Origin of the sequence: Micromonospora deserti, assembly GCF_003236335.1 — a bacterium.
Lineage (GTDB): Bacteria > Actinomycetota > Actinomycetes > Mycobacteriales > Micromonosporaceae > Micromonospora > Micromonospora deserti.
Window position 1 is genome coordinate 1 of record NZ_POUB01000027.1, and the last position, 42,418, is coordinate 42,418.

Genomic DNA, 42,418 nt, shown 5'->3' on the forward strand with positions numbered 1-42,418 from the left:
GGTTGAGGGTGGGTAGGGCCTGCGCGACCCGGCGCAGTGCGAGGCTCGCCAGGGCCGGTGACGCCGGCCCGTCCACCCGCCAGGGCTCGACGCCGGGGAGTGGCTGGAGCAGCCCGGCGACCATCCGCTGCGCCTGCCCGACCGGCAGCGCGCCGTTGTCGTCCAGCAGCTCACCCAGGGCGAGCAGCGCCTGATCGGCCTGTGCCGCGCGTTCCCCGTTGTCGGGCCGCGTCGGTCCCTGCTCGGCGGTGCAGGCGGCGACCGCCGTGAGGAGCGCGGTGAGCAGGACCGGGACGAGGCGACCTCGGCGGTGACGTCGGGACAAGGAGACCTCCGCGTGTTGTTCCTCGGGCCGGTGAAGCACCTGTCGTGGCGGGCGGGCCGTCCGACCCGGTGGAGCGCGGGTGCGCTCGTCGATGGTACGAGCAGTGGGGCGACAATGGCAGCAGCGGACTGCGTGTGGGTGCAGCGGTGTGCGCCCGGCCGAGCGGGCGATGGAAGCAGTCCGGCACGTGCAGGCGAACCGGCTGGCGACGTGTAATGCTTCGTCGGCCGCGCCACCGATGAGTTCGCCGGCGGGGCGGATCTGGTGCCAGCGACACTCAAACCCCGGAGGTTCCATGTCCGACGTCCTGACTCGCCAGGCCCTGTGGGCTGCTGCGCACGCCGAGCGCGCCGCCCTCGCCGACGACCTCGCCGCACTCGACACGACGCAGTGGGCGCAGCGATCGCTGTGCGGTCGGTGGACGGTGGAAGAGGTCGTCGCCCACCTGACGGCCGCGGCGAGCGTCGGCCCGTTGCGCTGGACGGCCAGTGTGCTGGGCGCCCGGTTCGACTTCGACCTGCACAACGATCGGCGTCTCGCCGAGCATCGAGGCGCGACCCCGGACGAGACTCTTGAGCGATTCCGGCGCGTCGTCGGCAGCACGACGTCGACGTTCGGCCCGACCGAGGCGTGGCTCGGTGAGGTGGTCGTGCACGCCCAGGACATCCGGCGTCCCCTCGGGATCGAGCGCACGCCCTCGATCGAGGCCGTCACGCCCGTCGCCCGCTTCTACGCCCGGCGTGACTTCACGGTCGCCGGCCGCAGCACTATCGACGGCCTGCGTGTCGAGGCGATCGACGGGCCCTTCGCCACCGGGGCCGGCCCCCTGGTCAGCGGCACAACCCTGGCGCTGACCATGGTGATGGCCGGCCGAGGCGTCTACTGCGACGACCTCACCGGCCCCGGTGTGTCCACCCTGCGCGAGCGGTGCGCCTCAGCCTGACCCCGGCCCTTCTCGCCATCATCTGCGCCTACCACGAACCGAGCTGCGTGTGGTGTGGCTGGCCGGGCGCGAGGGCCGGCTGTATGCCCGTCGGGGTGCTCCCCGGCGGCGGGCGGCCGGAGCCGGCCGGCGTCTGACGCTCCGGTTCACTGATCGGCTTGTCGTCACTCTGGCTCATCTGTGACTTGGGTGCCGCACGAGGCCCTGGCGGTGGCGTTCGGGGTGGACGACGCCGCGGCCGCCCGGGCACCGCTGGACGGCGCCTACCGGAATCGGGTGTCCTCGCTGTGCCGGCTGATCGACGCGGTCGACTTCGAGATGGACGCGGTCGCGAGCGCGGAGCAGAAGGCGCGCGCCCTGCGGGTCGTCGCCGACCATGCCGCCGCTGGGCGGTTGGCCCTCACCTACGAGACCACGCCGCTCACCGCCGCCGCCGAGGCCTGGTTGCGGCAGGCTGACCCGGGCCACAAGCCGGATCGTGCTGCCCCCGGAACATAGGCGAACGGCCGCGGCACTGGAGCGACGCGCCGCCGGCGATCCGGGGGATGCCGTCCTCCGCCCTGGGCGGGTCGTGCGCGACCGTGCGGTCATGGTCGGGTGGGTAGCGGCTACGCGCCGACGGCAACCCCTCGCATGGGCCACTGGCAGGCCACCCGGACGCCCAGCCTTAGAGCCACAATCCCCGACGGTTAGCTGCCGGTGCCCTCCTGGGCGCCGTCGGGGGTGAACGCGCCGCTGCCGGGAGAGGTGTCGAGGTATACGTGCTGGTGACCGTGGCCGGCGTCGATGTTGATCTGGTCGAGTTGGGCGGCGGCGACCGACCAGGTGGCGGCGGCCTGCGTGGCTTGGCGGGTGGCCAGGTCGGTCAGGGCGGCTCGCTGGGCGGGTGGTGCGGTGAGGGCGAGCAGGTAGGTGTCGACGGCCAGGGCGGCCTGGTCCACGGCGGCGCGGAGGCCTCCGCGTGCCACGTTGGTGGCGGTGGTGCCCGACGGCGGGTCGGCGAAAGCCTGCGTGGCGTGCTGGATTGCCTGCTGCCACTGTCGGAGCTGGCCGGCCTCCGGCTGCGGGGCGCCAGCGGGGGCGGTGAAGGCGCTGAGAATTGGCGACAGTTCCTCGCGCAGCCTGCGCGCCGTGGTGGTCAGGTCGCTGATCTGCTGGGTGTCTCGCCGTGCCTCGACGGCGCGCATCTCGGCGATGGCGCTCGTGGTGTCGTCCGGCCGGCCCGTGGCATAGCCGGTGGCGCCGGCGAGCACCGCGACCGCGAGCCCGACCGCCACCACGACGGCGGCGAAACGGCTCGTGTGCGGGCGGCGCGTGTCCGGGCGGGGGAGTAAGTAGGAGGGCCTGCCGGTACGGCGCGTCACGGCAATCTCCTCACATGAGTCGGCGGGACCGTGGTCGCAGCGTAGCCACTTTCTACAGATCCGTCGATAGAACGCGATCCGCAGCCGGAACTTCTGTCAGTGTGGGCAGAAGCCGCCTGGACCGCGCCTGCGCCGCCGCCAGCGATTGCCCGAATGCGGCACCGGTCAGCCGGTCTGCTCGGTGTCAATGGACGGGCGACACGGCCGGCTGTCAGGCGACAGCGGGAAGGCCGGACGTGTGGGCGAGGGCGGCGGCCTCTGATCCAGCCTGGCGCTGACGGTCGCGGCCATAGGGGTGTTGTTGGTGGTGCGCTTCGCGACCCGTGGCCCTGACACGACGGTAGCGGCGGTTGCCAGTGAATGGGTATTGGGGCGCAGGGTCACACTCCATAGCGCGAGGAGCGTATCGAGGGCGTATCTGTGCCTGTCGCCGCGGTGACGATTCCGAGACGGCGGATGTGGACTCTGGTGCCAGGCTCGCCTCCTCCTATGTGGGGCGCGCGGCGCCGGTGCCAGCCGGCGTGTGTCGAGAAGGCCCAGGGGTGCGCCATGAGAAGACGGAGTGTTGTCGCCGGTATCGCCCTCGCCGTTGGCCTCGGCGTCGCCGGGCCGCCCGCCGCGGCGACCGCTCGCGGGCGCGGGGGCCGCGGCGGATCCGGCTGGTGGGAATTTGACTTCACCCGGCCGGAGGTCGTCGCCACCGGCCTCGAAGTGCCGTGGGGGCTGGCCTTCCTGCCCGATGGCAGCGCGCTCGTCGCCGAGCGGAACAGCGGGCGCGTCCTGCGGGTACGCCGAGGGTCGCCTCCCCAGCAGGTCGCGCAGATCTCCGGCGTCTCCGCGATAGGCGAGTCCGGGCTGCTCGGGCTGGCCGTCTCGCCGCGCTACCGCTTCGACCGCTACGTGTACGCCTACTTCACCTCGAACGTTGACAACCGCATCGTTCGATTCCGGCTCACCGCGCCGCAGGTCCAGCAGCCGATCCTCACCGGGCTCGCCCGGGCCAGCACCCACGATGGCGGACGCATCGCTTTCGGGCCCGATGGAATGCTCTACGCGGGCGTCGGCGATGCCGCCCAGCCAGCCACCGCACAGGACCGGCAGAGCCGTAACGGAAAGATTCTGCGGATGCGGCCCGACGGCAGCGCGCCCCGAAGCAATCCGATCCCCGGATCGCTGGTGTACAGCCTCGGCCATCGCAATGTGCAGGGCCTGGCCTGGGACTGGCGGGACCGGCTCTACGCGACCGAGTTCGGTGCGAGCAGCTGGGACGAGGTCAACCTCATCGTGCCGGGCGGCAACTACGGCTGGCCGGTGGTGGAGGGGGTGGCCAACGACCCACGGTTCCGTGACCCGATCGTGACGTGGCGGCCCGCCGAGGCGTCGCCCAGTGGCGCGGCGATCGTGGGCAGGACTCTCTACGTCGCGGCCCTGCGTGGAGCCCGGCTGTGGGTCGTACCGCTCGACCGGAGCGGCGGCGCAGGCACGCCCACGGCGCAGCTCGTCGGAACGTATGGCCGGCTGCGTACGGTCGTGCACGCACCGGACGGCTCGCTGTGGGTCACGACCAGCAACCGCGACGGGCGGGGCACTCCCGCGGCCGACGACGACCTGATCCTGCGGTTTCCGCCGATTCGTGACTGGTGGTGGTGGTGAGGCTGGCGCCGCCCGGGCCCACGAGAGTCTCGCCATGACGGGCATGCGGGCGGAGCCTCACCTGATCCCACCGGGCGCGTGCTCGCTCCGAGCACGCGCCCCGCGCGTCCATACGTCTACGGGAATCGAACTTTGGATGTCGTCTGGCCCGCGCTGGCGGTTGAACGAGCGCAAGGGTGCGCACGGGGCGTCCTACCCCTGGTGCGTGGTCCGCCGGAAGGGGTATCCGCGACGTACGGCACCGAGCGGCTCCCGACACAGTCAGGGTCAGCCGCCCAACCCGCCGCCTCGGCCTCCGTGATACGGCCGGTCGCCTGGCCCTCAGTCTCCCTGGTACCGCTGCTCACGCCAAGGGTCCCCGTAGTCGTGGTACCCGCCGCTCTCCCAGAAGCCCGGCTCCTCCTCGAACAGCAGTTGGATGCCGCGGACCCACTTGGCCGACTTCCAGAAGTACAGGTGCGGAACAAGCAGCCGGGCCGGGCCGCCGTGCTCGGGCGCCAGGTCCTCACCGTCGTACCGGTACGCCACCCACGCCTTCCCGTCGAGCAGATCCTCCAGCGGCAGGTTGGTGGTGTACCCGCCGTACGAGCCCACCAGTGCGAAGTCAGCCGCCGTTTCCACCTCCTCGAACAGCGTGTCGAGCGAGACCCCATGCCAGTTCGTACCGAGCTTCGACCACTTCGTGACGCAGTGGATGTCGACGGTGACCGTCTCCGCGGGCAGCGCGAGCAGGTCCGTCCAGGACCACCGGTGTTCGGTTCCCGCCTCGGTCGTGATGGTGAACTCCCACCCCTCCAGCGGGATACGCGGCGTCGGACCCGCCGACAGCACCGGAAAGTCCTCGGTCAGGTACTGCCCCGGCGGCAGCCTCGCATCCGGCGACCGCCGCCGTCCGGTGAACCCGGGAGAGACAATTCCCATGCGCTGTTCGTACACCATCAACGCCCGCCGTTCCATGTTCCGTTAGCGAACCGGTCGTCCGGCAACCGCGTGATGGCGGAGGACACCCTGCGGTATGCCATGCTTCGGTCCTGGCGGCGCCCGGAGGCGCGGACGTCGGACGGTGGTTTGAGACGCCCGGGGCTGTTCACCATGGCCCCCGATCGCGCTACCAACCTGATGCGGGCGAGGTAGTCGGGTGGACCGGTCCGGGCGGCTGCGTGACCGCGACGTGCGCCAGGGCCGCCGGCAGCCTCCATCCCCATCCCAGCCGAGGCAGCCCGTCAGGCAGCCGGCTGCGGCAGTGGCCGAAAAGCCGAACCACGCGACGTCGAGCGCCGTCAGACAGGGCGTGAAGGACATGCACGGACTCGACGACGCGGCCCTGCTGCGGCGCTCGGCACGAGGTGATGCCGCGGCCTTCGGCGTTCTCTACGACCGCTTGGCGCCGATGGTCCTCCTGCGATTACGCGGCCGATGCTCCGACCGAGAGCTCGTCGCGGATGTGCTTCAGGACGCGTTCGCAGCCGTCTGGCGGTCGGCGGATCAGTGGACGGGCCGTGGCGACGTGGCCGGGTGGGTCTGGACCATCGCGGCTCGGCGACTGGTCGACGTCTATCGCCAGCGCGCCGTGCGCTCCTCGGCTGTGGAGCGCAACGCGGCGGTCACCGTGGAGACGTTCGCCCCGTCGGCCGAGGCCGTGGTGCTCGACGAGGTGCTCAATGGTGGCCTGGAGGCGGCACTCCGCCGGCTGTCGCCCGAACTGCTCGAGGTGTTGCGGGCGACGGTGCTCGACGGGCTCAGCACCCGGGAGACCGCCGCATTGCTCGGTGTTCCCGAAGGAACGGTCAAAGCGCGGGCCTTCCGGGCCCGCTCCATGTTGAGGCAGGCACTGGCATGAACGATCGACGGGAACCCTGTGCGGGCACCGGGACCTGGCATGCGTCACCGGTACTGCTCGCCGCCTACGCCGCGGGCCGGGCCCATGGTGCCGACGTGTGGTCGGTGGAGGCGCACCTCATCGCCTGTCCGCAGTGCCGGGCGGAACTGGCCGCCGTGCTCGAGCCAACTGACCAGGAACTGCTCGGGAACATTCGGGACAGCGTCGTCACGGCACTACCCCAACGCAGGACCGCCCGGATCCGGCGCGGCGTCGGGTGGCTCCGGTGGGTTCTGCGGCCCGGAACACTGATCGCGGTGGGCGTGGCGGTTCTCGGCGCCACGGCTCTCGATCTCGTCGCGGGCGTAGGCGACCGGGACGGCGGCGTGCTCTGGTTGCTCGCGCCGGCAATACCCCTCACCGGCGTGGCTCTGGCGGCGGTGGGCGAGGAGGATCCCTGCTGGGAGGCGATCCTCGCGGCACCCTCTGCGCTGCTGCGGCTCGTTCTGTGGCGCACGATCGCCGTCCTGATGTTCGCCGTGCCACTCGCCTCGGTGGCCGGGGGCCTGCGGGTGGCCGTCGCTGGCCAGTCCGGTTGGAACGCCGCGTGGCTTCTGCCGTGCCTGGCGTTGACCTCCGCGACGCTGGCCGGCGGCGCGTTCATCGGCGTGGAACGCGCCGCCCGATGCGTCGGGCTGCTGTGGTGCGCCGCGACTCTGGGCCCACCGCTGGTCCGCACCGGCGGTGACGCGCTGGCCGCGGTACGGCTGGCCGCGGCGCCACTGGCGGAAACGCCGGCGTTCGCGGCCACGGCACAGGTCGGATGGGCGTTGGTCACCCTGTTTTTCGTCGCCGTGGTGGTCCTCACCCGCGGCCGCTACGAAGTCGGTCATCACACCAAGGGAGTCACCCATGACGTCATCTGATCCACGGTCACCTGCGTCGGCTGCGGTGGACGACCCAACGATCCGGCTGAGCCGTCTCAGCGTGCGGTACGGCCGGGGGCGTAGCGCACGTACGGCCCTCGACAGCGTCGACCTCGATCTGAACACCGGGGTACATGGTCTGTTGGGGCCTAACGGCGCCGGCAAGACGACCCTGATGAGGGTTCTGGCCACCATTCTGTCGGCGACCTCCGGCGAGGTCAGGCTGCTCGGTCGTGACGTGCGGCACGAACGTGACCGGCGGCAGATCAGGCGGCAGCTGGGTTACCTCCCGCAGGCGTTCGGGTCGTACCCGCGGTTCACCGTGCGTGAGTTCGTCGGGTACTTCGCCTGGCTGAAGGAGGTTCCGTCACGCCGGGCCGCCGCCGCGGTGGATCGGGCGATCGAGCGGGTCGGGTTGGCCGATCGAGCGGACACCCGGATGAAGTCGCTCTCCGGAGGCATGTTGCGTCGTGCCGGCCTGGCACAGGCTTTGGTCAACGATCCCGACGTGCTGTTGCTCGACGAGCCTACTGTCGGACTGGACCCGGAGCAGCGCATCAGCTTCCGGCGTCTGCTGCGCGAGGTCGGCGCGGACACCACCGTATTGATCAGTACGCACATCGTCGACGACGTCGCCGCCATCTGCCATCAGGCCGTCCTCGTCCGCGAAGGCCGCGTCGTCCTGCGCACCCACCCCTCACAACTTGAGCGGCTGGGCGAGTCCATCGGATCCACGCAGGACGGGACATCGGCACTGGAACGCGGATACACGGCCGCGCTGCACGGTCGCGACGTACCGTCGGGGGTGGCTCAGTGATCGCCCGGGTCGTGAACCTCGAACTGCGCCGTGGGGCCGGACTGATCCTGTTCGTCGGCCTCGCCGCCGTGGGCCTGCTGATGACGGCCATGGCCGGATTGCCCTCGGACCGGACTGGTGCCTGGTCGAGCAGCGGACCCGGCATCGTCTCGTGGCTCAACACCACCGGGCTGGTGCTGGGTCCGCTCGCTGCGGCTGGCGGAGCCTGGGTGGGCGGCCGGGATCGACGGCTGGGCGTCGGGGAGTTGCTCGCCGCAGTCCCGAAGCCGCGATGGCAGCGCGATATGGCGTCGTTCGGCGCGCTCCTCGCCGCCGTCATCGGGGGACTGCTGGTGGTCGCAGCGGTGGTAACGGCGACCGTCCTACCGGCGATCACGTACGTCGGCGGGCGATGGCAGGTGTCCGCGATTCTGGTGAGCCTCGGCTGGATTGCCTGCCTGGCCATCGGTTTCGCTCTGGGCCGGCTGGTGCCGCACCGATGGACCGCTCCCGTCGTCGCATTGATCGTCTACCTGCTCAACGGAATACCGACATACCTGGACAACGGAGTGGCGCAGCTGGCCCTTGTCTCGAACCTGCCGTCCGGGGACGGCCAGCGCTTGCGCCTCAGTGTGGCTGCGGTCGCCATCGTCTGGCTGGTGGGCCTGACGTCATCCGCCTTCCTCGCCGGCAGTGCGCGTCGTCATCACTGGGCACTGGTACCGGCCGTGCTGGCTGTCGTGGCCGCGACGCAGCTGGCTCCCTTGCCGGTGCAGTGGAATGGCAATTCCTACTCGGCTACTTGGACGGAGCCGGACCCGGATGCGATGTCGCGGGTCTGTTCCACCGACGAACCGAAGGTCTGCCTGAACGCCGTGCACGCCTCGCTCCTGCCGGACGTCACCGAGCTGGTTCGGCCCATCCTCGCCGAACTGCCGCCCGGTAGTGTCGCCGCGGAACAAGGCACCGAGCATCCCGCCGAACGGCCGGCCACCGCGCCCGGCGAGTTCGCCATCCCCTTCCTGGAAGGGCGGACCAAGCTGTTCACGGCCGACGTGCGAGATCCGGAAGGGCTACGCGCCGAGCTGGCGGATAGTTTCCTCCGCGTCTGGTGCTCGGACCAGACCCCGGCCGTCGCCCGCGCGTACGGCATCGCGACCGCCCTGGTGCTCGGCCGGCAGGCCGCAGGGGAGGGCGCAGAGAGCCATGATCGGGTGACCGCTCGGCTGGAGCGGGACCCGTCGGCGCGGCGTGCCTGGCTGGCGGACTATCTCGACGCGGGACGGACGTGCGACCTGTCGGCATTCGCCGAGCTGGTGAGCTGATGAGCGCCGGGATTCGTGGTTATCTGGTGGACCGGGGAGGATGGTCCGTGCCGGTTGCCGTGCTGGCAGTGGCGGCCGCTGTTGTTGGAGCCGCCGTCGAGCTCGCCTCTCACGATTCACTGGTGGGATGGTGGGTACCGGTGGCCGTGTTGGCGCCGCTGCTGGCGGCGATCCTGCTGACCCGCACCCTGGCGGGCACGGATGTGCTTCTCGAGCGTTCGATGCCGAGGTTGACGCAAGGCCGGCGGATGGTACACGCGTCGATGGCGATGATGCTGTGCTGTCTGCCGCTGACGGTGGCCGGAGCCGCCGTGCTGGAGGCCGCGGCCACGTTGGCCATGCTGCGAAACGCGTTGGGCCTCTGCGGCATGGTGCTGTTGTCGGCAACGGTGATCCGGGTCCAGGCCGCGTGGATGCCCATACTCGGATACGGCCTGTTGTCCATGGCGACCGCCCCCCGGGACACCGCGAGAGGCGCGGCGTGGTGGGCGTGGACGGTGCAGCCCGGCCGGCCGAACGTCTCCTGGGTGGTGGCTGGGTTCCTCGTGGTGGCCGGGGTGACGGCGTACGTGCGCCGGGGACCGGCAGCTTGAGCGGTCGGCTTCCCACAGGGTTGGGCCAGTACCGCCCGGGGCTGGTGCGCCCAGGGGAGGGGCCCCGGTGGTCATTGAGCGTACGAGCAATCCCCGGGTGTTGGCCGCCGGTCCTTGTGCGGACGGTAGTAGCGGGGCATGGTTTTTCCTATCACGACTCTGCTGGAGGTGCCTCGTGGCGGTGGAGATCCTCACGCCGGTGCCGGTGGCGGACCTGATCGCCCGGCGGCGGCACGGCCGGTACTACGCCACCGACGGCTATCTCAGTTCCGACGAGGTGGCGCACGCCTGGCCGGTCGTCTGGCACTACGACACGGTGGTCCGAGCCAACGGGGTGGACACCAAACGGGCATCCGCGACCGGCACGTACGGCACGACGACCTGGACCGAGTACCGCGCCGGGGACGTGCAGCGGGTCGCCGACGCGATTGCCGACGGTACGGCGGTGCTCGAACCCGGTTGGCGCCGGGACACCGAGCAGGGCCAGGAATTGCTGCACCAGGCGAGGCGGGAGGAGCGCCGGCGGCGTGCGCGGGCGTTGGCGTTCCGCAGCGCGGCGAGCCTGCTCGTCGTGCTGGCGTGTCTCGGATTTGTAGTGTTCGCCGCGACTCACTGACCAGGCCCCGCCGTCACGCCGTGAGATCGCGCCACAGCGGGACGAACGGGGGTGATGATCTGCTAGTGCGGATGCGCAGCCGATAGCTTCATCACGCCGAGCTCTTGCAGGGCGCCCAACTCCCACACTAATCAACGAGCAAGAGGATCGGGCTGACCGGGAACGCATCCGCCGGATCGAGGCCGAGGCGATGCGGCGGGCAGACATGCGGCGGGGACGTGCCGTACCGCGTCCACCGGACCATCGCGTCGAGCGCCTCCTGGAAGCACCCCTGCATTGGGCATACCAGGGTGGGTTGGAGGGCGACCCGTCCATCGGTGTGCGTGCCGCCCCCGATCCGGAAGTACCGGTGTCTGTCGCCCCGGCCGGACCGCTTGACCATCGCGGCGTACAGGTCGGAGGCTCTGCTGATCGGCACGAGCACGTCCAGCGTGCCGTGGATGGTGATCAGCGGTCGGCCGATCCGCCCGGTCAGAGAGACGCGGTCGACCGCCCGATGCACCGCTCGGGGACGGGAGGCGTAGTCGTAGTCGGTGTCGCAGCCTTTCCCCGTGCCCTCTGGGCTAAACGGTGTGCAATGCGAGAGCGCCGAGGGGCCCGGTGGTGCGCATGAATGTGCCCCTCATCGGTTGACCGGTGTGTGGTCGGTGTGCGGGAAGAGCGATGCGGCCGGCGGCCCCCCGGCAGTAGGCGGCGTCGACATCCAGATCGCCGTGCAGAGCCAGATCAGCGACGCGCCGGCGAGGACATGGACGGCGCTGATGACCGGGGAGTCGGGCAGCGGCGCGAGCAGCGCCAGGAGCGTGAAGGCGACGCCGTACCCGGCCGCCGCGACCCGGGGGAGCACCCGGGCCCGGAGCATCGACACGGCGAACATGACCGTGCCGGCGACGAAGACCACGGCGCTGCCCAGCACCGCGACGCCGCTCGGGCCGTCCAGCACGTCGTCGGCGACGGCCTCGTCGAGGTAGTAGAGGACCATGTTGAGGGCGAACGCCACGCCGGCGAACAGGCCGAGGCCGATCATGTTCACGGCGTACGCAACCGCGCCGAACCGCCCTGTGGCGGCCCGCTGGCGCAGGTAGAGCGCGGTCAGCGCGGGCCCCCCGAAGGCCGCGCCGACACCGATGACGAAGCTGGTTGCGGCCGTCTCCCCGATGAACGCCTCCACCAACCCCGGCACAGCGGTGGACAGGCCCAGGACCACCCCGCAGGCGGCCCCGAAGCGCAGGAGCCAGGACGTCGACATAGGCAGAACCTTCCTTTCGTACGCAGATGAGGGGACCGTAGTTTCGGGCGATCACGTCCCGTAAGTGCCGGCCGGCCACACCTCGCGGGTCGGTTCACAGCCCGGTGCCGGGCCGGGTTGGCCGAACGGCACGTGCGGAACGGCCAAAGAACCGGCCGACCGTGGTCCGGATCGCGCGGCCGGCCGTAGCCTGCTGTCCAGGAAGCGGTGGAAGGAGTACCGGATGGACCGGCCCCGGCGCCCCGTCCCGTGGGCGGTGGCCGTGGTGTACGGCGCCGTGCTCGCTGGCGGCGGGTACTGGTCCCTGATCGGAGAGGCCGGCGAGCGACCGGCCCACCTCGCCGGCTTCGTGGCCGTACTGGCGCTGCTGTTCGGAGTCGAGGCTGTGCACTGGCGCCGTTACCCGGTCACGATGCCGCCCGGCCCGGCCGCCGCGCTGCTCGCCGCACGGTTCGCGCTTTTCGTTGCGGCGGCGCTGCTCGACGGCTCGGGCACCTCGCGGGCGCTGTTCGTCCTGGTGCCGTTCGTGGCGTACTTCGCGTTCGGCCGCGCGGTGAGCGTCGCGCTGGCCGGCATCTGCCTCGCGCTCATCGCCGTCGCCTTCACGGTGTCCACACCCGACTGGTACCGCGACGCGGAGTACGTGTCGGACCTGCTCATGTTCTCCATTGGCTTGGTGCTCGCGGTCTGCATGGCGGCGGTGGCCATCGCCGAACGGGATGCCCGTGCCCGCCTCGAACGCACGCTGGACCGGGTCGCGGAGCTCTCCGCGGCGACGGAGCGCAACCGGGTGGCCCGGGACATCCACGACAGCCTCGGCCACCACCTCACCGCGATCGCTATCCAGCTGGAGAAGGCGTCGACTTTCAGCGACCGAGACCCTGCGCTGGCTGCGCAGGCGCTGCGCGACGCCCGCGCTTCGGCCAAAGACGCCCTGACCGAGGTACGCCGGTCGGTGCACACGCTGCGCGACGGGACGCCCCCGTTCTCGCTGCCCAACGCCCTCACCGACCTGGCGCGCAGCGCCGATGGCGGAGAGCCGGCGGTCACCGTCACCGTCATCGGCGAGCCGAACAGCTATGAACCCGCCTCGCTCGCCGCGCTCTACCGCGCCGCCCAGGAGGGCGTGACCAACGCCCGACGCCACGCCCAGGCGGCGACGGTGACCGTCTCGGCCGCGTTCGACGAGGCGGGCGCGCGGCTCACCGTGGCCGACGACGGCCGGGGCTTCCCGGCCGCCCAGGCCGGGTCCGCCGCCGAGGGCTTCGGCCTGCTCGGCATGCGCGAACGGGTGCAACTGCTCGGCGGGCAGATCAGCATCGACAGCCTGCCGGGCGCCGGTACCGTCATCACCGTGACCATCCCGCGCACGACCGCCGCGTCCGTCGTCCGGAGGCCGGCGTGACCGAAAGCGACCCGGTGCGCGTTCTGGTCGTCGACGACCAGCAGTTGGTCCGGGAGGGCATCGCGTCGCTGCTGGACATCCAGTCGGGCGTCACGGTGGTTGGCACCGCGCCCGATGGCAAGGCCGCCGTCAACGCGGCGATCGAACTGCAGCCGCACGTGGTGCTCATGGACGTCCGGATGCCGGAGATGGACGGGGTCGAGGCCGCCGCGATCCTGCACCGGCGGGCGCCGCAGATCCGCGTGATCATGCTGACCACGTTCGACGACGAGGAGTACGTTCTCCAGGCGCTGCACGCGGGAGCCATCGGCTACCTGCTCAAGGACCTGCCCGCAGCCGACCTCGCCCAGGCGGTGCGGTTAGCCAACGCTGGCGTCGCGCAACTCGACTCCTCCATCACCGCCAGCCTGGCCGCCGCCCTGGCCAGTGGTGGAGCCCGGTTCGTCGCGCCGCCACCCGCACCACGCCCAGACGAGGTGCTGACCGCCCGAGAGATCGACATCCTCGGCCTCGTCGCGACCGGCTCGACCAACCGGGAAATAGCTAGCCGCCTGTTCCTGAGCGAGGGCACGGTGAAGAACCACATCTCCCGCATCCTCGGCCGTCTCAGCCTCCGCGACCGCACCCAGGCCGCTCTGTACGCCCGCGACCACGGGCTGCTACCGGACCGCTGAGCGGAGGGCGGCCAGGGCAGACAGTCTGGTTCGACAACCACTGGATCGTCGACTCGACCCCGGTGCCGTGCGGGATGTCCCGTCCGACCGTGCAGCGTTCCGACCTGGCCGGATGGGCCGGCTACGGCTACTGCGCGAGCTGGGCATCGAGCTGCTGCGACCGTCCCCGAAAGCGGGAGAAGCCCGCTACGGCGAGCCGATGCTCAAGATGGTCCGCCAGCTGATCGAGTCGGTCAACGACACCCTCAAGGGCCAGCTCCACCTGGAAGAACACGGTGGGCGGACCTTCGAGGGCGTCGCGGTCCGCGTCGCCCAACGCATCTTGGCCATGGCCACCGCGATCTGGCACAACAACAAGGCCGGCGCACCCGTCCCCCGATCACTAGTCGCCTACGACCACTGATCAACTCGTCTTGGGTCGGGCGGTCCGCTCGCCCGGCAGAACGGTTCGCGGCCGAGGCGTGATCTTCAACGCACGGCGATGGGATCCCGCGGAGCTGGCACCTATGCTGGCGCCCGCATCTGGTACCGAGGTAACCGGGTGGCGGCGACCCGCGGGCGTCGACCGGCCCGGGGAGAGCGCGGGCACAATATGGACGCAACGCTGGATGCTGCCGAAGGGCTGGCAGTGCTGGCCGCTGGGGCCGCGGCGGGCGCGATCAACGCGGTGGTGGGGTCGGGCACGCTTGTGACCTTCCCGGTGTTGCTGGCCCTGGGATATCCGCCGGTGGTGGCGAACGTGTCGAACACGGTAGGGCTGGTGCCGGGATCGTTCTCCGGGGCGTATGCCTATCGCAAGGATCTGGCGGGACATGGCTGGCTGCTGCTGCGGCTGGGCATCGCCGCCGTGCTCGGCGGAGTCACCGGAGGCGTACTGCTGCTGTGCCTGCCCCCTGGCGCATTTCGCGCCATCGTCCCGGCGCTGATCGGCATGGCGCTGGTGCTGGTGGTGCTGCAGCCGCGGCTGGCTCGGGCGCTGGCCGGCCGGCGCGACGAGGACGGCCGACGGGCCGGAGCGCTGCTGCTCCTTGGCGTGTTCGGCACTGGGACGTACGGCGGCTACTTCGGCGCCGCCCAAGGGGTGCTGCTGCTGGGGCTGCTCGGGGTGCTGCTCTCCACAGACCTGCGCTGGGTCAATGGGGTGAAGAATTTGCTTGCGGGCTTGGTGAACGGGGTGGCGGCAGCGTTGTTCCTCGCCCTGGGGACGGTCGCGTGGCAGCCGGCGTTGCTGATCGCGGCGGGATCCGTGGTGGGTGGCCTGATCGGCGGCCGCTGGGGACGCCGGCTGCCGCCGACGGCGCTGCGCGCCGTGATCGTGGTCGTTGGACTGGCTGCCCTGGTAAAGCTGCTGCTGGCCTGACCCCCGGGCGGCGTCAACAGAGTATCGAGGCCTTGCCACACAACACGATCTTGGACGCTCTCTCTTCATGCCCGGGTCGACCATCTGGACCATGAACCCGCTGATCACTGCCCAGGACTGCGCGAGTCGCTACTCGCCGGCGAACACCCCGCGCCCGCCGTACCCGCCGCCGTGCCGATCGAGGAGAACTCCGAGCAAGGACTTCCTGCCCCGAAATGAAGGCTGCTCGGCGCCGAAGTCGGGCGTGCGCCCCGTCTTCCGCGTGTACTCGCTCACGAACTTCGCGACGAGGGCGCGGATGGTGGCGAGGACTTCCGGGGGTGGGCCGGTCGGTGACCGCGACACCGGGCGGCGGCGGTTGTATGGTCGACGCCTTGATCGGCGGGAGGGCGGCGGCAGGACATGCGGGTGACGATGACGAGCGTCGCGGCACGGACCGGCCGCGCGAATGAGGACTTCACCGGCGCCGTACCGACGGCAGCGGTGCTGATCGACGGCGCCGGCATCCCCGGCATCGAATCGATCTGCCGGCACGGCGTAGCCTGGTACGCCAGCCGCCTGGGAGGCAGCCTCCTCAGCCTCTTGTCGCTCGTGCGGGACCGCAGCCTGTCGGCGCTGCTCGCCGAGGCCATCGAGCAGGTGACGGACGATCACCGGGACACCTGCGACGTCGCCGACCCCATCAGTCCGTCAGCGACCGTGGCCATCCTGCGCCTGTCCGACGGCCTCATCGAGCACCTGGTGCTCGGTGACTCGGTCCTCGTGCTCGACAGAGCAGACGCTGCGCCGCTCGTCGTCTCCGATCCCCGGGAGGTGATCATCAGCCGGTCGTACCGGTCCGCGCTCGAGGCCGCTGCCGAGGGTAGCGACGAGTACCACCAAGTCCTGCGAGACTTGCGCGCCAACCGGAACCAGCCGGGCGGCTTCTGGCTGGCCAAGGACGACCCGCGGGCGGCGGACGAGGCCATCACCGGAAGCTGTCCGACCTCGGAGCTGACCGGTGCCGCCCTGCTCAGCAATGGAGCCAGCCGCATCGTGGACCGGTTCCGGCTCGCCGACTGGCCAGGGGTCATGGCCGTCCTAGCGTCGAGCGGACCCGCCGAGATCATCCATCGTGTCCGGCAGGCGGAGGCGCGCCACGCGGTGGCGGCGGACGATGCGACGATCGCACACTGTACCGACCTCGGCGAGGCCTGACCGTCGCCAGCGGAGCCTGCCGGCCGCCTGGCGTGGCATGCAGGGTGGTGCCCGATCGGCGGGAGCCAGAAGAGGGCGCTATCAGTCGACATCCGGTGGACTGGTTCGAAGGTACGCGGGTGGAGGTGCGTCCGGGTTGGCGAGTTCGTGGGTGGGGCTCTCAGCCGTGGCTGGTCTGCTGTTGCGGGCGCGTTGGGTGACGACGACGCAGGAGAGGACGAGTAGCGCGGCGCCGACTGCCGGGAGGGTGACCGGTTCGTTGAGGAGCAGGACCGACCAGCCTAGGGTGAGGACCGGCTGGACGAGTTGGATCTGACCCACGTGTGCGATGCCGCCTCGGGCCAGCCCGGCGTACCAGGCGAAGAAGCCGAGGAACATCGACACGACGGTGACGTACCCGAAGCCGAGCCAGGCGGCGGTGTCGGCGTTCGGGGGCTGGGCGAGGACCGCGATGGCGGTGATCGGCGCAGTTGCCGGTAAGGACAGGATGAGGGCCCAGCAGATCGTGCGTGCGCCGCCGAGATCTTGGGCCAGCGCGCCTCCCTCGGCGTATCCGAGGCCACAGAGTAATACGGCCACGAGGAGGAACAGGTCAGCGGGTTCAACCGCACCCGAGGCGCGGCCAACGGTTCCGAGGAAGATGAGCACCGCGGCGAGGCCGGTACCGCTGGCGGCCCAGAACATCGGTGGCGGACGTTCCCCGGCGCGTAGGACCGCGAACACGGCGGTGACAGCCGGTAGCACGGCGATGACCACCGCGCCGTGGGCCGCTGTTTGCGTCGTGAGGGCGAGTGAGGTGAACAGCGGGAAACCGACCACTACGCCAGTGGCGACAACGGCGAGCCGTCTCCACTGCACGGCGGTGGGCCGTGGAGCCCGAACCAGGCGGAGGTATGCCCAGGCCAGCAACCCGGCGCCTACCGCGCGGCCGAAGGCGACGAGCCACGGGTCCAGCTCGTCGACCGCGACCTGGGTCGCGGGTAGCGACATGCTGAAGGCGAGGACGCCCAGCCCGCCTAGGGCGCTACCCGTTACCCGGCTGCCGATAGTAGCGTTACTGTGTACCTTCATGAATGACAGTAACGCAGGCGATCGTGTTATCCAAGATCTACGAAACGTGGCTTCCACCGCTGCCCCTGGCATGCGCCTGCCGTCAGTACGGCAGCTGACCGCACGCCATCACGCCTCACCGGTGACCGTGGCGCGGGCAATCCGCCGGCTGGTCGCCGAAGGCCTGATCGAGGCGAGACCAGGCAGGGGCACCTTCGTGGCTAAGCCCCCGGACCATCGCCCGCCACCACCCGATCTGTCCTGGCAAGCCATAGCGCTGGGCCCCCGGCCTCCCGGCGAGGAGGCCATGCAGGCCCTTCTCGCCCTTCCCCGCCCCGACGCGATTCCCCTGTCCAGCGGCTACCTCGACCCTGACCTGCAACCCGCCACCGCGCTCGGCGCCGCCCTGGCCCGCGCCGCCCGGCACCCGACGTCGTGGCAACGCGGCCCGGTCCAGGGTCGGGAGGACCTGCGCGCCTGGTTCGCCCGCGAGGCCGGTGGCGCCCTACACGCCGACGACATGGTGATTTGCCCGGGAGGGCAGGCTGCCCTGTCCACCGCGTTCCGCGCGCTCGCCGCGCCCGGCGAGCCGGTCGTGATGGAATCACCCACCTACCTCGGCGCACTGGCGGCAGCCCGAGCCGCAGGTCTGCGCGTGGTGCCCGTACCCGCCGACGCCGACGGTGTCCGGCCGGACCTGCTCGCCGCGGCCCTGACCCGCAGCGGCGCACGGCTCTTCTACTGCCAACCCCTGTACGCCAATCCACACGGTGCAACGCTCGCCGAGCACCGGCGTGCCGCTGTGGCCGATGCGGTCCGGGCGGCCGGAGCGTTCCTCTTGGAGGACGACGTTGCCCGTGACCTGAGCATCGACGGCACTCCGCCGTCACCCCTGGTCGCCAACGACCCGGATGGGCACGTGGTCTACCTGCGGTCATTGACGAAATCGGCCGCTCCCGGCTTACGGGTAGCCGCCATCGGCGCCCGTGGCGCCGCCGGCGCCCGGCTGCGCTCAGCCCGGACACTCGACGACTTCTTCGTCGCCGGACCTCTGCAGCAGGCCGCGCTCGACTTCCTCACCTCGCCCGCCTGGACGCGACACCGACGCACCCTGCGCGCAGCTCTGCACAGCCGCCGCGAGGCTCTGCTCGCCGCCCTGCACCGTCACCTGCCAGCCCTTCTTCCGCCTACCGTGCCCCGCGGCGGACTGCACCTCTGGGTCCGCCTACCCCACGACCTCGACGACCTCGAACTCGCCACCGCGGCAGCTGCTGAACACGTCGTGGTTTTTCCCGGACGCCCCTGGTACGCCGCCGAGCCGCAAGCCCCCCACCTCCGCCTCACCTACGCCGCCGCACCACCCGTACTCCTCGACGAAGGCATACGCCGGCTCGCCCGCGCCGTCGCCGCCCTGCGTAACCGTCCCTAACCACTTTCAGGGCGACGGGCTGAGCGACAGCGCGGCACGCAGCTCCGTGCGGCCGGCCACGCCCAGCTTGGCGTACGCGCGGTACAGGTGGTTCTCGACCGTCCGTTCGGACAGGTGCAGCCGGGACGCGAGCGCTCGGGTGGTCTCGCCCTTCGCCGCGGCCACGGCGATCTCGCGCTCTCGCTCCGTGAGGTCCTCGGTCGGACCGTCGAGCCGCAGCGCTGGTGTGACCGCATCTTCGCATTCGGCGAGCAGGGCGGCGGCGAGGAGCCGGGCCCGTCTGCCGGCTCGCCCGTCGCCCGCCGCGTGCCAGCTGGCTGAGGCCATTCTCGCCGCCTCCGCCCCGTGCAGCGGCATGCCAAGCGCGGCGAACTCCCGCGCCAGCTCCAGCAGCGTGGCGGCGTCGCCGTGGCTGGCGGCGCTGGCGTAGGCCACGGTGAGCCGGCCAAGCTCCCAGCTGCCGGGGGGCGGGTACGTGGCGAGCAGTTTCGCCGCCAGCGCTGGCTCGCCCAGCCGGACGAGGTCCAGGGCGCCGAGGGTACTGGGACCGAGCGCGCCGAGTCGGCCGTGGCGCGTGATCTCCCCGGCGAGTACGTGACGCGCGCCGGCAGGGTCACCCGTGGCTGCCGCGTGCCACGCCTGCCCTCGCGCCACCTCAAGGTCGAATATCTGGATCGCGTACGGGCCGCCGGTGTTTCGGTCGAGATCCGTCGCGGCCTCGGCGATCTCCTTGGGGTTGCCGAGCTGGGAGGCCGCCTGTAGCCGCAGCGAGCCGGCAACGCGGCCCGCTTCCTTGAGGTGCAGCTCACCGGCCGCGAGACGGGCCTCCTTTGCCCAGCGCAGCGCGGTGAGCGGCCGGCCGCGCTGCAGGGCGATCTTGGCCAGGGAGAACGCTGCCAGCGCTTGGCCGACCGGGGCTGTCGGATGCAGGCTCGCCTCGTACGTCGCCATGGCGTCCTCGGTGGCGCCGACCGGATCTGGCAGGTCGGCGCGCATCCAGCCCAGCGCCACCGGCATGCTGTCGGCGTGGATGTGGCTCAGCCCGGTGTGCCGGGCGGCGAGCGGCAGAGCCTCCTGGACAAGCGCTGAACACTCCGCATAGCGGCCGGTAAGCATGAGCGCTCCCGCCGCGGCAGCGGCGGCGGCGAGTCGGGCGTCGACGGACCTGGCGTTGCGGAAGGCGGCCAACGCCGGTGCCAGCACCGTGCAGTCGAGCTGGTACGTACGCAGGTACAGCCGGAACACGCCCAGTTGCTCGCGGCAGTCCGGGTCTGTCACGACGACCTCGTCCACAACGGTGAGCCCGGCGCGCACGTCGTCGGTGCCGTGCGCCAGCAGCGCGGCGTGTTGTACGGCGACCGCAACCCGCTCGGGGTCGTCCACCGCCACCTGCCGGAGTTCGGTGCAGAGTCGTAGCGCCTCGTCGAGCCGGCCGAGCTGGAACAGCGCCCGTACGGCGGTCAGGCCGGCTGCCACCCGGCCACCCGCCTCGTACGCGCGCCGGGCAAGCCGTTCGGCCAGGTCGTACTCGCGCACCTGAGCCGCCTCGCCCGCCGCGTCGAGCATCAGCGCGGCGTCGAGGGTGCCGCCCGCTTCGAGCCGCCACAGCGCCACCCGCATGAGCTCCTCGCGCGTGCCCTCCAGCGCGTCCGCGAGCTGCCGGGCATACCGCAGCCGCGCGACTTCCGGCGTGCCGGCGCGCAGGAGTTCGCCGTAGAGCGGATGCGCGAGCCGCACCATGCGGCAGCCGCGGGCGGCGGTGACCGTAACCAGTCTCCGTCGCTCCAGCGACTCCAGGGTTGAGTCGCCCACCAGCGCGGTCGCCGCTCGCAACTCCAACGGTTCGCCGAACGCCATGATTTCCAGCGCGTCGCGTTCGGCCGGGTCGGTGGTGGCCAGGCGGTCCCGGAGCAGTTCGGTCAGGCGCGGCGACGCGCCTAGCGGCCCCGTCAGCCGCCAGACGCCGTCGACCTCGGTAAGCAGGCCGGCCTCCCGGGCGGAGGTCAGCAACTCGCGGAGGAAGAGCGGATTACCCGCGGCGGTTTCCCGGAACCGGTGCAGGGTGCGCCCCTCGACGGGGCCACCGAGCATCGCACCGATGAGGGCGTCGGCGTCCTGTCGGGGTAGCGCGCCCAGGTCCACCCGGGCGGCATCGCCGTCCTTCCAGAGGGCGGTCACTGCGTCAGACGTCGGCTTGTCGCTCCGTACGGTGGCCAGCACCGTGAGGGTCCCCTCGGCGACGGCGTGGTAGACGGCCGTCGCCGAGGCGTCATCGAGCAGGTGTGCGTCGTCGAGCCACAGCACCACTCGCCCACGGGGGTGTTCGGCGGCGCGCCGCCGTAACGCGTCGAGTGCGCGCTGCACCGGGCCCAGGTTCCAGCTGCCGCTGTCCGGGTCGCCCTCGCTCTGCAACGTCAGCAGGCCGGCGAGCGCGGCGAGCGGCAGGCTCGTGGCGGAGGCGGAGGTACGCGCGGCGAAGATCGCCCAGCCATGTGCGCCGAGGCGAGAGGTCGCCTCCTGAGCCAGCCTGGTCTTGCCCACCCCCGCCGGCCCGACAATGACGACCCCACGCCGGTGCCCGGCGTGCAGCGCCGCGACTGTCGCCTCCAGCTCCGTCGCGCGACCCACCAGCGGCGGGTCGTCCACCGCCCCATGATTCACGGGCTACAGGGTGACAGAGCGGTGCACGCCGTCGAACACGGGCGTCCCCGGTCACTGAGTGGCCACCGCACCACAGTTGAGTACCGCGGTACTCATGCCGGACCGGCTCGGCGTGTGCTGAGGTGTTCGGGCGCCGTCGCGCCCACGTAGTCTTGGGAAGGTCCATCTTTGATGCACTGTGCCGCCGTGCTCCGCCGCGCGCTCGCCGCCACCGCTGCCAGCGTGACGATTGCCGCCGGTCTCGTCCTCGCTGTCGCCACGCCCGCCGTCGCCGCCGACCTGCCCGACATCAGGCCCGCCAACCTGTGTGGCGCCCTGCGGTTCGACTGGGGCCCGGATGAGCCGGTGCTCGGGGATTCCGGCCCGGGAACGACCACCGTGCTGCGTAACGGCGTGGTGGTCGACGAGTTCCAGATGGGCCCGCGCGGCGACTACCAGATCGGTGCGGTGCATACCGACGTCATCGAGCTGCGCTGGCCCGAACTGGGTAGGTCGGACAGCTTCCGCTACCTCGATCCGGGCGGCTGCGAGAACCCGCCCCGGCTACGGATCACCCCGAAGGACACCTGTTTCCGGGTCGCGTTGAAGCTGGAGAACAACGGTTCCGCGCCGATCGAAGGGCTCACGCTGCTGGTCTCCGTCCCGCCGCACGAGCGGCCGCTGCCCGCACCCGACCCGGGGACGTCGCACCAGTACGTGCCGCTCGCCGACGGCGACCGGTACGGGGTGCGCAGCACCCTGCCCGACGGCAGCCACGCGATCTGGTTGCTCGGCACCTTCCGCCAGCCGGCCGGCTGCGACCGTGAGCACATCACGGTGCAGGTCACGGAGATCTGCGGGGGCGTGCGGATGCGGGTGGACAACGGTGCGGGCGGTGACGTCGTGCTGGATGTCCGGATCGAGGGGCACGGCCGGGTGCGCAGCCAGGAGGTGCTGGCGCGGTCGGCCGAGATCTTCGAGGTGCCCGCCCCCCGCGGCTCGGTGCTGTTGATGGGCGACGTCACCGGGAACCTGGACTTCGGCAGCCACACCGTCGCCGGCACGAGCTGCGCCACACCGGCCACCGACCCGACCCACAGCCCCACCGCCGGCCCGAGCACGGACGCGCCGGGCGGCGGCGGTGGGGGCGACGGTGACGGACTGCCGGTCACCGGCTTCCAGACCGCCGCGCTCGCCGCCGGTGGCGTGCTGATGGCGGTGGCGGGCCTGGCGTTGTTGATCATCGTGCGCCGCCGCCGGCTGTGGTTCACCGCGCCGGAGCAGAACTCGTGACCGGCCCAGGATCGGCGCGGCGGGCACGGTCCGGCCGGTGGCGGGCGGCTGCGGCCGGGGCCACGCTGCTCGCCCTGGTGACCAGCCTGTTCGCGGTGGCACCGCCAGCCACCGCGGCTGGGGGCGTCTTCCTGCCGGCCACCGACGGGATCAAGGGCGAGTACGTCGTCATGCTGTCCATCAAGGACTCCGGCATGGTCGACGAGTTCGCCAAGAATGTCGCGGAAAAGTACCAAGGGACGCTGCAGCACGTGTACCGGAACCTGTTGCCCGGTTTCGCCATCGAGCTGTCCGCGGAGGCCGCCAAGGAACTGAGCGGCTTCCCGGAGGTGGCGTACGTCGAGCAGAACGCGCTGCTCTACCCGCAGGACGTGCAGACCGACCCGCCGTACAACCTCGACGCGATCGACCAGCGCGCCGGACTCAACGACGAGTATCACTTCGACACGACGGGTGCGACCGTGCACGCGTACGTGCTCGACTCGGGCATGCGCCACACCCACGAGGACTTCGAGGGGCGGGCCACCGGCGACGTGTCGTTCGTCCCGCACGGCATCGACCGCTGGGGGACGGGGGACTGCTCCGGACACGGCACCAAGATGGCCGGCACGATCGGCGGCCGACTGCACGGGGTCGCGAAGAAGGTCCGGTTGCACACCGTACGCATCGCTGGCTGCTACCCAGGCACCGTCGCGCAGGGTATCGCCGGGCTGGACTGGATCGCCGCCAACGCCATCCGCCCGGCGGTGGTCAACATCAGTTCGGCGACGCCGGGAAACCGGTCACTGGATGAGGCGGTCACCCGCCTGATCGGCCGGGGCATCACGGTGGTGGCCGCCGCCGGCAACCATGCCGACGACGCCTGCCTGTTCTCGCCGGCCCGGATCCCCGACGTGATCACCGTCAGTTCGGTGCACCTGCTGCTCGAGCGGATGGACTACGCCAACTACGGGCCGTGCGTCGACCTGTTCGCCATGGCGGACCGCATTCCCACCACGACCGCGGACAGCGACACCTCGACGGGGCTCGGCGGCGGCACCTCGATCGCCGCCCCACACGTCACCGGGCTGGTGGCTCGCTACCTCGAACGGTTCCCCACCGCCACGCCGCAACTGGTCGCGGCGCGGCTCGCCGACGAGGCCAGGCGGGACCGGATCGTCGACACGCGCGGCGCAACGAACCTGATGGTGTACGCCGACCCCGGCGGGCCGGGCAACGACGGGTTCGGCGGCCGGGGCGCCGACGTCAACGGCGACGGCCGCGACGACATCATCAGCTTCGGCCGCGGTGCCGGGGCCGACGTCCACGTCGCTCTCAGCACCGGCGGCGGCTTCGGGCCGGCGACCCGCTGGCACGAGTACTTCGCCGCGGGCAACGAGATCCCGCTGCTCGGTGACGTCGACGGGGACCGCCGCGCGGACCTGATCACCTTCACTCGGGGTGGTTCCGCCGACGTCTACGTCGCCCGCTCGACGAGCACGTCGTTCGGCCCCTCCGAGCGATGGCACACGGCGTTCGCCGGAGGCACCCAGACGCCGCTGGTGGGCGACTTCAACGGCGACGGCCGCGACGATATCGCCACTCTCACCCGGGAGGGCTCCCGCGATGTCTACGTGGCGCTCTCCGACGGCAGCAGTTTCGTCGGCACGGGGGTCAGGTGGCACGACGACTTCGCCGGCGACGACCAGGTGCCGCTTGTGGGCGACGTCAACGGCGACGGCCGTGACGACATCGTGGGGTTCCGCAGGTTTGGCTTCTCGGACGTGACGGTGGCGCTGTCGACCGGTAGCGGTTTCGTGGCCGGCCCCCAGCGTTGGCTGGACTACTTCCTGGACCCGGCTGTGGAGTCAACCCTGGTGCCGGTCGTCGGGGATTTCAACGGTGACGGCCGGGACGACGTCGCGGCGGTCAACCGGGCAACGTACGGGGTGGCCGTCGGCATCTCCGACGGCCGGCGGTTCCTGCCACCCACGAGGTGGGGATGGACCTTCGCCGGCGGGATCACGCTGCCCGGCGCCGGAGACTTCGACGGCGACCGGCGGGACGACATGGTGGGGTTTGCCCGGGGGACGTCGGGCGAGGTGCTGGTGGGCAGGTCGACCGGTGGCTCTTTCAGCAACGCGGTCCGATGGGGTGGTGGCTTCGCACCCGCCTCCGAGGTACCGATGCCCGCCGTGCTGTGGTAGGGGTCATCGGGCGGCGTCTCGCGCCCGTGACCTCGTCAGACGCGGGCGCACCTCCGCTGGGCGTCAGCCGCTCACCGACGGTATGGCCGTCTGCCCCGCGTACGTTGGGATCTCGTCGTACTTGTTCAGCCTGGCGCCGTTCAACGCGAACGGTTGGGGCTCGGTTGTCCAACCCTCCTCAAAGGGCATGAGGGACTCCGTTTGGCCGCGGCAATTTCACTCACCAGTTGCGGTCAACGAAATCGGCGGACCATCATCAGCCAGATGGAGCAGCAGGTAGAAGAGCGCCACCCTGGCAAGGGGTCGAGGTACTCGCGTCAGGGATAAGTGTCTCTGCCGAAAGTCGGAGTCCGGTGGGCAGGCTGGTCTGCCGGCGGAGGGAAGCGTCAACGGGGCTGTCGGTGCGACCGTGGATCGCCGACAGATCCCGCTGCGCACCGCGAGCACCACGGCCGGCGAGGTCGGCGTCAGCCGGCTCCGGGCGTTGGCCGGGATCGCACTCGCCGCCGGCGCGTTGCTGGTGGCGTTGCTCGTGGTACGCCGGCTACCCGGCCCGGCCGACGAGTCGTACGACCCATCCACCCAACTACTGCTGATCGTCGTGTCGGGGGCATCGGCGTACGCCACTCTGGTCGCGCTCGGGCCGGTCCTGGTCCGGCCGCTGCTGGCCGCCGTGGGCTGGCCGCTGCGCCGGCTCGGGCCGCTCGGCCGGCTCGCGGTCGGCGGGGTCGGCGCGGCACCGCGCCGGGCGGCGGCAGTGGGAGTCGTCGTCGCGCTCGGCGTCACCGTGATGGCGGGTGCGCTGGTCGTCACCGCATCCCTCGGGACGATGCTGCGCGGCGAACTCGCCTCGGCCGCGCCGGCCGACTTCGAGGTTCTCGGGGCCGAGGGCGGCGCGGACGAGCTACCGGCCGGGTCGGCGCAGCGGATCCGGGCCGTCGAAGGGCTTACCCGGGTCGTGCCGTACCGCACCGACGCGCGGCTTTCCGTACCCGGCACGGATCTGCGGGAGTTGGTCGCAACCGACCTGGACCTGCGGGCCCTGGGCACCTGGCCGGATTTCGTGGCCGCCGACGGATCCTTCGAGGACGTCGGACCCGGCCGGGTGGTGATGTTCCGGTCCTTCGCCGAGTAGGCCGGGGTACAGCCGGGGGACACCTTGACCCTCACCCGCGACGGCCGGACACTGCGGTTGCAGCTGGTGGCCACCGTGAACTCCCTCGTCGTCGGGGCCACCGTGCTGCTCGACTCCGCCGACCTGGACCGGCTCGGTGTACCCGCCGCCCCGACCGGCCGGGCGGCCCGGGTCAGCCCGGTCGTCGCGCTGGGCTCCGGAGACTGACGGGTCGCTGGGCTCTCCGGCGGCTGACGGGTCGCTGGGCTTTGGCGGTTGATGGGTCGCTGCCGGCGGGTAATGGGCTGCCGGCAGCGACCGCACCACCGGGGCACCCGATGGTGCGTGCCGGTCAGATGCGTAGACGTACACCAGGGCCTCGTGCGGCACTTTCGGAGGTTCGGCCACTGGTGCGATCACGTGGGCCGGGCGCGCTGCGGCGCCCGGCCCGCGCTCACGGCCCGGGCTTCAGCTGGCCGTGCAGGAGATCGATGCCGGGACGCCGTTGGTGCCGTTCCACGATCCGATGAAGCCGAACGTGGTGTGTGCGCCCGCGCCCAGGCTGCCGTTGTAACCCATGTTGCGGGCGGTGACGTTCGACCCGCTGGTGGTCACGGTCGCGTTCCAGGCCTGGTTCACGGCCTGACCGCTGCCGAGGGGCCACGTGACGGTCCAGCCGCGGATGGCCGAGCCGCCAGCTGTCACCCGGACCTCACCCTGGAAGCCGCCCGGCCACTGACCCACGATCGAGTACGTGGCGGCGCATCCGGCCCCGCCACCGGGAGGCGTGGTCGACGGCGTCGGCGTCACCGGTGGCGCGGTCGTGGCCGGCGGGGTGGTCGGCCCGCCGCCGAAGATGGTGGCCTCCCGGGAGGTGGCCCTGATGCCGTTGGCGCCGTTGAAGATGCGCTGGCCCCAGGTGGTGAGTTGGTTGGGGTCGAAGTTGAGCGCCATGTCCAGGATCGGGTCGGTGTTGCCGCTCCAGGACCAGCCGAGGTAGCCGATGCCCCGGGACTGCGCCTCGGCCAGGATCGTGTCGTGGTTCACCTCGCCCGAACTGAACTGCCAACCGAACTCGCCGACCACCAGCGGCAGGCCCTTGCTGGCGAAGGCATCGAAGTACGAGGTGATGCTCGAGGCGCTGTTGTACACGCTGTACATGTGGATCGAGAACACCGTGTTCCGCAGGCCGTCGGCGGCCCACACGGTCTGCGCGTTGTCCCGCATCGTGTTGGTCCAGTCCTGGCCCCAGTTCGGGGCGTCCACCATAAGCAGGTGTTCGAAGCCGCTGCTGCGCAGCTTCCTGATCGCGTTCGTGGTGGCGTCGGTCCACTGGCCGGGGTTGGTGTTGCCGATCGGCTCGTTGCCGATGTTGATGACGACGTAGTTCTCCTGGCCGACCAGCGCGCTCTTCTGGCTGATCCAGTAGTCGGCCGCCTCGTCGAGGCTGGCGGCCGCGCCCTCCTCGCCGTAGCCGGTGGTGTCGTGCACCTCCAGGACGCAGATCATCCGGTTCTGCTTGCACAGCGAGATCACGTCGGCCACGTCGGTGGATGGGCCCCACCGCTTACCGGTGCCCAGCACCACACGGACGGTGTTGGCGCCGAGCGCCTTGATGTCGGCGAAGGAGTTGGTCTGGCCGGTGAACCAGACGTGCGGGTGGTTGACGCCGCGCATGATGAACGTCTGGCCGTTGGCCTCGACGATGTTGCGGCCGCTGATGTGCAGGCCCACGGCCGCGTCGGCGGGCCGGGCGAACACCACGATCGATGCCAGGACGGCGAGTAGCGCGGCGCCGAGGATGCTGAGTTGTCTCTTCATGACCTACCTCAGAATGCATAGGCCCCGGGATGGGGCAGGACGGCCACGCCACAGCCATCGACCCCGCCGATCACTGCCCGGTGCTCGACGGGGATGGGGCGTAGCCGCTGGACGTGTTGCCTCTGCGATCCCGGCTCATGAAGGACACTACTGATCCCGATGCCCCGGCACAATTGACGCGGATCGAATCCCTGATGACGGTCAGCCGGGCTTGATCTGGCCGAGCTGCGCGAGTAACTGGACTCCTCGGGGCCCCAGCCCTGGCGCGGCGGGCGGCAGCATCCGGCCGGCCTGTTCAAGGCCGGACATCTTGGCGGTCGCGCGAAGCGGCCAGGCCGTAGCGTCGGCGCGTAACCGGGGGAGGTGGTGCCAGAGTGCCCCTGCATGCACGACCCGGATCCCGACGTGCGGAACGGTGCCCTCGACCCGCCCAGCCGGCCCGGGGAGGCGGCCGGACGGTACGCGGATCTGCTGGCGGACGTCGCCGCCGGGTTTCGCGCAGGCGGCCAGCGGTCCGGGGTCCACTGTCGAGTACCGGGCGGTCGCCGCTCTCGTCCGGCTCGGCGATCCCCGATGGATCGAGCCGGTATGCGCGCGGCAGCCGCCGGGCATCGAGTAGGACGGCTGCTTGACCGCGCCCGCTGCACGCCCTCGTGCTGGCCGAAGTCTGTCCCGTTGGCGGCTGAACCGGCCCGGGCCGACCCCGGCGGCGGTGATCATCTTGGCGGCAACTCCGACCGCCGGTTCCCGTTCTGCCAATGCGATGGGAGCGCGCACACAATTGCCGGCCACCGTTGAACCGGGGGCACCCGCTCCGCCGTACCTCCCGGCGACGAACGGCCCTTCGGAACCGGAGTCATGTCCGGTGGCAACCGAATCCACCGGCGGCGGCCTCACCGCCGCCAGTGGCGAGGACGGGACGTCGGGTCCCGGTGGCCCATCCCAAGGAGAGGTGCATGCGCAAGCGTACCCAGAAACACGGTGTCCTGAAGGTCGCGGGGATCGGCGGCCTCGCGGCGCTGCTGCTTGGCGCGGGACTCCAGTTGGCGTCGGCCGACGAGAACGCCGCGACGGCTCCGGTGTCCGTGGTCTGTCCCACGGTGGCGGACAAGCTCGGTGCGGTCCCGGCCGCCGCCCGGGATGGTGTGGACCGCGAGCTGCGGAACCTCGAGAACCAGATCGCCAACGTCAACGCGCGGCTGGCCCGGGAGCCGGGCCAGGCGGCCAACCAGCTCAACGACATTGCCGGCAAGCGCCGGGCGGTGCTGGAACGGATCAGCCTGAACATCACCCGGGTAGGCGGGACGGCCCCGGCCGGGCTTGCCGGCCTGGCGAACTGCGCCCCGAACACCGGCGGAGGCGCGGGCAACGGCGATGGCGGCCCGGTAGCGGGCAACCCCGGGGCCGGCGGTGGGCAGGCCGTGAACTGCCCGATCGTCGAGGACAAGCTGCCGGTGGTGCCGGCGCAGGCCGCCGCCGAGGTCGAGCGGGAGCTGGCCAACCTGGAGCGGCAGATCGCCGAGGCCGACGCCCGGCTCGCCCGGCTCGCGGAGCGCCCGGAGGGGGGTCCGAACTTCGTGCAGAACGCGATCGTCGGCCCGCTGGAAGACAAGCGGATCGCGGTGCTCAACCGGATCGCCACCGCGATCGGCCGGGTCACCGGTGACCGCCCCGCCGGCCTGGTCGCGCTGGCCCCGTGTTCGGTCGGCGCCGGCGGTGGGGCGGGTGCCGACGCCGGTCAGGGTGCCGACGCCGGTCAGGGTGACGACGGCGGTCAGGGTGACGGTGACGCCGGTGCCGGGACCGTCCCGACGGTGAACTGCCCGACGGTGGCGGACAAGCTGCCGCCGGTGCCGGCTGCCGCCGCGGCTGGTGTCAACCAGGAGCTGGCCAACCTGGAGAAGGAGATCGCCAACGCCAACGCGCGGCTGGCCCGTCAGGCGGCCAACCCGCAGGGCGGCCCGAACTTTGTGCGCAACGCGATCCTCGGCCCGCTGAGGGACAAGCGGGTGGCCGTGCTCGACCGGATCGCCATCAACATCGGCCGCGTCGCCGGTGCGCGTCCCGCCGGTCTGGAGCGTCTCGCCGCCTGCACCCTGAACGACTGACCCGTCCGCGTTCCGGCCCGGCGGCGCCCCGCCGGGCCGGAACCCTTCCGATCACACTGTCCGGTGCCCCGGACCCACCCCCGGTAGCGGGCGGCTCCGGTCGGTCCTTCCGTCGGGAGTGGCGACCACGTAACCTGTCGATGGAAGCGCTCCCATCGGTCGAGTCGTCGTGCCGGGACGGCGACCCAGCCTTCCATCCCACCACCGAAGGACAGGACATGCCTGTAAGTGCACGTATGCGGGCCGTCGTCGTGGCGGCCTGCGCCGCTGTCGGCCTGACCGCGCCGGCCGCGGCCCTGGCCACCACCGAGCCGGGCGCCCCCGCCCGGACCGCCGCGGCCGCGCCAACACCCGACTGGCTGCACACCGCCGGCAACACGATCGTCGACGAGGCCGGCAACCAGGTGTGGTTGACCGGCGTCAACTGGTTCGGCTTCAACGCCTCCGAGCGCGTCTTCCACGGCCTGTGGTCAGCCAACATCGAGACCATCACCCGGCAGATGGCCGAGCGCGGCATCAACATCGTCCGGGTGCCGATCTCCACCCAGCTGCTGCTGGAGTGGAAGGCCGGCCAGACGGTCGTGCCGAACGTCAACACCTATGTCAACCCCGAACTGACCGGCAAGAACAACCTGCAGGTCTTCGACCACTGGCTGCAACTGTGCGAGAAGTACGGCCTGAAGGTCATGCTCGATGTCCACAGTGCCGAGGCGGACAACTCCGGCCACGTCTACCCGGTGTGGTGGAAGGGCACGATCACGCCGGAGCTGTTCTACCAGGGCTGGGAGTGGGTCACCGCCCGCTACGAGACCAACGACACCATCGTCGCGATGGACATCAAGAACGAGCCGCACGGCACCCCGAACCAGCCGCCGCGCGCCAAGTGGGACGCCAGCACCGACCAGGACAACTTCAAGTACGCCTGTGAAACGGCCGGCAAGCGGATCCTCGCCATCAACCCGAAACTGCTGATCCTCTGCGAGGGCATCGAGGTCTACCCGCGCCCCGGCGAGACATGGAACTCGCCGAACACCGACCCGGACCGCAGCCCCAACTACCACTACAACTGGTGGGGCGGCAACCTGCGCGGCGTCGCTGACCACCCGGTGAACCTGGGCGCCCACCAGGACCAGCTGGTCTACTCTCCACACGACTACGGACCGCTGGTGTTCGAGCAGCCCTGGTTCCAGAACGACTTCGACAAGGAGTCGCTGATCACCGACGTGTGGCGGCCGAACTGGCTCTACATCCACGAGAACGGCACCGCGCCGCTGCTTGTCGGCGAGTGGGGCGGCCGCCTCGGTCAGGACGCCCGGCAGGACAAGTGGATGGCCTCGCTGCGCGACATGATGAAGGAGTACGGCATCCACCACACCTTCTGGTGCCTCAACCCCAACTCGGGTGACACCGGCGGCCTGCTGCTCGACGACTGGACCAGCTGGGACGAGACGAAGTACAACCAGATCCTCAAGCCGGTCCTCTGGCAGCACAACAACAAGTTCGTCGGCCTCGACCACCAGGTACGCCTCGGCGGGGCCACCTCCACCACCGGCATCAACCTCGCCGAGCGCTACGCCGGTGGCGGTGGTGGTGGCGACACTGTCGCGCCGACCGCCCCGGGGCAACCGGCCGTCAGCGACCTGACCGCCACGGCGGCCACGTTGACCTGGGCCGCCGCCACCGACAACGTCGGGGTCACCTCGTATGAGGTGCTGCGCGCCGTCGGCAGCGGCCCGGCCACGGTCGTCGCCACCGTCTCCGGCACCACGTACCGGGCGACCGACCTCGCCGCCGAGACCACGTACACCGTCAGCGTCCGGGCCCGGGACGCCGCCGGCAACCTGTCGCCGACGTCGGCGGGCCGGACGTTCACCACCCCGACCGGCGGTGGCGGCGGGAACGCCGGCTGCGCGGCGACGTACACGGTGACCAACAGCTGGCAGGGCGGCTTCCAGGCGCAGATCGCGGTGGAGAACACCGGCACCAGCGCGACCACCCGCTGGCAGGTCACCTGGACCAACCCCACCGGCGTCGCCGTCTCCTCGCTCTGGAACGGCAGGCTGACCACCTCCGGTGGGAAGAACACCGTCACCAACGAGCCGTACAACGGCGCCCTCGCCGTCAGCGCGAGCACCACCTTCGGCTTCACCGCCACTGGCCCGAGCACCGCCCCGACGGATCTCGCCTGCTCCGCGTCCTGACCGCACCGCCCGCAACCATAATGGAGCTGCCCGGCGACACTGCGTCGCCGGGCAGCGCCTCGGGTGCGGCCGATCTGATTCGGCAGGCGGCCCGCGCCACCTGCTGACCAGCCGGCGGGCCCGACCGGCTGGTCGGGCCCGCCGTTCCCTCGTCACTGGCGCCAGGAAGCGCCTAGTCTCGGGCACATGGCGAGGTACTACGACGTGCACCCGGACAACCCACAGCCCCGGATCCTCCGGCAGGTCGTCGACCTGGTCCGGAACGGCGGGTTGATCGCCTACCCCACGGATTCGTGCTTCGCGTTCGGCTGCCGGCTGGGCAACCGCGACGGGCTCGACCGGATCCGCGAGATCCGGCGCCTCGACGAACGGCACCACTTCACGCTGGTGTGCCGGGACTTCGCGCAGCTCGGCCAGTTCGTGCATGTCAGCAACACAGTCTTCCGACTGGTCAAGGCGAGCACCCCGGGCAGCTACACGTTCATCCTGCCGGCCACCCGCGAGGTGCCACGCCGGATGCTGCATCCCCGCAAGCGCACCGTCGGGGTCCGCGTACCCGCGCACACCGCCACCCAGGCACTGCTGGCCGAACTCGGCGAGCCGCTAGTATCGAGCACCCTGGTCCTGCCCGGCGAGGACGAGCCGCTCACCCAGGGGTGGGAGATCAAGGAACGGCTGGACCACCTCCTCGACGCGGTGGTCGACGCCGGTGACTGCGGCAAGGAGCCGACGACCGTGGTGGACCTGTCGCAGGACGAGCCGGAAATCCTGCGCCGGGGAGCCGGCGACACGAGCCGTTTCGAGTAGGCCGTCCCAGCGGCGTGGCGGGCGTAGGCCGGCTGCCGTGGTTCCCGGAGTCCTTTATGGTCGCGATGTGGACGTCGTGGCGCACGGTGGGGTGGTTGTTGCGGCGGCCGGGTGGTCGCCCACACCCGGCGTCGATGTCGCCGGTGCCGCAGTGATGCACGTGACGACCGCATTGCTAAAGCAACTGGGCGAAGCCGGGTTCGACGAGAGTATCGCGGTGGGCGTAGAACCGCCTGCCGTCGACACGGCGCTCACGGGGTTGCGGTGTAGCGCACCTCGTGCAGGGTCACTGCGCCGGCGAGCGCCTGCAGGCCGATCACCCGCCCGGTAAAGCCGGTGGCGACCTCGGTGGAGAGGTATCGGCCGTCGAACACCGCGAGCGGCCGATCGCCGAGCGCCGGTCCGACGCCGAGCGCGATGTCGTCCGGGCCACCGGACGAGGGCGCTCGCGACTCGACGCGCAGCGTAACCGGCACCGCCCCGTCGATCGCCGCCGCGCCGATCTCGCTCTCCAGCGGGCCGATGCGCAGCCGGGCAGCGACCCGCCCGGGTTCGAGGTCGAGGGCGCACCAGTGCCAGCTCTTGACCCGCTCGGGCTGGGTGAAGGCGAAGGACACCGTGGCGATCGAGACCCCCGCCCGCGCCGCGACGTCGTAGACCGTCGGCCGTCGTCGCATGGACGCCAGTGAGGCACCCCGGTGGTCCAAGGCGCCCGTCACGTTGCTCCTCCTGCTTTACGGAACCGGCCATCGTCACGGAGAACAAGGGCACCGGCGGTTGGCTTCTGGTCATCAGCGACCGGGTGAACTGCTACCTGTTCTTCACCGACGACAACGGGCATCTGTATCGATCGCAGACGACCGGCGCGACGCCTTGATCCCGTGAAGGGTTCGGTGAGGACGCGGGGGTCAGCGCCTCCTCCGTGGTTCGGGCTCGGTGGGGGCGAGGCCGCGGTCCAGGACCGCCACGACGAGCAGGACGCCGACGGTTGCCGCGGCGACGACGAGCAGCGGCACCGCGCGCCCGGCGAGCGCGATGACCAGCAGGGCGGGGAGGCCGAGGAACCGGGGCCAGGACAGCCGGCGGTAGATGATGGCGGGCAGGGCGACTCGGCCGGCGAGGAAGAGCGCGGGGCCGGCGACGGTGAGGGAAACGCCCCGCCGGTTGCTCGCTCGGTGGGATGCGCGATCACCAGGTCGGCTGACCGAGGCGGCCACCACGCCGGCGATCCTGACACCCTCTACGTCCGGCCTGTGCTCTGGTCTTCGGTCGCGGCCGTGATCTGGCCCGCCGGTGCGGCCGTGGAGGTGGCCGGCGCCGGGGCGCCGCCGAGGTCGCGCAGGGTAGCCCGTACGATCTTCCCGGCCTCGGGTCCCGCCTGGGCGAGCACCCCGCCGTCGGGAGCCCACACCGCTGAGCCGCCTGCCGCCTGGTCGAAGCCGCCGCCGGTGGACCCGGCGAAGCTCGCCGTGGCGACCCACACCCCGCGGTCAGCGATGACGCGCTGCGCCCGCTCAGCCGGCACGTGTGCGTCGCGCGCGTGGTCGAGGACGGAGGCGACGTAGACGTCCATGCCGAGCGCCGCGGTGGCCGCGTCGTGCTCGGCGAAGCGGGTGTCGCGGCAGATCGCCAGGCCCAGCCGCCAGCCGTCCACGTCGAGCACCGCGGGCCCGTCGCCGGGGCTGAACCGCTCCTCGGACTCGTGCACGTGCACCTTGCGGTAGGCCACGCGCGCGCCGTTCCCGTCGACGGCCAGCATCGCGATGTGCTCGCGACCCGCCTCACCCTGCACCGGGGCGCCCACCAGCGCCGTCGCCCCCGTCTCGGCGCACGCCTTGACGATCGGCGCCAGCCTCGGGTCGTCCTCGGTGATCGCGGGCGCGTCAAGCTCGTACCCGGTTAGCGAGAGTTCGGGGAAGACCACGACCCGCGCGTGCGCGGCCCGGACCGCCTCGGCGTGCTCGGCCGCGTTTGCGACGACGTCGTACGCGATGATCGGTGGTTGGGCGACGGCGATGACGAGCGGCTGACGATGCACGAGCACTCCTGCGACTATCGAAACCTGTCAAGCATTACCCGGTTGTCACTCACCGCCGGGACCGCGACCGGGCACAGCATAGTTTGAGCAGGGGTACGCCGAACGGCGCGGTAACCGGCATCACAGAGCGCGGCTGTGGTGACGCCGGTGTCGTGGGAGATCCGCTGGGATCGCTAGGGGCCGGGCCAGCCGCTCGCGCAGCTCGGACAGTTCGGCCCGGTCCCGGGGCACTGGAGGAGAGCGCGTCCTCGTGCTTGCTGCCGAACAGCTCGACCCGGGCGGAGAACGCGGCGACCTGCCGGACTGCCTCGGCGAGCTTCTGTTCCCGGGACGGCCAGGCGGGGTTTGCGTCCCGCTTCTCCAGTGGCCGGCGGGGCCGTTCGTCGGCCCCGCCGGCGTGGGTCGGCCGCGTCAGGTGGTTTCGCCCGCGGCTCGCTCGATGAGCCGGGCGGTGACTTGGGCCGGGACACGAGGACCGCGTGTGAGGCGTTCTTGACGGTCACTGTGACGCCGCCCGTCCGCGCACATCCACCGCGCCGCCGTCGAGGTGACCAGCACCCCCGCGACCGCCAGAACCGAGAGGAGGCCGGCGCGCCGCCGCGAGGCACGAAGGCCAGACATCCGATGGGCTCCTATTCGCCGAGGAAGGTCAGGAGGGCGTTGTCCAAGTGCTCCATCAGCGCGTTCAGGTCCGCCGTGAACGTGTCGTAGTCGTACCCGGTGGTGGGTTGGCTGGACTTGCCGAAGCCGCGCCGGTCGTAGGCGATCACCCGGTAGCCGGCCTGCAGCAGGACGCGGTGCTGCCGCTCCCAGGATCGCCCGTTGAGTGGGTAGCCGTGGATGAGCACGACCGGTTGGCCCGTGCCGTGATCCTCGAAGTAGATCTTGGTATCGGCGCCGTTCTCCCTGCCGACGGTGACGTACGACATGATGCCCTCGCTTCACATGAGACGCGGTGCCTGATGCACCGACATGATCGTTAGCTGTCCCGCACGTCCGACGAAGACGTGGTTCGGCGCTTGTCGCGCCGTGGTTTCACAGTTGGTCGACGGCTCCCGTGCTCGCCGCGGATGGTGGGCCTCAACGACCCCCCGAGCCGATGAAGCCGAGTTCGGCGCCGAGCGGCGGGCCGAGATCGAACGCGGGGTCCGCCTGATCGTCCTGGTGTGCCGCTCGTCTTGGTGGTGGTGGCGGGCGGCTACCTCGCCATGGGCCGGGCGTTGCGGCCGCTGCGTGCCGTCACCGAGACGGCCCGGGCCATCGAGGAGACGGACCTGTCCCGCCGCATCCCCGTCAGCGGCAGCGACGAGGTCGCGACCTGGCCCGCACGTTCAACGCGATGGTCGGCCGGCTGGACCGGGCGTTCGCCGCCCAGCGGGCGTTCTTGTCCGACGCGGGGCACGAGCTGCGTACCCCGATCACGATCGTGCGCGGTCATCTGGAGCTGATGGGAGACGATCCAGCCGAGCGCGCTGAGACGGTCGCGCTGGTGACCGAAGAGCTGGACCGGGTGAACCGGCTCGTGGATGACCTGCTGATGCTGGCCAAGGCTGAGCAGCCGGACTTCCTGCAGCCGGGCAGGGTGGAGGTGGCCGAGCTCGTGCACGAGGTGTACGTCAAGGCCGTCGCTCTGGGGAACCGGGACTGGCGTCTCGGCCCCGTCGAAGACGTCAAACGGAGCGCTACTGCGGCTACAGGCAGTCCACAAGGAGCGTGTAGGGGCGACCCTCAGCGGGAGGCTGGACAACGGAAATCATGCGTACCCCAGCCATCCGCCCTACCGGCGACAGCGCCGCACAGTCGAACACCTCGCCGGTGGTCTCGACACGGAACGACTCGGACACCCCCTCGGGCGTTTCGTCGTCCAGGTCCAGGGTGTCCTTGTACTGCTCCCGGTACCTCTCCCACGTTTCCTCAGCACTGTCCAACCGAACCCCGTCGACCGGGTACCGGGCAGACAGCGCCGACTCCACCGCCTCCTTCTGCTCAGCAGTGACGTCGGCTCCTAGGAACACCGTCACGACGTAGCGATCCTGCTGTCCATCCTGCACAAGAACCAGGAACGACGTGGCGGCGGCGCCCGCCCCGACGAGCATCGCCGCCAGTGCGACGGCCGCCAACACGATCCAGCGCAGCCACGGGGCAGACTGGTCGGGAATGTCGGACGGCGAAACGGCGGGCAACGGCGTACCCGCCGATGGCTGGGGTGGCATGTCGGACATGGCTACCAGTGTCTACCAGCCAGCGTCGATGTGCGGGCCCGGCGACGCCGCCCTCCGGGAAGCGCCGCACTTACGGTTACGGGCAGTTCAGGACGACCGCGCCAGGGTGTCGCCCGTCGGCGAGCTGACGAACGATGATCTTATCCACCCCGGGCATCCGCTCTACCGGCGCCAATGCCGCACAGTCGAACACCTGGCTGACAGTCACGACACGAAACGACTCGGGCATGGCACTGGGGCTGGCACTACGGATCAGGTCCGGTTGGTCCTTGAACAGTTCCTTGAACCTCTCCCACGCCTCCTCACGGCTTTCCCTCTCGACCCCGTCGGCGGGGTACCGGGTAGACAGCGCCGACTCCACCGCCCCCTTCTGCTCAGCAGTGACGTCGACTTCCAGGCTCACTCTCACCTCGTACCCGTTCTGCGGCTGGGGCTGGCCATCTCGCATGGAAAACAGGACCACGGTGGTGGCGATCGCCCCAACGAGCATCGCTGCCAGCGCGACGGCCGCCAACACGATCCAGCGCAGCCACGGGGCAGACTGGTCGGAAACGGCGGACGGCGAAACGGCGGGCAACGGCATACCCGCCGATGGCTGGGGTGGCATGTCGGACATGGCTACCAGTGTCTACTAGCCTGCGCCGATACGCAGTATCGCGCCGCCGCCTCACTGATCGGGCGTCTCGTGCCGAAACTGAGCCACACGCGGTGGGAGGCACAGCGGTCACGCCGATGCCGAAGCCGGCCCGATGGGTCTATTTCTACCCTGCGCGACGCCGGTGACGAACTGCCGGTAGGCGTCCTTCATCGGTAGCTCGCGTTCGGTTTTCATACGGCGGCGGGAGGTGGTGACGTCGAGGCCGCGTACGGGATCGAAGCCTTTGCGCTCATAGGTTTCCCACCACAGTCCGATGCCACGCCGCTGCCAGGTGGGTAGGTCGTTGACGTTGACGCCGTGGCGGAACAGGAGCTCGTTCTTGTCCGCTGTACTGGCTCCTTCCAGCATGCGGCTGGCCTCCCTAGGCGATTGGCCGTCCTTGCGAAGGGTCCAGTAGCACCAGCCGTTGAGCGCGCTGCGCGCCGCGTCGGACTGCCGCCAGGAGAAGTAGTCGGCGACATCCTCCACACCGACTCCCACCCAGAGGCGGGCGTCGAAGTGAGCCGGCTCGGCGGCCGCATGGGTGAACGCGGCGGCGGCGATGCCTGCCGAGATCGACACGAGCTTCTCCACGCCGCGGCCGAACAGGTCGGAGGCGTCATCGAGCAACACCGATATCTCGTCGCTCTCGGTGTAGGCGTAGCGGCCGCCCAACTCCGTCAGCAGCGCTTGGGCCGTGACGACCATCAGGTCGCAGAACCGGGCATCGAACGGCTTGTCGAAACGCTGCTCGGTCAGTCGGGAGAAACCCCGCCCGTCGACCCTGATCACAGTCCAGGCACCCGGTGGCAACCTCAACGAGTGAAAGTACTCCCGGGCCCGTTGCTGGGCCTCGAACTCCTCAGGTTTCACCGCTTTCGACCTTCCTGACGCATCGGCTCGACCTGGAACCCGCCCCTGCCGTCGAACCGGACTTCGTACAGCCGGTCGAATCCGTCGACCAGCTGAGGGCGTCGCAGCCGCTTGAGCGTGTCATACAGTCCAACGTCCGGCACCCGGGCTCGATCCTCACGCGCGGCGTTGCGGGCAAGCGCCGCAGGCAGATCGGGCGGGAACCAGTACCCGACCGCTGCCGCGCCGTGGACGCGGGCAGCCTCGATCAGTGGTCGCCACTCCTGAGGTGAGGGATTGGTGTTGTCCACCACGACACAACGCCCCGCTGCCAGTGCCTCGGTGACCAGACGCATCTGGCGGCGCTGACGATTTCGCGCGTTCGGGAACGCGTCCTTGCTGACCACCACGTGACTGTCAGCCAACCTGCGGCGGCAGAACGTTGTCTTGCCCGACGCCTGCAGACCGATCAGGATCGCCAGTTCCAGCCCATCAACCACAGACCGCCTCCGGTACCCGGCTCTCAGCCACCGAGAAGATCTAACCCTGAACGGGCGGCCAAACCAGGCAGACACGGTTCGCGCAGCGCAGGTGCCTCGGACGCAAGGCAAGGTAGGTAGCGACCAGTGCGACGAGGCCGAACATCGTCAACTCGCACTGCCCGCGCATCACCACGTTCTCGCTGCCCGCCGGCGACGCGCCGCCGTCCGAGAGCAGGCCGGCCCACAAAGCCATCATCCATCGATGAACTAGAATGTCAGAAACGATCGAACAATGCGCAACATCGCCCGGGCCCTGGGCGCCGTCGGCCGGCGCCAGAAGTGATCCTTGCCTTCGTCGAAAGCCTCTGACATTCTATTCCATCAATGTATGTCGGGCCCGCGAGGCCCGGCTGGAGAGGGAAGTTGCCATGTCTCGCACCCACCGGCGGGTCACGCAGGCCCTGGTCGCGGCGGCGGTGCTGCTGGGTGCCGCCGCTGCGGTCGCCGCCCGCCCGACGACCGCGTACGCGGCCGCGGCGGCGACCATCAACGGGTCTACCGTGCTGCAGCCGATCGACGGGTTCGGCATCTCGGAGCACTTCGGCAGAGCCAAGATCATGAATGGCTCACAGGGGCTGTCCGCGCAGCGCCAGCGGGAGATCCTCGACCTGCTGTTCAGCCGCTCCACCGGCGCTGGGCTGAGCATCCTGCGGCTGGGCATCGGCTCGACCGCCAACACCTCCATCCAGCCGGCGGATCCGGGCGGCCCAAACGCCACGTCGCGGTACGTGTGGAACCGCGACGACGACGGCCAGGTGTGGCTGGCCAAGCAGGCCCAGTCGTACGGCGTGTCCCGGTTCTACGCCAACGCCTGGAGCGCGCCGGGCTACATGAAGGACAACGGCGACGAGGCCAACGGCGGCACGCTGTGCGGGCTGTCCGGGACCTCCTGCGTCAGCGGCGACTGGCGCCGGGCATACGCGAACTACCTGGTGCAGTACGCGCGCTTCTACGCCCAGGAGGGCATCACCATCAACGACCTGGGGTTCACCAACGAGCCGAACTGGACGACGTCGTACTCCTCGATGCGGTTCACCCCCGCGCAGGCGGTCGAGTTCGCGAAGATCGTGGGACCGATCGCCAGCGCCGCCGGGCTCAGGGTCACCTGCTGTGACGTCGTGGGCTGGAGCGGCCAGCGCGCATACACCTCGGCGATCGTGGCGGACCCCGAGGCGCACCGCCAGGTCGGCCTGCACACCGGGCACTCGTACGGCAGCTACCCGACCTCGCCGTTGCCGGTCACCGGGCGGAACACCTGGATGTCCGAGTGGTCGCCGGACGGCGACAGCTGGAACGAGGCATGGGACGACGGCAGCGGCTACGACGGCTTCCGGGTCGCCAACGAGATCCACACCGCGCTCACCGGCGGTCAGGTCAACGGGTACGTCTACTGGTACGGCGCGTCTACCGGCACCACCCGCGGGTTCATCCAGATGAACGGCGACGGCTACCGGGTCTCCAAGCGGCTCTGGGCGATGGCGGCGTACAGCCGGTTCATTCGCCCGGGCGCCAACCGGATCGGCGCGACGACCTCGGACGGCAACCTGCGGCTGTCCGCCTACCGCAACGGCGACGGCTCGGTCGTCGTGGTCGCCCTCAACGCGGCCAGCAGCGCCAACCAGGTGTCGTACGCCCTGCAGAACATCGGGATCAGCACCGGCACGGCCAGCCCGTACCTGACCAACGGTTCAGCCAGCATGACCGCGCAACCCGCGATCGCGGTCGGCGGCGGCACCTTCACCGCAACCGTGCCGGCCCGGTCGCTCGTTACGTACGTCATCCGCGGCGGTGGCACGGTGACCACGCCTCCGACGACCACGCCTCCGACGACCACGCCTCCGACGACCGCGCCGCCGGCGGGATGCCGCGTGACGTACACGAACAACTCCTGGAACACCGGCCTGACCGCCAGCATCACGATCGCCAACACCGGAACCACGGCGGTCAACGGCTGGTCGCTGGTGTTCACCCTGCCCGCCGGGCAATCGATCACGAGCGGCTGGAACGCCAGCTACAGCCCGACCAGTGGGCAGATCACCGCCCGGAACGCCAGCTACAACGCGGCCATCCCGGTCAATGGATCGGTGAACATCGGCTTCCAAGCGAATCACACCGGCAATACGGCGACACCGGCTTCGTTCACCCTCAACGGCAGTCCCTGCGCCGTCGGGTAGCGCCGCCCCCTCGGCGTAACCAGCGACTACCGCGGTAGTGTCCCTGAGTCTCGTGTTCGAGCCCGTGGCGTGATCGAGGTTGTTAGGTGGCGATCCGGCCGTAGGAGGATCAGGGCGTTGAGGGCCTTGGGCCCAACCGTCGACCCGGCCGGTGATGCTCCCGCCGCCCCTGCGCTTGTACTGGACAACGAGGTAGAGCACCTTCCTCAGCCGGCAGCGACCAGATCGCGGTCCCGGGGGTGGATCGACCGCCCCGGGGCCGGTGCGTGGCCGGGCCCCGGGGCGGTGGTTCAGTAGCCGTAGCGGCTCTTGAGGTGACGCCACCAGTCGCGGAGCATCCAGGCGTCGAACTCGGTGATCGAGCTGGCGCTGCCAGCCTTCATGATGAACCCGCCGACTCCGCTTGGGGTCCAGTCGTAGAAGTCGTCGAGTCCGAACGTATGACCGATCTCGTGCAGCAGGATGGTCATGTTCTCGGCGTTGAGGTTGGCCATGAAGTACTCCCGGCCCATCCGCTGACCCCAGTCGCCACCCGCGCCGCCGCCGAAGCCGTCGGTCAGCCACAGCGACTGGTCGTAGTGCCGGGCGGCGCCGCCGGGACAGTTGGGGTACTGGCCGTTCTGGTTGAAGAACCGACCGCAGGGCTCGCTGCACTGGGGGGCGTTCTCGCGGATGTTGTTGACGTAGATGTCCACGGAGTTGTCGGTCCACTGCAACTGGTTGCGGTCGCGGACGGCCCAGCCGACCACCCGGATCGGGACGTTGGTGTAGGGCCAGGCGTTGTGCCCGACCATGACGTCCATCCACTTCTTGTACTGCCGCGCCAGCGTGGCGTGGATCTGGTCCCGCTGCGTGGCGGTGACCGTGGCCGAGGAGTCCCACCGGACGCAGAAGTTGAGGTAGCCGCCGTTGGCCATGACCTGGTCCCACCCGTAGTTGCGGAACCCGTACAGATTGCCGTTGTTGTAGGTCTGCTCCACGTGCTGCCACACCTGGTTGAGCGGGGTTACCAGGTGGGCCGGCGGGTTCCAGCCGCTGGTGGGCGGCGTGGTCGGGGTG

39 protein-coding genes and 4 pseudogenes are annotated in these 42,418 nt (G+C 70.7%); 25 read left to right on the forward strand and 18 right to left on the reverse strand.

Annotated elements, in window-relative coordinates; translation table 11 throughout:
- Positions 1-325, reverse strand: a 325-nt coding sequence (locus C1I99_RS06695) for a hypothetical protein (RefSeq protein ID WP_199562015.1), incomplete at its 3' end; no start/stop codon positions are given.
- Positions 326-473: 148 nt separating this feature from the next.
- Here C1I99_RS06695 and C1I99_RS06700 point away from each other — a divergent pair.
- Both C1I99_RS06700 and C1I99_RS06705 read left to right on the forward strand, forming a co-directional pair.
- Positions 474-1,268, forward strand: a complete 795-nt coding sequence (locus tag C1I99_RS06700) for a maleylpyruvate isomerase family mycothiol-dependent enzyme (protein WP_233512371.1) — start codon at positions 474-476, stop codon at positions 1,266-1,268.
- A gap of 180 nt (positions 1,269-1,448) precedes the next feature.
- Positions 1,449-1,766: a hypothetical protein gene (locus tag C1I99_RS06705; RefSeq protein ID WP_146603908.1), complete on the forward strand. Its 318-nt coding sequence runs from the start codon at positions 1,449-1,451 to the stop codon at positions 1,764-1,766.
- A gap of 191 nt (positions 1,767-1,957) precedes the next feature.
- On the opposite strand, the gene C1I99_RS06710 is transcribed toward C1I99_RS06705, so the two are convergent.
- On the reverse strand, positions 1,958-2,632 hold the full coding sequence (locus C1I99_RS06710) for a hypothetical protein (protein ID WP_111133336.1): 675 nt from the start codon (positions 2,630-2,632) through the stop codon (positions 1,958-1,960).
- Between the two features lie 549 nt (positions 2,633-3,181).
- Between C1I99_RS06710 and C1I99_RS06715 the strand changes: the two genes are divergently transcribed.
- Positions 3,182-4,285 carry a PQQ-dependent sugar dehydrogenase gene (locus tag C1I99_RS06715; protein WP_111133337.1) on the forward strand — a complete coding sequence of 368 codons (1,104 nt, stop codon included), beginning with the start codon at positions 3,182-3,184 and terminating at the stop codon, positions 4,283-4,285.
- Between the two features lie 321 nt (positions 4,286-4,606).
- Here C1I99_RS06715 and C1I99_RS06720 read toward each other — a convergent pair whose 3' ends face one another.
- Complete coding sequence (locus C1I99_RS06720) at positions 4,607-5,206, reverse strand: sulfite oxidase-like oxidoreductase (protein ID WP_111133366.1); 600 nt, start codon at positions 5,204-5,206, stop codon at positions 4,607-4,609.
- A gap of 379 nt (positions 5,207-5,585) precedes the next feature.
- On the opposite strand from C1I99_RS06720, the gene C1I99_RS06725 reads away from it, so the two are divergent.
- From C1I99_RS06725 to C1I99_RS06750, 6 genes are all read left to right on the forward strand, one after another.
- A complete protein-coding gene (locus C1I99_RS06725) occupies positions 5,586-6,125 on the forward strand; it encodes an RNA polymerase sigma factor (RefSeq protein WP_111133367.1) in 540 nt (179 codons plus the stop codon).
- A complete protein-coding gene (locus tag C1I99_RS06730; RefSeq protein WP_111133338.1) occupies positions 6,122-7,030 on the forward strand; it encodes an anti-sigma factor family protein in 909 nt (302 codons plus the stop codon). The genes C1I99_RS06725 and C1I99_RS06730 overlap by 4 nt, the downstream gene beginning before the upstream one ends.
- Entirely contained in the window at positions 7,017-7,847 is an 831-nt protein-coding gene (locus tag C1I99_RS06735; RefSeq protein ID WP_111133339.1) for an ABC transporter ATP-binding protein, read from the forward strand. The genes C1I99_RS06730 and C1I99_RS06735 overlap by 14 nt, the downstream gene beginning before the upstream one ends.
- A complete protein-coding gene (locus C1I99_RS06740) occupies positions 7,844-9,151 on the forward strand; it encodes a hypothetical protein (RefSeq protein WP_111133340.1) in 1,308 nt (435 codons plus the stop codon). Before C1I99_RS06735 ends, C1I99_RS06740 begins: the two co-directional genes overlap by 4 nt.
- Positions 9,151-9,744 (forward strand): hypothetical protein, encoded by a 594-nt coding sequence (locus C1I99_RS06745; protein ID WP_146603909.1) that lies wholly within the window; start codon positions 9,151-9,153, stop codon positions 9,742-9,744. The genes C1I99_RS06740 and C1I99_RS06745 overlap by 1 nt, the downstream gene beginning before the upstream one ends.
- 175 nt (positions 9,745-9,919) lie before the next feature.
- Entirely contained in the window at positions 9,920-10,360 is a 441-nt protein-coding gene (locus tag C1I99_RS06750) for a hypothetical protein (protein ID WP_111133342.1), read from the forward strand.
- 127 nt (positions 10,361-10,487) lie between these two features.
- On the opposite strand, the gene C1I99_RS06755 is transcribed toward C1I99_RS06750, so the two are convergent.
- Together C1I99_RS06755 and C1I99_RS06760 are read right to left on the reverse strand one after the other, a co-directional pair.
- On the reverse strand, positions 10,488-10,862 hold the full coding sequence (locus C1I99_RS06755) for a 3-hydroxybutyrate oligomer hydrolase family protein (protein WP_111133343.1): 375 nt from the start codon (positions 10,860-10,862) through the stop codon (positions 10,488-10,490).
- A gap of 120 nt (positions 10,863-10,982) precedes the next feature.
- Entirely contained in the window at positions 10,983-11,609 is a 627-nt protein-coding gene (locus C1I99_RS06760; RefSeq protein ID WP_111133344.1) for a hypothetical protein, read from the reverse strand.
- A gap of 223 nt (positions 11,610-11,832) precedes the next feature.
- Here C1I99_RS06760 and C1I99_RS06765 point away from each other — a divergent pair, with 223 nt between their 5' ends.
- From C1I99_RS06765 to C1I99_RS06780, 4 genes and pseudogenes are all read left to right on the forward strand, one after another.
- Positions 11,833-13,014 carry a sensor histidine kinase gene (locus C1I99_RS06765; RefSeq protein WP_111133345.1) on the forward strand — a complete coding sequence of 394 codons (1,182 nt, stop codon included), beginning with the start codon at positions 11,833-11,835 and terminating at the stop codon, positions 13,012-13,014.
- A complete protein-coding gene (locus C1I99_RS06770; protein ID WP_111133346.1) occupies positions 13,011-13,688 on the forward strand; it encodes a response regulator in 678 nt (225 codons plus the stop codon). The genes C1I99_RS06765 and C1I99_RS06770 overlap by 4 nt, the downstream gene beginning before the upstream one ends.
- A gap of 26 nt (positions 13,689-13,714) precedes the next feature.
- Positions 13,715-14,091, forward strand: a pseudogene (locus C1I99_RS06775) (transposase family protein); the annotation flags it as partial.
- A gap of 189 nt (positions 14,092-14,280) precedes the next feature.
- Positions 14,281-15,048 (forward strand): sulfite exporter TauE/SafE family protein, encoded by a 768-nt coding sequence (locus tag C1I99_RS06780; RefSeq protein ID WP_199562016.1) that lies wholly within the window; start codon positions 14,281-14,283, stop codon positions 15,046-15,048.
- A 129-nt stretch (positions 15,049-15,177) separates the two neighbouring features.
- Here C1I99_RS06780 and C1I99_RS06785 read toward each other — a convergent pair whose 3' ends face one another.
- Positions 15,178-15,393, reverse strand: a complete 216-nt coding sequence (locus C1I99_RS06785) for a hypothetical protein (RefSeq protein ID WP_111133347.1) — start codon at positions 15,391-15,393, stop codon at positions 15,178-15,180.
- Between the two features lie 69 nt (positions 15,394-15,462).
- Here C1I99_RS06785 and C1I99_RS06790 point away from each other — a divergent pair, with 69 nt between their 5' ends.
- Positions 15,463-16,245 carry a protein phosphatase 2C domain-containing protein gene (locus tag C1I99_RS06790; RefSeq protein WP_233512373.1) on the forward strand — a complete coding sequence of 261 codons (783 nt, stop codon included), beginning with the start codon at positions 15,463-15,465 and terminating at the stop codon, positions 16,243-16,245.
- A gap of 81 nt (positions 16,246-16,326) precedes the next feature.
- Here C1I99_RS06790 and C1I99_RS06795 read toward each other — a convergent pair whose 3' ends face one another.
- Positions 16,327-17,316 carry a DMT family transporter gene (locus C1I99_RS06795; protein WP_111133349.1) on the reverse strand — a complete coding sequence of 330 codons (990 nt, stop codon included), beginning with the start codon at positions 17,314-17,316 and terminating at the stop codon, positions 16,327-16,329.
- On the opposite strand from C1I99_RS06795, the gene C1I99_RS06800 reads away from it, so the two are divergent.
- Entirely contained in the window at positions 17,315-18,724 is a 1,410-nt protein-coding gene (locus C1I99_RS06800) for an aminotransferase-like domain-containing protein (RefSeq protein WP_111133350.1), read from the forward strand. The two genes, C1I99_RS06795 and C1I99_RS06800, sit on opposite strands and share 2 nt — an antisense overlap.
- A 6-nt stretch (positions 18,725-18,730) precedes the next feature.
- Here C1I99_RS06800 and C1I99_RS06805 read toward each other — a convergent pair whose 3' ends face one another.
- Positions 18,731-21,385: an AAA family ATPase gene (locus C1I99_RS06805; protein WP_111133351.1), complete on the reverse strand. Its 2,655-nt coding sequence runs from the start codon at positions 21,383-21,385 to the stop codon at positions 18,731-18,733.
- Between the two features lie 171 nt (positions 21,386-21,556).
- Here C1I99_RS06805 and C1I99_RS06810 point away from each other — a divergent pair, with 171 nt between their 5' ends.
- The 4 genes from C1I99_RS06810 to C1I99_RS06825 all read left to right on the forward strand — a co-directional run bounded on the left by C1I99_RS06810 (position 21,557) and on the right by C1I99_RS06825 (position 26,185).
- The gene (locus C1I99_RS06810) at positions 21,557-22,657 is read left to right on the forward strand and encodes an LPXTG cell wall anchor domain-containing protein (RefSeq protein WP_111133352.1); all 1,101 of its coding nucleotides are present in this window, start codon (positions 21,557-21,559) and stop codon (positions 22,655-22,657) included.
- On the forward strand, positions 22,654-24,843 hold the full coding sequence (locus tag C1I99_RS06815; RefSeq protein ID WP_111133353.1) for a S8 family serine peptidase: 2,190 nt from the start codon (positions 22,654-22,656) through the stop codon (positions 24,841-24,843). The genes C1I99_RS06810 and C1I99_RS06815 overlap by 4 nt, the downstream gene beginning before the upstream one ends.
- A gap of 409 nt (positions 24,844-25,252) precedes the next feature.
- Positions 25,253-25,978, forward strand: a complete 726-nt coding sequence (locus C1I99_RS32635) for a hypothetical protein (protein WP_158554020.1) — start codon at positions 25,253-25,255, stop codon at positions 25,976-25,978.
- A gap of 24 nt (positions 25,979-26,002) precedes the next feature.
- A complete protein-coding gene (locus tag C1I99_RS06825; protein ID WP_111133354.1) occupies positions 26,003-26,185 on the forward strand; it encodes a hypothetical protein in 183 nt (60 codons plus the stop codon).
- Positions 26,186-26,425: 240 nt separating this feature from the next.
- Here C1I99_RS06825 and C1I99_RS06830 read toward each other — a convergent pair whose 3' ends face one another.
- Positions 26,426-27,778: a cellulase family glycosylhydrolase gene (locus C1I99_RS06830; protein ID WP_111133355.1), complete on the reverse strand. Its 1,353-nt coding sequence runs from the start codon at positions 27,776-27,778 to the stop codon at positions 26,426-26,428.
- Positions 27,779-28,734: 956 nt separating this feature from the next.
- On the opposite strand from C1I99_RS06830, the gene C1I99_RS33215 reads away from it, so the two are divergent.
- From C1I99_RS33215 to C1I99_RS06850, 3 genes are all read left to right on the forward strand, one after another.
- Complete coding sequence (locus C1I99_RS33215; RefSeq protein ID WP_199562017.1) at positions 28,735-29,886, forward strand: hypothetical protein; 1,152 nt, start codon at positions 28,735-28,737, stop codon at positions 29,884-29,886.
- Positions 29,887-30,104: 218 nt separating this feature from the next.
- Entirely contained in the window at positions 30,105-32,087 is a 1,983-nt protein-coding gene (locus tag C1I99_RS06845; RefSeq protein ID WP_111133357.1) for a cellulase family glycosylhydrolase, read from the forward strand.
- Positions 32,088-32,273: 186 nt separating this feature from the next.
- On the forward strand, positions 32,274-32,894 hold the full coding sequence (locus C1I99_RS06850) for an L-threonylcarbamoyladenylate synthase (RefSeq protein ID WP_111133358.1): 621 nt from the start codon (positions 32,274-32,276) through the stop codon (positions 32,892-32,894).
- Between the two features lie 251 nt (positions 32,895-33,145).
- On the opposite strand, the gene C1I99_RS06855 is transcribed toward C1I99_RS06850, so the two are convergent.
- The 4 genes and pseudogenes from C1I99_RS06855 to C1I99_RS06875 all read right to left on the reverse strand — a co-directional run.
- On the reverse strand, positions 33,146-33,613 hold the full coding sequence (locus C1I99_RS06855; RefSeq protein WP_158554021.1) for a LacI family DNA-binding transcriptional regulator: 468 nt from the start codon (positions 33,611-33,613) through the stop codon (positions 33,146-33,148).
- Between the two features lie 189 nt (positions 33,614-33,802).
- Positions 33,803-34,114 (reverse strand): hypothetical protein, encoded by a 312-nt coding sequence (locus tag C1I99_RS06865; protein ID WP_111133360.1) that lies wholly within the window; start codon positions 34,112-34,114, stop codon positions 33,803-33,805.
- A 20-nt stretch (positions 34,115-34,134) separates the two neighbouring features.
- Positions 34,135-34,938, reverse strand: a complete 804-nt coding sequence (locus C1I99_RS06870) for a carbon-nitrogen hydrolase family protein (RefSeq protein ID WP_111133361.1) — start codon at positions 34,936-34,938, stop codon at positions 34,135-34,137.
- 632 nt (positions 34,939-35,570) lie between these two features.
- Positions 35,571-35,861, reverse strand: a pseudogene (locus C1I99_RS06875) (alpha/beta fold hydrolase); the annotation flags it as partial.
- Positions 35,862-36,140: 279 nt separating this feature from the next.
- Here C1I99_RS06875 and C1I99_RS34975 point away from each other — a divergent pair.
- Together C1I99_RS34975 and C1I99_RS34980 are read left to right on the forward strand one after the other, a co-directional pair.
- Complete coding sequence (locus C1I99_RS34975) at positions 36,141-36,380, forward strand: HAMP domain-containing protein (protein ID WP_369122441.1); 240 nt, start codon at positions 36,141-36,143, stop codon at positions 36,378-36,380.
- Positions 36,359-36,430: pseudogene (locus tag C1I99_RS34980) on the forward strand (hypothetical protein); the annotation flags it as partial. The gene C1I99_RS34975 and the pseudogene C1I99_RS34980, both read left to right, overlap by 22 nt.
- Before the next feature lie 193 nt (positions 36,431-36,623).
- On the opposite strand, the gene C1I99_RS32645 reads toward C1I99_RS34980, so the two are convergent.
- From C1I99_RS32645 to C1I99_RS06895, 4 genes are all read right to left on the reverse strand, one after another.
- Positions 36,624-37,154 carry a permease-like cell division protein FtsX gene (locus C1I99_RS32645; protein ID WP_158554022.1) on the reverse strand — a complete coding sequence of 177 codons (531 nt, stop codon included), beginning with the start codon at positions 37,152-37,154 and terminating at the stop codon, positions 36,624-36,626.
- 76 nt (positions 37,155-37,230) lie between these two features.
- Complete coding sequence (locus C1I99_RS06885) at positions 37,231-37,770, reverse strand: permease-like cell division protein FtsX (RefSeq protein ID WP_111133363.1); 540 nt, start codon at positions 37,768-37,770, stop codon at positions 37,231-37,233.
- A 108-nt stretch (positions 37,771-37,878) separates the two neighbouring features.
- On the reverse strand, positions 37,879-38,664 hold the full coding sequence (locus tag C1I99_RS06890) for a tRNA(His) guanylyltransferase Thg1 family protein (RefSeq protein WP_111133364.1): 786 nt from the start codon (positions 38,662-38,664) through the stop codon (positions 37,879-37,881).
- Complete coding sequence (locus C1I99_RS06895) at positions 38,661-39,143, reverse strand: ATP-binding protein (protein WP_199562020.1); 483 nt, start codon at positions 39,141-39,143, stop codon at positions 38,661-38,663. The genes C1I99_RS06890 and C1I99_RS06895 overlap by 4 nt, the downstream gene beginning before the upstream one ends.
- Before the next feature lie 410 nt (positions 39,144-39,553).
- Between C1I99_RS06895 and C1I99_RS35160 the strand changes: the two genes are divergently transcribed.
- Positions 39,554-41,359, forward strand: coding sequence for a cellulose binding domain-containing protein (locus C1I99_RS35160; protein ID WP_199562021.1), 1,806 nt, complete (start codon positions 39,554-39,556; stop codon positions 41,357-41,359).
- Between the two features lie 290 nt (positions 41,360-41,649).
- Here C1I99_RS35160 and C1I99_RS06915 read toward each other — a convergent pair.
- Positions 41,650-42,418: pseudogene (locus C1I99_RS06915) on the reverse strand (cellulose-binding protein); the annotation flags it as partial.

What these genes read in the sequence shown, in the direction of transcription:
- C1I99_RS06715 (WP_111133337.1), top strand. Translation starts at nt 3,182, where the DNA reads ATGAGAAGACGGAGTGTTGTCGCCGGTATCGCCCTCGCCGTTGGCCTC.
- C1I99_RS06720 (WP_111133366.1), bottom strand. Translation starts at nt 5,206, where the DNA reads ATGGGAATTGTCTCTCCCGGGTTCACCGGACGGCGGCGGTCGCCGGAT.
- C1I99_RS06725 (WP_111133367.1), top strand. Translation starts at nt 5,586, where the DNA reads ATGCACGGACTCGACGACGCGGCCCTGCTGCGGCGCTCGGCACGAGGT.
- C1I99_RS06730 (WP_111133338.1), top strand. Translation starts at nt 6,122, where the DNA reads ATGAACGATCGACGGGAACCCTGTGCGGGCACCGGGACCTGGCATGCG.
- C1I99_RS06735 (WP_111133339.1), top strand. Translation starts at nt 7,017, where the DNA reads ATGACGTCATCTGATCCACGGTCACCTGCGTCGGCTGCGGTGGACGAC.
- C1I99_RS06745 (WP_146603909.1), top strand. Translation starts at nt 9,151, where the DNA reads ATGAGCGCCGGGATTCGTGGTTATCTGGTGGACCGGGGAGGATGGTCC.
- C1I99_RS06760 (WP_111133344.1), bottom strand. Translation starts at nt 11,609, where the DNA reads ATGTCGACGTCCTGGCTCCTGCGCTTCGGGGCCGCCTGCGGGGTGGTC.
- C1I99_RS06765 (WP_111133345.1), top strand. Translation starts at nt 11,833, where the DNA reads ATGGACCGGCCCCGGCGCCCCGTCCCGTGGGCGGTGGCCGTGGTGTAC.
- C1I99_RS06780 (WP_199562016.1), top strand. Translation starts at nt 14,281, where the DNA reads ATGGACGCAACGCTGGATGCTGCCGAAGGGCTGGCAGTGCTGGCCGCT.
- C1I99_RS06790 (WP_233512373.1), top strand. Translation starts at nt 15,463, where the DNA reads ATGACGAGCGTCGCGGCACGGACCGGCCGCGCGAATGAGGACTTCACC.
- C1I99_RS06800 (WP_111133350.1), top strand. Translation starts at nt 17,315, where the DNA reads ATGAATGACAGTAACGCAGGCGATCGTGTTATCCAAGATCTACGAAAC.
- C1I99_RS06795 (WP_111133349.1), bottom strand. Translation starts at nt 17,316, where the DNA reads ATGAAGGTACACAGTAACGCTACTATCGGCAGCCGGGTAACGGGTAGC.
- C1I99_RS06810 (WP_111133352.1), top strand. Translation starts at nt 21,557, where the DNA reads ATGCACTGTGCCGCCGTGCTCCGCCGCGCGCTCGCCGCCACCGCTGCC.
- C1I99_RS06830 (WP_111133355.1), bottom strand. Translation starts at nt 27,778, where the DNA reads ATGAAGAGACAACTCAGCATCCTCGGCGCCGCGCTACTCGCCGTCCTG.
- C1I99_RS33215 (WP_199562017.1), top strand. Translation starts at nt 28,735, where the DNA reads ATGCGCAAGCGTACCCAGAAACACGGTGTCCTGAAGGTCGCGGGGATC.
- C1I99_RS06845 (WP_111133357.1), top strand. Translation starts at nt 30,105, where the DNA reads ATGCCTGTAAGTGCACGTATGCGGGCCGTCGTCGTGGCGGCCTGCGCC.
- C1I99_RS06850 (WP_111133358.1), top strand. Translation starts at nt 32,274, where the DNA reads ATGGCGAGGTACTACGACGTGCACCCGGACAACCCACAGCCCCGGATC.
- C1I99_RS34975 (WP_369122441.1), top strand. Translation starts at nt 36,141, where the DNA reads ATGGGCCGGGCGTTGCGGCCGCTGCGTGCCGTCACCGAGACGGCCCGG.
- C1I99_RS32645 (WP_158554022.1), bottom strand. Translation starts at nt 37,154, where the DNA reads ATGTCCGACATGCCACCCCAGCCATCGGCGGGTACGCCGTTGCCCGCC.
- C1I99_RS06885 (WP_111133363.1), bottom strand. Translation starts at nt 37,770, where the DNA reads ATGTCCGACATGCCACCCCAGCCATCGGCGGGTATGCCGTTGCCCGCC.
- C1I99_RS35160 (WP_199562021.1), top strand. Translation starts at nt 39,554, where the DNA reads ATGTCTCGCACCCACCGGCGGGTCACGCAGGCCCTGGTCGCGGCGGCG.